This is a genomic window from Micromonospora sp. WMMB482 (assembly GCF_019038635.1).
Taxonomy (GTDB): domain Bacteria; phylum Actinomycetota; class Actinomycetes; order Mycobacteriales; family Micromonosporaceae; genus Micromonospora; species Micromonospora marina.
Genome location: NZ_JAHOPD010000020.1, coordinates 4,082,135 through 4,139,805, shown reverse-complemented (window position 1 = coordinate 4,139,805; position 57,671 = coordinate 4,082,135). Strand labels below are relative to the sequence as shown.

General features: G+C 73.7%; 53 protein-coding genes (2 of these 53 running past the window's edge). 22 read left to right on the top strand and 31 right to left on the bottom strand.

What is annotated here, in order from left to right; translation table 11 throughout:
* The 3 genes from KSK32_RS20680 to KSK32_RS20670 all read left to right on the top strand — a co-directional run.
* Positions 1-881: the 3' portion of a thiolase family protein gene (locus KSK32_RS20680; RefSeq protein ID WP_216932681.1), read on the top strand. 316 nt of this gene lie to the left of the window's left edge; 881 of the gene's 1,197 nt are visible here — the last part of the coding sequence; its start codon lies off the left edge, out of view; its stop codon occupies positions 879-881.
* Positions 878-2,941, top strand: a complete 2,064-nt coding sequence (locus tag KSK32_RS20675) for a 3-hydroxyacyl-CoA dehydrogenase NAD-binding domain-containing protein (protein ID WP_216932680.1) — start codon at positions 878-880, stop codon at positions 2,939-2,941. Before KSK32_RS20680 ends, KSK32_RS20675 begins: the two co-directional genes overlap by 4 nt.
* A gap of 188 nt (positions 2,942-3,129) precedes the next feature.
* Positions 3,130-3,906 carry a hypothetical protein gene (locus KSK32_RS20670; protein WP_216932679.1) on the top strand — a complete coding sequence of 259 codons (777 nt, stop codon included), beginning with the start codon at positions 3,130-3,132 and terminating at the stop codon, positions 3,904-3,906.
* Between the two features lie 57 nt (positions 3,907-3,963).
* On the opposite strand, the gene KSK32_RS20665 is transcribed toward KSK32_RS20670, so the two are convergent.
* The 4 genes from KSK32_RS20665 to KSK32_RS20650 form a co-directional block, all read right to left on the bottom strand.
* Complete coding sequence (locus tag KSK32_RS20665) at positions 3,964-4,350, bottom strand: VOC family protein (RefSeq protein ID WP_216932678.1); 387 nt, start codon at positions 4,348-4,350, stop codon at positions 3,964-3,966.
* A 248-nt stretch (positions 4,351-4,598) separates the two neighbouring features.
* The gene (locus KSK32_RS20660) at positions 4,599-7,148 is read right to left on the bottom strand and encodes a malectin domain-containing carbohydrate-binding protein (protein ID WP_216932677.1); all 2,550 of its coding nucleotides are present in this window, start codon (positions 7,146-7,148) and stop codon (positions 4,599-4,601) included.
* Positions 7,149-7,358: 210 nt separating this feature from the next.
* Positions 7,359-8,516 carry a cell wall metabolism sensor histidine kinase WalK gene (locus KSK32_RS20655; RefSeq protein ID WP_216932676.1) on the bottom strand — a complete coding sequence of 386 codons (1,158 nt, stop codon included), beginning with the start codon at positions 8,514-8,516 and terminating at the stop codon, positions 7,359-7,361.
* Positions 8,513-9,181 (bottom strand): response regulator transcription factor, encoded by a 669-nt coding sequence (locus KSK32_RS20650; RefSeq protein ID WP_018788976.1) that lies wholly within the window; start codon positions 9,179-9,181, stop codon positions 8,513-8,515. Before KSK32_RS20650 ends, KSK32_RS20655 begins: the two co-directional genes overlap by 4 nt.
* Positions 9,182-9,652: 471 nt before the next feature.
* On the opposite strand from KSK32_RS20650, the gene KSK32_RS20645 reads away from it, so the two are divergent.
* Entirely contained in the window at positions 9,653-10,996 is a 1,344-nt protein-coding gene (locus KSK32_RS20645) for a peptidase C39 family protein (RefSeq protein ID WP_254187132.1), read from the top strand.
* On the opposite strand, the gene KSK32_RS20640 is transcribed toward KSK32_RS20645, so the two are convergent.
* Both KSK32_RS20640 and KSK32_RS20635 read right to left on the bottom strand, forming a co-directional pair.
* Positions 10,997-12,289, bottom strand: coding sequence for a PQQ-binding-like beta-propeller repeat protein (locus tag KSK32_RS20640; protein ID WP_216932675.1), 1,293 nt, complete (start codon positions 12,287-12,289; stop codon positions 10,997-10,999). It abuts the gene before it with no gap.
* Positions 12,286-13,542 (bottom strand): PQQ-binding-like beta-propeller repeat protein, encoded by a 1,257-nt coding sequence (locus KSK32_RS20635; RefSeq protein WP_216932674.1) that lies wholly within the window; start codon positions 13,540-13,542, stop codon positions 12,286-12,288. Before KSK32_RS20635 ends, KSK32_RS20640 begins: the two co-directional genes overlap by 4 nt.
* A gap of 93 nt (positions 13,543-13,635) precedes the next feature.
* Between KSK32_RS20635 and KSK32_RS20630 the strand changes: the two genes are divergently transcribed.
* Positions 13,636-15,510: a hypothetical protein gene (locus tag KSK32_RS20630; RefSeq protein ID WP_374226754.1), complete on the top strand. Its 1,875-nt coding sequence runs from the start codon at positions 13,636-13,638 to the stop codon at positions 15,508-15,510.
* A 13-nt stretch (positions 15,511-15,523) separates the two neighbouring features.
* Here KSK32_RS20630 and KSK32_RS20625 read toward each other — a convergent pair whose 3' ends face one another.
* Together KSK32_RS20625 and KSK32_RS20620 are read right to left on the bottom strand one after the other, a co-directional pair.
* Positions 15,524-17,308: a hypothetical protein gene (locus KSK32_RS20625; protein ID WP_216932673.1), complete on the bottom strand. Its 1,785-nt coding sequence runs from the start codon at positions 17,306-17,308 to the stop codon at positions 15,524-15,526.
* Complete coding sequence (locus KSK32_RS20620) at positions 17,266-19,176, bottom strand: hypothetical protein (RefSeq protein WP_216932672.1); 1,911 nt, start codon at positions 19,174-19,176, stop codon at positions 17,266-17,268. The genes KSK32_RS20625 and KSK32_RS20620 overlap by 43 nt, the downstream gene beginning before the upstream one ends.
* A 156-nt stretch (positions 19,177-19,332) precedes the next feature.
* Here KSK32_RS20620 and KSK32_RS20615 point away from each other — a divergent pair, with 156 nt between their 5' ends.
* Positions 19,333-20,523, top strand: a complete 1,191-nt coding sequence (locus KSK32_RS20615; protein WP_216932671.1) for a hypothetical protein — start codon at positions 19,333-19,335, stop codon at positions 20,521-20,523.
* Positions 20,524-20,878: 355 nt separating this feature from the next.
* Here the strand turns inward: KSK32_RS20615 and KSK32_RS20610 are convergent, their stop codons facing one another.
* From KSK32_RS20610 to KSK32_RS20590, 5 genes are all read right to left on the bottom strand, one after another.
* Positions 20,879-21,385: a GNAT family N-acetyltransferase gene (locus KSK32_RS20610; RefSeq protein WP_289256345.1), complete on the bottom strand. Its 507-nt coding sequence runs from the start codon at positions 21,383-21,385 to the stop codon at positions 20,879-20,881.
* Positions 21,386-21,509: 124 nt separating this feature from the next.
* Positions 21,510-23,453: a 1-deoxy-D-xylulose-5-phosphate synthase gene (gene dxs / locus KSK32_RS20605; protein WP_216932670.1), complete on the bottom strand. Its 1,944-nt coding sequence runs from the start codon at positions 23,451-23,453 to the stop codon at positions 21,510-21,512.
* 58 nt (positions 23,454-23,511) lie between these two features.
* Positions 23,512-24,678: an anhydro-N-acetylmuramic acid kinase gene (locus KSK32_RS20600; protein ID WP_216932669.1), complete on the bottom strand. Its 1,167-nt coding sequence runs from the start codon at positions 24,676-24,678 to the stop codon at positions 23,512-23,514.
* A 79-nt stretch (positions 24,679-24,757) separates the two neighbouring features.
* Positions 24,758-25,996, bottom strand: a complete 1,239-nt coding sequence (locus tag KSK32_RS20595) for a class I SAM-dependent RNA methyltransferase (protein WP_216936253.1) — start codon at positions 25,994-25,996, stop codon at positions 24,758-24,760.
* Between the two features lie 38 nt (positions 25,997-26,034).
* On the bottom strand, positions 26,035-28,086 hold the full coding sequence (locus KSK32_RS20590) for an APC family permease (protein WP_216932668.1): 2,052 nt from the start codon (positions 28,084-28,086) through the stop codon (positions 26,035-26,037).
* Positions 28,087-28,244: 158 nt separating this feature from the next.
* Here KSK32_RS20590 and KSK32_RS20585 point away from each other — a divergent pair, with 158 nt between their 5' ends.
* Together KSK32_RS20585 and KSK32_RS20580 are read left to right on the top strand one after the other, a co-directional pair.
* Positions 28,245-28,910, top strand: a complete 666-nt coding sequence (locus KSK32_RS20585) for a TrkA family potassium uptake protein (RefSeq protein ID WP_216932667.1) — start codon at positions 28,245-28,247, stop codon at positions 28,908-28,910.
* 3 nt (positions 28,911-28,913) lie between these two features.
* Entirely contained in the window at positions 28,914-29,603 is a 690-nt protein-coding gene (locus KSK32_RS20580) for a TrkA family potassium uptake protein (protein ID WP_216932666.1), read from the top strand.
* Between the two features lie 4 nt (positions 29,604-29,607).
* Here KSK32_RS20580 and KSK32_RS20575 read toward each other — a convergent pair whose 3' ends face one another.
* The 4 genes from KSK32_RS20575 to dut form a co-directional block, all read right to left on the bottom strand.
* Positions 29,608-30,288: a DUF3159 domain-containing protein gene (locus KSK32_RS20575; protein ID WP_216932665.1), complete on the bottom strand. Its 681-nt coding sequence runs from the start codon at positions 30,286-30,288 to the stop codon at positions 29,608-29,610.
* Complete coding sequence (locus KSK32_RS20570; protein WP_030502986.1) at positions 30,285-30,665, bottom strand: OB-fold nucleic acid binding domain-containing protein; 381 nt, start codon at positions 30,663-30,665, stop codon at positions 30,285-30,287. Before KSK32_RS20570 ends, KSK32_RS20575 begins: the two co-directional genes overlap by 4 nt.
* 172 nt (positions 30,666-30,837) lie before the next feature.
* Positions 30,838-31,458: a DUF3710 domain-containing protein gene (locus KSK32_RS20565; protein ID WP_216932664.1), complete on the bottom strand. Its 621-nt coding sequence runs from the start codon at positions 31,456-31,458 to the stop codon at positions 30,838-30,840.
* Positions 31,459-31,483: 25 nt separating this feature from the next.
* Positions 31,484-31,981, bottom strand: coding sequence for a dUTP diphosphatase (gene dut, locus KSK32_RS20560; protein WP_216936251.1), 498 nt, complete (start codon positions 31,979-31,981; stop codon positions 31,484-31,486).
* Positions 31,982-32,066: 85 nt separating this feature from the next.
* Here dut and KSK32_RS20555 point away from each other — a divergent pair, with 85 nt between their 5' ends.
* Positions 32,067-32,558, top strand: coding sequence for a DUF3093 domain-containing protein (locus tag KSK32_RS20555; RefSeq protein ID WP_216932663.1), 492 nt, complete (start codon positions 32,067-32,069; stop codon positions 32,556-32,558).
* 39 nt (positions 32,559-32,597) lie between these two features.
* Here KSK32_RS20555 and KSK32_RS20550 read toward each other — a convergent pair whose 3' ends face one another.
* Together KSK32_RS20550 and KSK32_RS20545 are read right to left on the bottom strand one after the other, a co-directional pair.
* Entirely contained in the window at positions 32,598-33,326 is a 729-nt protein-coding gene (locus KSK32_RS20550; RefSeq protein WP_254188309.1) for a hypothetical protein, read from the bottom strand.
* Between the two features lie 292 nt (positions 33,327-33,618).
* Positions 33,619-33,915 carry a DUF4193 domain-containing protein gene (locus KSK32_RS20545; RefSeq protein WP_013284790.1) on the bottom strand — a complete coding sequence of 99 codons (297 nt, stop codon included), beginning with the start codon at positions 33,913-33,915 and terminating at the stop codon, positions 33,619-33,621.
* Positions 33,916-34,352: 437 nt separating this feature from the next.
* Between KSK32_RS20545 and KSK32_RS20540 the strand changes: the two genes are divergently transcribed.
* Complete coding sequence (locus tag KSK32_RS20540) at positions 34,353-34,868, top strand: LytR C-terminal domain-containing protein (RefSeq protein WP_216936250.1); 516 nt, start codon at positions 34,353-34,355, stop codon at positions 34,866-34,868.
* Between the two features lie 73 nt (positions 34,869-34,941).
* On the opposite strand, the gene KSK32_RS20535 is transcribed toward KSK32_RS20540, so the two are convergent.
* Entirely contained in the window at positions 34,942-35,763 is an 822-nt protein-coding gene (locus KSK32_RS20535; protein ID WP_216932661.1) for an inositol monophosphatase family protein, read from the bottom strand.
* Between the two features lie 286 nt (positions 35,764-36,049).
* Here KSK32_RS20535 and KSK32_RS20530 point away from each other — a divergent pair, with 286 nt between their 5' ends.
* The gene (locus tag KSK32_RS20530) at positions 36,050-37,651 is read left to right on the top strand and encodes an RNA polymerase sigma factor (protein ID WP_216932660.1); all 1,602 of its coding nucleotides are present in this window, start codon (positions 36,050-36,052) and stop codon (positions 37,649-37,651) included.
* A gap of 244 nt (positions 37,652-37,895) precedes the next feature.
* A complete protein-coding gene (locus KSK32_RS20525; RefSeq protein WP_013284786.1) occupies positions 37,896-38,129 on the top strand; it encodes a hypothetical protein in 234 nt (77 codons plus the stop codon).
* A 149-nt stretch (positions 38,130-38,278) separates the two neighbouring features.
* On the opposite strand, the gene KSK32_RS20520 is transcribed toward KSK32_RS20525, so the two are convergent.
* The 3 genes from KSK32_RS20520 to KSK32_RS20510 all read right to left on the bottom strand — a co-directional run bounded on the left by KSK32_RS20520 (position 38,279) and on the right by KSK32_RS20510 (position 41,101).
* Positions 38,279-40,000, bottom strand: coding sequence for a DEAD/DEAH box helicase (locus tag KSK32_RS20520; RefSeq protein WP_216936248.1), 1,722 nt, complete (start codon positions 39,998-40,000; stop codon positions 38,279-38,281).
* A gap of 191 nt (positions 40,001-40,191) precedes the next feature.
* Positions 40,192-40,842: a trimeric intracellular cation channel family protein gene (locus KSK32_RS20515; protein WP_216932659.1), complete on the bottom strand. Its 651-nt coding sequence runs from the start codon at positions 40,840-40,842 to the stop codon at positions 40,192-40,194.
* 40 nt (positions 40,843-40,882) lie between these two features.
* A complete protein-coding gene (locus KSK32_RS20510) occupies positions 40,883-41,101 on the bottom strand; it encodes a DUF3039 domain-containing protein (protein WP_216932658.1) in 219 nt (72 codons plus the stop codon).
* Between the two features lie 88 nt (positions 41,102-41,189).
* On the opposite strand from KSK32_RS20510, the gene KSK32_RS20505 reads away from it, so the two are divergent.
* The gene (locus KSK32_RS20505) at positions 41,190-42,116 is read left to right on the top strand and encodes a pseudouridine-5'-phosphate glycosidase (RefSeq protein WP_216932657.1); all 927 of its coding nucleotides are present in this window, start codon (positions 41,190-41,192) and stop codon (positions 42,114-42,116) included.
* 140 nt (positions 42,117-42,256) lie between these two features.
* The gene (locus tag KSK32_RS20495; RefSeq protein WP_216936246.1) at positions 42,257-43,156 is read left to right on the top strand and encodes a carbohydrate kinase family protein; all 900 of its coding nucleotides are present in this window, start codon (positions 42,257-42,259) and stop codon (positions 43,154-43,156) included.
* A 39-nt stretch (positions 43,157-43,195) separates the two neighbouring features.
* On the opposite strand, the gene KSK32_RS20490 is transcribed toward KSK32_RS20495, so the two are convergent.
* Complete coding sequence (locus KSK32_RS20490; protein WP_216936245.1) at positions 43,196-43,552, bottom strand: DUF3099 domain-containing protein; 357 nt, start codon at positions 43,550-43,552, stop codon at positions 43,196-43,198.
* A 107-nt stretch (positions 43,553-43,659) separates the two neighbouring features.
* Here KSK32_RS20490 and KSK32_RS20485 point away from each other — a divergent pair, with 107 nt between their 5' ends.
* Complete coding sequence (locus KSK32_RS20485) at positions 43,660-43,971, top strand: hypothetical protein (protein WP_216932656.1); 312 nt, start codon at positions 43,660-43,662, stop codon at positions 43,969-43,971.
* Positions 43,961-44,272: a hypothetical protein gene (locus KSK32_RS20480; protein WP_216932655.1), complete on the top strand. Its 312-nt coding sequence runs from the start codon at positions 43,961-43,963 to the stop codon at positions 44,270-44,272. The genes KSK32_RS20485 and KSK32_RS20480 overlap by 11 nt, the downstream gene beginning before the upstream one ends.
* Positions 44,273-44,276: 4 nt before the next feature.
* Here KSK32_RS20480 and KSK32_RS20475 read toward each other — a convergent pair whose 3' ends face one another.
* The 3 genes from KSK32_RS20475 to KSK32_RS20465 all read right to left on the bottom strand — a co-directional run bounded on the left by KSK32_RS20475 (position 44,277) and on the right by KSK32_RS20465 (position 47,505).
* Positions 44,277-45,509: a low temperature requirement protein A gene (locus KSK32_RS20475; RefSeq protein WP_216932654.1), complete on the bottom strand. Its 1,233-nt coding sequence runs from the start codon at positions 45,507-45,509 to the stop codon at positions 44,277-44,279.
* 72 nt (positions 45,510-45,581) lie between these two features.
* Positions 45,582-46,157 (bottom strand): HhH-GPD-type base excision DNA repair protein, encoded by a 576-nt coding sequence (locus tag KSK32_RS20470; RefSeq protein WP_018786001.1) that lies wholly within the window; start codon positions 46,155-46,157, stop codon positions 45,582-45,584.
* 127 nt (positions 46,158-46,284) lie between these two features.
* The gene (locus KSK32_RS20465; protein ID WP_216932653.1) at positions 46,285-47,505 is read right to left on the bottom strand and encodes a S8 family peptidase; all 1,221 of its coding nucleotides are present in this window, start codon (positions 47,503-47,505) and stop codon (positions 46,285-46,287) included.
* A gap of 182 nt (positions 47,506-47,687) precedes the next feature.
* On the opposite strand from KSK32_RS20465, the gene KSK32_RS20460 reads away from it, so the two are divergent.
* Positions 47,688-49,172, top strand: a complete 1,485-nt coding sequence (locus tag KSK32_RS20460) for a methyltransferase (protein ID WP_216932652.1) — start codon at positions 47,688-47,690, stop codon at positions 49,170-49,172.
* Positions 49,172-49,594 (top strand): D-aminoacyl-tRNA deacylase, encoded by a 423-nt coding sequence (dtd, locus tag KSK32_RS20455; RefSeq protein ID WP_216932651.1) that lies wholly within the window; start codon positions 49,172-49,174, stop codon positions 49,592-49,594. Before KSK32_RS20460 ends, dtd begins: the two co-directional genes overlap by 1 nt.
* Here the strand turns inward: dtd and KSK32_RS20450 are convergent.
* Complete coding sequence (locus tag KSK32_RS20450) at positions 49,591-50,379, bottom strand: sporulation protein (protein ID WP_216936244.1); 789 nt, start codon at positions 50,377-50,379, stop codon at positions 49,591-49,593. The genes dtd and KSK32_RS20450 overlap by 4 nt on opposite strands.
* Before the next feature lie 220 nt (positions 50,380-50,599).
* On the opposite strand from KSK32_RS20450, the gene sigB reads away from it, so the two are divergent.
* From sigB to KSK32_RS20430, 4 genes are all read left to right on the top strand, one after another.
* Positions 50,600-51,586, top strand: coding sequence for an RNA polymerase sigma factor SigB (sigB, locus tag KSK32_RS20445; RefSeq protein WP_216932650.1), 987 nt, complete (start codon positions 50,600-50,602; stop codon positions 51,584-51,586).
* 109 nt (positions 51,587-51,695) lie between these two features.
* Positions 51,696-52,031, top strand: a complete 336-nt coding sequence (locus KSK32_RS20440) for a helix-turn-helix transcriptional regulator (RefSeq protein ID WP_254187127.1) — start codon at positions 51,696-51,698, stop codon at positions 52,029-52,031.
* Between the two features lie 25 nt (positions 52,032-52,056).
* Positions 52,057-52,548 (top strand): SRPBCC family protein, encoded by a 492-nt coding sequence (locus tag KSK32_RS20435; RefSeq protein WP_216932648.1) that lies wholly within the window; start codon positions 52,057-52,059, stop codon positions 52,546-52,548.
* A complete protein-coding gene (locus tag KSK32_RS20430) occupies positions 52,545-52,952 on the top strand; it encodes a VOC family protein (protein WP_216932647.1) in 408 nt (135 codons plus the stop codon). The genes KSK32_RS20435 and KSK32_RS20430 overlap by 4 nt, the downstream gene beginning before the upstream one ends.
* Positions 52,953-53,007: 55 nt before the next feature.
* Here the strand turns inward: KSK32_RS20430 and KSK32_RS20425 are convergent, their stop codons facing one another.
* The 3 genes in view from KSK32_RS20425 to KSK32_RS20415 are tightly spaced (at most 47 nt apart) and all read right to left on the bottom strand, a layout consistent with a single transcriptional unit that may run on beyond the window.
* Positions 53,008-55,563 (bottom strand): bifunctional GNAT family N-acetyltransferase/acetate--CoA ligase family protein, encoded by a 2,556-nt coding sequence (locus tag KSK32_RS20425; RefSeq protein WP_216932646.1) that lies wholly within the window; start codon positions 55,561-55,563, stop codon positions 53,008-53,010.
* Between the two features lie 25 nt (positions 55,564-55,588).
* Positions 55,589-56,770, bottom strand: coding sequence for an acetoin utilization protein AcuC (locus KSK32_RS20420; RefSeq protein ID WP_216932645.1), 1,182 nt, complete (start codon positions 56,768-56,770; stop codon positions 55,589-55,591).
* Positions 56,771-56,817: 47 nt separating this feature from the next.
* On the bottom strand, positions 56,818-57,671 hold the 3' portion of the coding sequence (locus KSK32_RS20415) for a sulfurtransferase (protein WP_216932644.1). 4 nt of this gene lie beyond the right edge of the window; the window shows 854 of its 858 coding nt (coding positions 5-858); its start codon lies beyond the right edge, outside the window; its stop codon occupies positions 56,818-56,820.

The window sequence follows — 57,671 nt, the reverse complement described above, 5'->3', positions numbered from 1 at the left end:
GCGGCATCGCCATGGGCGCGTACGACGTGGCCATCGCCGGCGGCGTCGAGCACATGGGCCGCCACCCGATGGGCGAGGGCGTCGACCCCAACCCGCGCATCGTCGCGGAGAAGCTGGTCGACCCGTCCGCCCTGGTGATGGGCTCCACCGCGGAGAACCTGCACGACCGTGTCCCGCACATCACCAAGGAGCGCACCGACGCGTTCGCGCTGGCGTCCCAGCAGAAGACCGCGAAGGCGTACGCCAACGGCAAGCTCCAGGGCGACCTGGTGCCGGTGGCGGTCCGCGACCCGGAGGCGGGCTGGGGCCTGGCCAGCGTGGACGAGGCGCCCCGGGACACCTCGATGGAGAAGCTGGCCGGCCTGAAGACCCCGTTCCGGCCGCACGGCAAGGTCACCGCCGGTAACGCGGCCGGCCTGAACGACGGCGCCACCGCCGCGCTGCTGGTGGCCGAGGACACCGCCCGCGAGCTGGGCCTGCCGATCGGCATGCGCCTGGTGTCGTTCGGCTTCGTCGGCGTCGAGCCCGAGGTGATGGGCGTCGGCCCGATCCCGTCGACCGAGAAGGCGCTGCGCATCGCCGGCCTGAGCATCGACGACATCGGCCTGTTCGAGCTGAACGAGGCGTTCGCGGTGCAGGTGCTCGCCTTCCTCGACCACTTCGGCATCGCCGACGACGACCCGCGGGTCAACCCGTGGGGCGGCGCGATCGCCATCGGTCACCCGCTCGCGTCCTCCGGCGTCCGGCTGATGACCCAGCTCGCCCGCCAGTTCGCCGAGCACCCCGAGGTCCGCTACGGCCTCACCGCCATGTGCATCGGCATCGGCATGGGCGGCACCGTGATCTGGGAGAACCCGCACTGGGAGGGTGGAGACAAGTGAGCCTCGCCGCACCGAACGAGGTCGTCACCAAGGCGCTGCTGCGCCAGGTGGCCGTACCCGGGCTGGACCGGCCCGCAGCCCTCATCACCCTGGACAACGGCTTCGACCACACCAAGCCGAACACCTTCGGCCCGGCCGGACTGACCAGCCTGGACGAGGCGATCACCGCCGCGCTGGCGGCCGAGCCGGCGTTCATCGCGGTCACCGGCAAGCCGTACATCTTCTGCGTGGGCGCGGACATCGTCGGCCTGCCCGCGCTGGAGAACCGCGAGCAGGCGCTGGAGATCGGGCGGCTCGGCCACCGGGTCTTCGCCCGGCTCAAGGACAGCGGCGTACCCACCTTCGCGTTCGTCAACGGCGCGGCGATGGGCGGCGGCCTGGAGCTGGCGCTGCACTGCCACTACCGCACGCTGTCGGCGGGCGCGGCGGCCCTGGCGCTGCCCGAGGTCTCGCTCGGCCTGATCCCCGGCTGGGGCGGTACGCAGCTGCTGCCGAACCTGATCGGCATCCCGGCCGCCACGCAGGTGATCATCCAGAACCCGCTGATGCAGAACAAGATGCTCAAGCCGAAGCAGGCTGCCGAGATGGGCATCGCGGACGTGCTGCTGGAGCCGGCCGACTTCCTGGAGCGGTCGCTGGAGTGGGCCGCCGGCGTGGTCCGGGGCGAGGTCACAGTGACCCGTCCCGAGGTCGACAAGGACATGTGGGCGGGCGTGCTCTACTTCGCCCGGCAGACCCTGGACCAGCGGCTGCACGGCGCGGTCCCGTCCGCGTACAAGGCGCTGGACCTGCTGGAGACGGCGAAGGACGCCGACTTCGCCACCGGCACCGCGGCGGAGGACGAGGCCCTGGCGGACCTGGTCTTCTCCGAGGAACTGCGCAGCGGCCTGTACGCCTTCGACCTGGTGCAGCGGCGGGCGAAGCGCCCCGCCGGCGCGCCGGACAAGGGCCTGGCCCGTCCGGTCACCAAGGTGGGCATCGTCGGCGCCGGCCTGATGGCCAGCCAGCTCGCGCTGCTGTTCGCCCGGCGTCTTCAGGTGCCGGTCGTGCTGACCGACCTGGATCAGTCCCGGGTGGACAAGGGCGTCGGCTACGTGCACGCCCAGATCGAGAAGGCCGTCAGCAAGGGCCGGATGGACAAGGGCACCGCGGCCAAGCTGTACGGCCTGGTGTCCGGCTCGGTCGACAAGTCCGTGTTCGCCGACGCCGACTTCGTCATCGAGGCCGTGTTCGAGGACCTGGGCGTCAAGAAGCAGGTCTGGGCCGAACTGGAGAAGATCGTCAAGCCGGAGGCGGTGCTCGCCACCAACACCAGCTCGCTGTCCATCACCGAGATGGCCGCCGAGCTGGAGCACCCGGAGCGGGTGGTCGGCTTCCACTTCTTCAACCCGGTCGCGGTGCTGCCGCTGCTGGAGATCGTCCGCGGCGAGCGGACCGACGACGCCACGCTGGCCACCGCCTTCGCGGTCGGCAAGCAGCTCAAGAAGTCGTCGGTGCTGGTCAAGGACGCCCCGGCGTTCGTGGTGAACCGGCTGCTGACCCGCTTCCTCGGCACCGTGTTCGCCGCCGTCGACGCCGGCACCCCGCTGGACGTGGCGAACAGCGCGCTGGACCCGCTGGGCCTGCCGATGCGTCCGCTGGCACTGCTCCAGCTCGTCGGGCCGGCCGTGGCGTACCACGTCGGCGGCACCCTGCACGAGGCGTTCCCGGACCGGTTCGGCGTCAGCGAGAACCTCAAGCGCATCGCCGACTCGGGCCAGCCGATCGTGGTCGACGACCAGATCAACGACGAGGTGGCGAAGCTGCTGGTGGTCGGCGACGAGCCGCTCACCGCCGAGCAGGTCCGGCAGAACGCGCTGGACGCGCTGGCGCAGGAGATCCGGCTCATGCTCGACGAGGGCGTCGTCGCCGAGGCGCAGGACATCGACCTGTGCATGATCCTCGGTGCCGGCTGGCCGTTCCACCTGGGCGGCGTCACGCCGTACCTGGACCGGACCGGCACCTCGGAGCGGGTGACCGGCAAGCGGTTCCTGCCGCGCGGCGTGGCAAGCCTGCGCTGAGGCGACCGCATCGCATCGATCGCGGCGGTCGGGCTGTCCGTTCCGGACGGTCCGGCCGCCGCGATCGGCGTTTGCGGCCCAGGTCACGGGTAGGTAGCGGTTTGGCGTCGCCGCCCTCGGGCGGACAGCGGGCTGTCGGTGGGGCTGGCTACGATCACGCGTCCGGTTTTCTCACAGGAGCTGCCTACATGTCCCAGCCGCCGTCCAGTCCCTACTCCGGCAACTACCCCTCTCCTCAGCAACAGCCCGGTGGCTACCAGCCGCCGCAGCAGCCGCAGTACGGCGGCGACTACCCGCAGCCTCCGCAGCAGCAGTACGGCGGCGACTACCCGCCGCAGCAGCCGCAGTACGGCGGCCAGCTCGGCGCGCCGGTCCCGCCGAAGAAGAAGTCCGGCGTGGGCAAGGTCCTGCTGATCGTCCTCGCGGTGGTCCTGGTGCTCTGCGTCGGCGGCGGTGTCGCCGCCTACTTCGCCACGAAGGACACCGTCGACGAGGTGGTCACCGCCACCAAGACCCGGGTGGTCGAGCCGCAGACGCTCGGCGGCCGGGCGAAGGTCACCGACCCGCAGCTGCAGTCCGCCGCGGCGCAGATGAAGTCCGAACTCAGCAAGGACGTTCCGGACGCGACCAGCACCGTCGGCGCCTTCTACGGCGACCCGGCCAAGAAGGACCTGGTCATGATCGTCGCGGTGTCCGGCGTCATGGCGGATCCGAAGAAGGAACTGGCCGACGCCACCGCGGCGGTCACCCCGGATCTGGCCACGAAGGACTTCAAGACGGTCGACGCGGGCCCGCTGGGCGGCGACGCCAAGTGCTCCGACGGCAAGGCGTCGGACGTGCCGGTGGCCGTCTGCATCTGGGCCGACCGGGGCAGCCTCGGCATGGTGGTGGTCTACTTCAAGTCCGCGGCCGAGCTCCAGTCGGAGTTCGTGACGATGCGCGGCGAGATCGAGAAGCAGGACTGACACCCGTCACGCACCGGGCCCCCGCCGTCACGGCGGGGGCCCGGTGCCGTTTCCGGATCAGGCGGACGCGGCCCGCTCGGCGGGGCTCCGGCAGACGCAGAACTCGTTGCCCTCGGGGTCGGCCAGCACCACCCAGCCGGTCCCGTCCGGCCGGCGCCGGTCGGCCACCAGCGTGGCGCCCAGCTCGCGCAGCCGCGCCACCTCCTCGTCCCGGGTGCCCTCGGCCGCGTGCAGGTCGATGTGGAACGCGCCCTTTCCGTGCCGCTCACCCACCTCGACGAACAGCAGGTCGGGGCCGTGCCCGCCGGGTGCGGCCAGGACCGCCTCCGGGTCGCCCGGGTAGTCGTCGTCGGCGAGCCGGCGGTCGAGCACCCGGGCCCACCAGCTGGCCAGGGCGTACGGGTCGTCGGACTCGACGGTCACGCAGTGGATCTGTGCACTCATGGTGCTTCCTCCTGTGGGGAGCGCGCCCCGGCACAGTGGAAACGTCAGCGGGGAACGCGGGGCGCGGGACGGTTCACGACGGACATCGACCACACCCCCTTCCACCTCTCGGGCTGACCCGATGATCATTCCACCACCCCGCAGCGCCCACAACCCCCGTCCCGGGTGCAAGGAAGGGCCCCTTGTTAACAGCCAGGTGTTAACAAGGGGCCCTTCCTCTACCTGAGGCGTTAAGAAGGTGCCCTTCCTTACGGGCCGACGAAGACCGCCTTGGCGCGCCAGTCGACGCCGTCGACCGCCGGGCCGCTGCGCACCGTGAACGCCCCCGACGGAGCGCCGTTCGTCCAGTCGGCGGCGGAGAGGTCACCGGTGCTCCGGTTGACCTTGTAGAGCGTCGAGCCGGCCACGAACACGGCGCCCGCGTCGGAGAACCCGCTCGCCCCGGCCACGGAGAACCGGTCGGCACCGACCACGCCGCTGTCCGGCGTGAACCAGCGCCAGAACAGGCCGTTCTGCCCGCTCAGCGTGTAGTAGAGCCGCCCGCCGGTGGAGAACATGCCGGTCACGTTCGGGATCTCGGCGTAGAAGCCGGTGGTCGCGCCGACGTACGTCTGCCCGGTCGGTCCCGAGTTGGTGATCACGTTGTCCCAGTACGGGTCGTGGTAGGGGTCCACCAGTTCCGGCGTGCCGAACGTGGTGCCGTCGAACGTGCGCCGCCACAGCGCGCCGTCGGTTCCGTAGAACAGCGTCCCGCCGACCCAGAACGCGTTGCGCGTGGCGGACCACACGGTCCCGTCCGGGTTCGCCACGGGGCTGGGCGTGCCGACGCCGGTCAGTCCGTCGTACGAGCGGACCTGCACCTCCTCGCCGGTGCCGGCCGGCGGAGGCCCGGTCTTGACGATCTCGACGGCGTCGACGAGCGGGTTCTCCTTGACGTGGCGGAACTCGATGTCGACGGTGCCGTCGCTGGTCACCGTGAACTCCCGCATGGTGCCCACGTTGTGCCCGGCGGCGGCGGACAGGTCGAGGTCGTCGAGGACGACGGCGCCGTCCAGCGCCACGTCGAAGACGCGGGTGTTCGGGGCCGAGGTGCCTTCGTACCGGTTGGCCAGGTAGAGCCGCACGTGCACCTCGGTGCCGGTGGGCACGGGGAACTGCCAGAGCATCTCCGCGCCGCCGGCCGGGTCGTACCGCTCGTCGCTGTAGAGGGCGGCCGGGGTGCCGGCCGGCACCGTCGCGTCCAGGCTGCCGACCGTGTTGAAGCTGGAGGCCGAGCTGCCGGTGTTGTGGTACGGGCTGGGGCTGGAGCTGGTGTCGGCTGCCCAGTCCGGTCCGCCGTCGCCGGCGGCGACCACCGGGCCACCCGCGTTCACCCGGTACAGCACGTTTGTCGGCTTCGGCAGGCCGGCCTGGTACACGTTGCCGGGCAGCGTCGCGGTGGTGGTCGGGTGCGGCGCCTTGCCACCGGCGAGCGGGAAGAACGCGATCCGCTCCCGCCGGTACTGGAAGTTGCCGATCCAGAGCGTGTCGCCGCCGATCCAGAGCCCGGAGTCGGTGACGAGCATCTCCGAGGCGCCGATGCCGCGCGGGTGCCGGCCCGGGTTCCAGGACAGCGGAAGGCCGTTGGCCGGGTCGAGCGCGGCGATGCTGGCCCGGCCGACCGCGCCGGCGCGGGCGTTGTCGGCGCCCGTGGTGTTGTTGAGCCAGCGGAGGTGACCGCCGACGTAGACCGCCTGCTCGCTGATGCCGACGGACAGGAACGTGTCGCCGCCGCTGTAGTCGACCCAGGTCGGCTGGAGGTTGTCGCCGGTCGCGCCGGCCTCCCAGCGGGCCGCGGTGTCGCAGAGCGTCCCGCCGTAGGGGGCGCCGGTCGTGACCACCACGAAGTAGCTGTTGTCCGGGGAGAACGCGACGTCGCGGACGTACGAGTCGAACGACTGCCACCTGCAGCGCGGCGTGTAGCGGGCGGTGTTCCAGTCGGTGACGGTGGCGGCGGTGGCGCCCAGGTCGAGCTTGACGATCTGGTCGTGCAGCACCCCGTCGGCCTTCTTGAAGTTGCCGATGACGACGAGCTGCGTGCCGTCCGGGGAGACCGCGAGCTTCTCCGCGCCGACGCCGGCCTTGGCGCCGCTGACGCCGTCCCAGTTGTGGTTCTCGGTCAACGTGGTCGTGAGGTAGCCGTCGACAGCGCCGGTGGTGGCGTTGAGCGAGGCGAGCCCGCCGCGTGGGTTGGGGTTGCCGGCCGTGGTGAAGATGCCGCCGACCAGCAGCCGGTCGCCGGCGAGCGCGATGTCCTTGATCAGCCCGTTGAACGCCGGCGGCGCGAAGCTGGTGACGACCGCCCCGGTGGCGACGTCGAGCAGGGCGACCTTTCGCCGGGTCACGCCGTTGACGGTGTTGAACTTGCCGGCGACGAAGACGGTGCCCGCGGTGGGCCCGGCGACGACCGCCGTCACCTCGTTGTCGAGCGTGGGCGCGAACGCGGTGTCCACCTGTCCGGTGGCCTTGTCGAAGGCGAGCAGGTAGTCGCGGGGGATGTCGACGTCGGAGTTCCGGTTCTGCACCTGGGTGAAGGAGCCGCCCGCGATGATCTTCGTACCGGCGTCGTGGATCGCGTCGACCGAGCCGTCCTGGACGTCGGGCGAGGCGGCGGAGGGAACGGTGTGGACCACTGCGTCGTGGCCGGGCGCGGCGGCGGCTGCCGCGGGCGTGGCCGGCGAGAGGCCGGCGGCGGTGAGGGCGCCGGCGGTGAGAACTGCGAGGAGACGGCGGCGGCGCGGGGCCGAGGGGTGGGTCACGGGCAGCTCCGGTGGATGCGCGGGGTGAAGTGTCGCTGCGCTTACTCTCCGTTGATCACCGGCTCCGCGTCCAGCGTGGACGGCGCATTCTGCCCGACCACCGTGCCGCCGGGGGCCGACCACCGCCAGGCCCGGCCAGGACAGCCGAGGCCGTCCGCACGAAAAGGTGAGTCCGCCTCACCGGCCGGGCGGGCCGGGCCGGATCGGCGGTCAGGTGGCTGCCGCCGGGTCGGCCGACGGAAGCGTCACAGTCACCTCCAGGCCGCCGCCGGGCTGGGCGACCGCCTTCACCGTGCCGCCGTGCGCGTCGCTGACGGCCCGCACGATCGACAGGCCGAGACCGGAGCCACGCGCGCCGGTGCGTTCCTGACCGCCGCGCCGGAACGGCTCGAACAGCCCGGGTACGTCGGCCGGGGCGACCTCGAAGCCGGTGTTCCCCACCACCAGCCAGGACCGTGCCCCGTCGGTGCCGGTGCGTACCCAGATCCGGCCGTGCAGGTGGTTGTAGCGGACCGCGTTCTCCACCAGGTTGCCGGCGAGCCGGTCGAGCAGCCCGGGGTCGCCGACCACCGGCGCCGGGCGCAACGAGGTGTGCACCTTGAGGCCGATGCGCTCCACCTCCCGGGAGACCGCTGACAGCGCGTTCGCGGTGCCGATGGCGAGGTCCGACTCGGCACGGCGGCCGAGCCGCCGGCCGGTCTGCGCCTCGCTGCGGGCCAGCACCAGCAGCGCGTCGACCAGGCCGTTGGCGCGCTCGGAGGCGTCGCGCACCACGCCGGCCATGCGCCGGTACTCGGCGAGGTCGGCGTCGTCGTCGCTGAGTGTCACGTCGATCTCGGTACGCATCACCGCCAGCGGTGTCCGCAGCTCGTGCGAGGCGTTCGCGACGAACCGTTTCTGCGCCTCGAACGCGCCGCTGATCCGGTCGAGCATGGCGTCGAACGTCTCGGCCAGCTCGGCCACCTCGTCGTCCGCGCCGGACCAGCCGATCCGCTCGTCGAGCGTGGCTTCGCCGAGGCGGCGGGCGGTGGCGGTGACCTGGTGCAGCGGGCGCAGCGCCCGCCCGGCCACCAGGTAGGCCCCGGCCACCCCGACCACGCTGATCGCCACCAGCGCGAGCAGGCCCTTGACCAGCAGTTCCTGGGACGCGGCGTCCACCAGCTGCCGCTGCCACTGCCCGGCGTCGAGCGTGCGCCCGTCGGTGAGCACCACAGTGGTGCCGGGCAGCAGCTCGTCGGTGGGGCGCAACGCGTCGCGGACCAGCAGCCAGGCCAGCAGCACCAGGATCGCCCCGGCGCCGACCAGCAGTACGCCGTTGAGCAGGGTCAGCCGCAGCCGCAGCGTCGGCCGTACCCGGCGCGCGCTCACTGCCGTACCCCGCCGATGCGGTAGCCCGCGCCCACCACGGTGTCGATGAGCGGCGGGTCTCCGAGCTTCTTGCGCAGTGTCATCACGGTGACCCGCACGATCGTGGTGAACGGGTCGGTGTTGGCGTCCCAGACCCGCTCCAGGAGCTCCTCGCTGGACACCACCGCGCCGCGCGCCTTGAGCAGCTCGGCGAGCACGCCGAACTCCTTGTTGGTGAGGTCGAGCGGCACGCCGCCCCGGCTGACCACCCGGCGGGCCGGGTCGAGCACCAGATCGGCCACTTCCAGCACCGGCGGCGCGGCCGGGGTGGCACGGCGGCCGAGCGCCTGCACCCGGGCCACCAGCTCGTCGAACGCGAACGGCTTGGCCAGGTAGTCGTCGGCGCCGAGCTGCAACCCCTCGACCCGGTCGGCGACCGTGCCGCTGGCGGTGAGCATCAGCACCCGGGTCAGCGCGCCGGAGGCGGCCAGGTCGGCGCAGATCCGGTCGCCGTGCACGCCGGGCAGGTCGCGGTCCAGGATCACCACGTCGTAGCGGGTGACGAACGCCGCCTCGTGCCCGGCGTCGCCGTCGTAGGCGACGTCGACTGCCATCCCGCGCTTGCGCAGCCCGCGCGCGATCGCGTCGGCGAGGTTGCGCTCGTCCTCGACCACCAGTACCCGCATCCCGGCCTCCCACCTCGTGACCCCTGACAACCTAGTGCGGCAGGCAAGACCCGCCGCCGGAGGAGCCGGCCCCCGAGACGGCCGCCGACGAGCGCACCGCCGAGAGCGCGCATTGGTGCGTGGGAACCATCACGCCGGCTCGGAGCCCCAGGGCTGTGACTCTCCGTGACTCTGCCGCCTGCTCACCGGCGCGTCACGCACCGTGACGGGTGTTCGCTCGACCAAATGGGGCTGCCGGCAGGTCATATCGGCTCGACCAGCAGATATGCCGCATCGGTCCCCGACGGTAGAGATATCCCTCCGCGCCCCCTTTGCTCTGCAGCCCCATGCGCAGCGGTAGCCGTGGGTGACCGCTGCGTCGACGGCTGCAGAGCAAAGGGGCACGCAGGGGACCATGTCGCGCGCGCACTGTGGCTACCGTCGGTGACAGCGCGGCAGGGAGCCGGCTCTGCGCGGCGGCACGGGCGACCGTTGCAGAAAACCTTCGGGTACGCGATGCTCGGCGGCGATGATCGACAGGCGCAGCAGGCACAGGTCACGGTCACGCCGGGCGGGCTCCCGATGAGCGGCCGCGACGTCGCGTACCGCCGGTTCCGCTTCCCGGCGGACCGCGACCAGGGTCGTGCGGACGGGCTGCGCGCCGGACCGGACGGCCTGACGCTCGACGGCGCGGCCGGTCGGGTCACGCACACCGACCCGCACTCCGGGACCACTGCCGAGTACGTCGCCGGTACCTGGACCTCCCCCGTGACGCCCGTCGGCTTCGCCGTCACCGAACTCGTGCCCTCCTGGACCGCCGACACCCCACCCGGCTGCTGGCTGCGGGCCGAACTGCGCGGCTGGGCCGACGGCACGGCCACCACCGGCTGGTACGAGCTGGGCCACTGGGCCGCCGGCGACAGCGCCGTGCACCGCGCCTCCGTACCCGGGCAGGAGGACGACCGGGCGCGGGTCGCCGCCGACACGCTGCGGGTGACCGGCGCGACGGCCACCGGCTGGCAGGTCCGGGTGACCCTGCTGCGCCAGCTCGACGCGCCCGCCGGCCCGGCGCTGCGCACCGTGGGCGTGGTCGCTTCCACCGACCCGCCGCGCGGCGCGGAGACCCTCGGCGCGAACGCCCGCACCGCGGAGACCGGCACCGCGAAGGCCGACGGCGCGGAGGCCGGTGACACGCGGGCCGCCGGCGCCGGAGATGCGCGCCCGTGGGGGCGCGTGCTGGACGTGCCGCGGTACGCGCAACGGCTGCACGCCACCGGGGAGACCCGCTGGGGTGGCGGCGGCGACTCCTGGTGCAGCCCCACCTGCGTATCCATGGTGCTCGACTTCTGGGGCACCGGACCCACGCCGGACCGGTACGCCTGGGTGGCACCGCCCGGCCCGCGCCCGCAGGTGGTGCACGCCGCCCGGCACTGCTACGACCACGCGTACGGCGGGCCGGGCAACTGGCCGTTCAACACGGCGTACGCGGCGACGCACGGGGTGGACGCCTTCGTCACCCGGCTGCGCTCGCTGGCCGAGGCGGAACGGTTCGTGGCCGCCGGCATCCCGCTGATCGTCTCGGCCGCGTTCACCGCCGGCCAGGTGCCCGGCCTGGACTACGACACCCGGGGGCACCTCATGGTGCTGGCCGGCTTCACCGCCGAGGGCGACCCGGTGCTGAACGACCCGTACGCGCCCGACGACGAGCGGGTCCGCCGCACCGTTCCACGCGGGCCGTTCGAGAGCGCCTGGCAGGCGGGCAGCGGCGGGATCGCGTACGTGCTGCGTCCCGAGTCGACGCCGCTGCCGCCGGCCCCGGCACAGGCGAACTGGTGATCAGCGGCCGACCGGCCAGATCGCCATGCCGCCGGTGGGGCGCAGGCACACCAGTTCCGTACCCGTGTCCGCGCACTCGGACCAGGCGCCGGGCAGGATCCCCCGGATCCGCACCTGTCCGGCCGCCACGTCCAGCGCGCCGACGAGCGTCCGGTCCTCGGTGAGCGTGCGCAGCCCGAGCAGCGGCCCGGACGGAAGGTCGTTGCCGGAGACGCGCCAGCGCCCCAGCCGGGCCAGCACGCGGCCGGTCGGCGGGTCCAGTGCCGACAGTTCCAGTTCCTCCCCGACCCCGCGCTCGGCGGCGATCAGCCGGTCACCGACCGGACCCATCCCCAGCCACCGCTCGTCCGACCAGGCCGGACGGCCGGTGGCCGGGTCGAGGGCCTGCGCGCCGCCCACCTGGTCGCGCAGGCACACCATCCCGGCGCAGTCGGCGAACCAGAGCCCGGCGCGGGAGCCGACAGGCAGGCTCCACCGCTCGTCGAGCCGGTCCAGCCCGTACCCGGTGACGGTGCCCCGGGCGTCCTCGACCAGCAGGAGATCGGCCACCACCTGCGCGTACCGGTAGGCGGCGCGGTCGGCCGCGGGCGCCACCCGGCCGGTGTGCGCGACCGCGCCGGAGTCGGCGTCGTACACGGTCACCCGGCCCTGCGGGGTGACCAGCACCAGCTGCGTGACCCCGTGGGCGTCGTGGCGGTATCCCACCTCCTGCCCCGGCACGGGCAGCGTCCACCGCACCGCGCCGGAGGCCGGGTCCACCGCGCGCACGGTGCCCGCGCCGGGCGGGCGGGGGTTCTCCAACAGCAACCCGCCGGACGCGGTCCGGACCGGGTAGCCGGGATGCCGCCAGCGCAGCGCGCCGGTCGCCGGGTCGAGCATGGCCGACACCGAGTCGCCGTCCCCGGCCGGGCTGCTCGTCACCAGCAGCCCTCCGCCCACTGCGATGAGCCCGAGTACGTGGTCGCCCGCGGTAAGCGCGAACCGCCACACCGGTTCCCCGCCGGGCAGCCGGTGCGCGGCGATCACCCGCCCGCCCCGGCCGATCGCGCCCGGGCCGTCGGCCACCACCACCCGGTCCGGCAGGACCACGAACGCCGCGCCCTGCGGGGCGGGCACCCGGATCGGCTCGGGCCGTCGCGGCGGCGCGGCGGCGGCGGTGACCACGAGCACCACCAGGAAGCCGAGCAGCGCGACTCGCGCCGTGGGGCCCGGCGGCCGACGGGGCGGCGCGGCGGCCGGCTCGTCGGCGGACTCGCCGTGCCGCATCTCCCCCAGTTCGATCGCCGGGCTCACGGCAGCCGCCGCACCATGTAGTCGCCGCCGGGCCGGCGGCAGACCAGCAGCGTCACGCCTGCGGTGCAGTCGGTGCCGGTGAGCGTGCCCCGGATCGAGGGTGGACCGCCGGACAGGCCCACCTCGGCCAGGAGCCGGCGGCCGCCGGCCAGCGGCCGTGTCGCCAGCAGCGGGCCGCCCGACTCGTGCTGCGGGACCAGCGTCCAGCCGCCCAGGTCGGCGATCAGCCGCCCGTCGTCCTGGTCGAGCACCGCCAGGCCGTCGTCGATGTCGGTGTCGGGGACGCCGACGAGCAGCCGGCCGTCACGCTCCGCCACCACGCCCGCCCACCGGTCCACGCTCCAGCGCACGGCGCCGCTCGCCGGGTCGAGCGCGGTCATCCCGCCGGCCGGCCCGACGGCGCAGAGCAGGGCGCCGCAACTCTCGACGTAGCGGACGAGCTTCCGCGCGACGGTCCAGCGCGGCCGGAGCGTGTCCAGGTCGTACGCCTCGATGACCGCGCCGTCGTCACGGAACTCCAGCAGCAGCCCCAGGGCGGTCTGCAACCGGCGCGGGCCGGGCCGTCGTACCGGGTAAAGATCCCGGGCCACGAGCCGCGCACCGGTGCGGGCGTCCACGACCACCGTCTCCCCGGTCGCCGGGGACAACACCATCCGTGCCGGCCCGGTCGGCTCGACGTCGAAACCCAGCGCGCCCGTCATGGGAGCCGTCCACAACGTACGGCCGTCGGCCGGGTCCACCCCCATGATCGACGTCGACGTGTCGGATGTGGCCGACTGCATCAGCAGCACCCGGCCCACCGCGAACGCGATTCCGCCCCGGCGCCAGACGTCCGCGCCGGTGGCCGCGTCGTACGTCACCGTCTGCCAGTCCGTGTTGTCGCCGCTGCGGACGGCCACGATCACCCGGCCGTCCTGTCCCCAGACCGACACGGCGGTACCGGCGCCGGGCAGCTGGCTGCGCCAGCGCTCCCGGCCGCCCCGGTACGCGACGAGTTCCCGCCTCGCACCAGCGCCTCCGCGGTCCGGCCGCACCACGTACACCACGTCGCCGGAGACGAACTTGGCCGATCCCAGCCTGCCGGGCAGCGTCCACTCGACCGGGCCTCGCGGTGGTGCCGCGGAGGTGAGCGTGAGCAACGCCACCAGCAGCACCACCAGGAGGCGGAACGGCCGTCCGACGGCGCGCGGGGGGCGTGGCGCCGGACCGGGCGGGGCGTCGTCGCGCAGCTCCCCCAGGTCGATGACGGTCACGATCATCCTCTCCCGCGCGCCGGGCCGCCGCCCGGCCGTGACCGGCCGCGTGACGAACCGCCTGTACGATGGCGCGTCGTGGCCGTGCCCGTGGTGGACCCCTCGTTGAACCCCTCGTCCGTCGAGGCGAACCCCGTCGTGGCCGACCCGCCACGCCGCGCCCGTCGCCGGCCGGCCCGCGCCGATCTGCTGGCCATCGGAGCCTATGTGCTGCTCGGCGTTCTCGTCTGCCTCAACTACTGGGGCGACGTCGAGCACCGGGTCTCCTCGCACCTGCCCACCGACCACAGCTGGTTCGAGTGGCTGTTCGCCCATGGCGCGTACTCGGTGCAGCACCTGGAGAACCCGCTGTTCACCAGCCGGCAGAACGCGCCGGACGGGGTGAACATGATGGCGAACACCTCGCTGCTCGGGGTGACGCTGCCGCTGGCGCCGCTGACGCTGCTGCTCGGGCCGCAGGTGATGTACGCGCTCTACCTGGGCGCCGCGCTGTCCGCGACGGCCGCCACGTCGTACTGGGTGCTGTCCCGGCACCTGGTCCGGTCCCGGGGTGCCGCGTTCGTCGGCGGCGCGTTCCTCGGTTTCGCGCCGGGCATCGTGCACCACGCCAACGGACAGCCCAACTTCGTGTCGAACTTCCTGCTGCCGCTGATCGTGGCCCGGGTGCTGCGGCTGGGCGAGCCGGGCCGCTGGCGGCGCAACGGGCTGGCGCTCGGGTTGCTGGTCGCGTACCAGATCTTCATCAACGAGGAGATGCTGCTGCTCACCGCGCTGGCCTGCCTGGTCGTCGTGGTGGCGTACGCGGTGCAGCGGCCCCGCGCGGCCCGCGAGCGGGCCGGGTCGTTCGTGGCCGCGCTCGGTCTCGGCGGCGGCCTGGCGCTGCTGCTGACCGCGTACCCGATCTGGTTCCAGTTCAACGGCCCGCAGTCCTACCGGGGGTTGCAGGGTGGCGTCTTCCACAACTGGGGCGAGGACCTGGTTGCCTTCGTCACGTTCGCCCGGGACACGATCGCCGGGGACGAGGCGGTGGAGAAGACCATCGGCCTGACCGAGCAGAACACCTGGTTCGGCTGGCCGCTGGTGCTGGTGGCGCTGGCCGCGCTGGTACTGCTGGTCCGCCGCTCGGTGCCGGCCCGGATCCTGGCCGTGCTGGTGGTGGTGTTCACGATCGCCTCGATCGGCCCGGTGGTCCGGTTCAACGGCGCGGAGACCGACATCGACGGGCCGTGGGCGTACGTGCCGGACGACCTGCCGCTGGTCGAGATGATGATGCCGACCCGGTTGAGCCTGGTCGTGGTGGCCGCCGTCGGTGTGCTGCTCGCCCTGGCGTGGGACAGGCTGGCCGGGGCCGGCCGCCCGCCCGTGCCCGCCCCCCGCTCCGGCGACGGCGACGGCGACGGCGCGGACGACGCCGACGGCGGGACGGCCGCGCGCGGCACGCGCCGCCGGGTGCTGCGCCTGGCCGGGTTCGTCGCGATCGCCGCCGCCCTGGTGCCGCTGATCCCGCGTCCGCTGCCGGCCGAGCGGATCGACCCGCCGCCGCACTTCATCACCGCCGGCGGCTGGCGGCCGTACGTGCCGGAGGGCCGCACGCTCGTGCCGGTGCCGATCCCCAGCAACGTGCACGGGCTGCACACGCTGCGCTGGAGCGCGCTGACCGGGCACGAGTTCCCGATCCCGGGCGGATACTTCATCGGCCCGAACGAGCGCGGCGAGGGCGTGTTCGGCGCCCCGAACCGGCCCACCAGCACGCTCATCTACTCCACCATGGACGCCAACGAGGTGCCGGAGATCACCGAGGAGAACCGCCGCCAGGCCGTGGACGACCTGCGCTTCTGGCGGGCGTCGGTGGTGGTGCTCGGGTCCGGCCCGCGCGAGGCGGTGCTGCGCGATCTCATGGCCGCACTGCTCGGCCCGCCGCAGCGGGTGGACGACGTGTGGATCTGGGACGTCCGCGACCGGGTGTGACAACCGCCGCCGGTCAGCCGACGAGCGGGCGGACGTCCCACAGGTACCCGCCGGGCACGTCCCGGCCGGGGCCGACCAGCGCGTCCACTGTGGCGCGCACCGGGTCGCCGGGTGACGAGTCGGCCTGCACCAGTGCCGCCGCCCGCCAGTGCCGCAGGTCGTCGACCGCCTGCCGGCGTTCCGTCGCACCGACCGGCGGCACCCGGCCGGTCTCGGCGGCCCGGCGCAGCAGCAGCGACGTGGGCCGGTCCGGCGCGCCCCAGCGGGCGGCCGGGTCGCCGGCCGACCGCGGGCCGATGAAGTAGCCGCCCGGTGCGTCGAACGCCAGCGCGGTGCGCGCCGACCAGAACATGGCAGGGCTGACCGCCGCCCCGGTCACCGGCGGCACCGGCACCAGCGTCCGGCCCGCCGGCACGTACTCCCGCCAGCCGCCGCCGGACACCACGGCCGGGACCGGCGTGACCGGCACCGTGCGGATCGGCGTCGGCGCCAGCGGCAGCAGGGCGGCGGCGAGCGCGCCGGCCCACGGTGCCCAGGTGCGCACGGCGCCGCGCCGGACCCGGTCCACTGCGAGCGCGAGCAGCACCCCGAGCACCGGTACGCAGACCAGCGCGAACCGCGCCGGCACCACCAGGTCCAGCAGCGGCATGCCGGCGAGCAGGCGGTACGGGCCGGGCAGCCCGGTGTCGTGCCGGTTCACCACCACCGGGGAACCGAGCGACAGCAGCGCGAACAGGACGCCGCACGCGGCGAGCGCGCGGACCAGCGGCCGCCGCCACAGCCGCACCACCACGAGTACGGCCAGCAGCGGTAGGAACGGGCCGAAGAACGAGTTCTGCTCGGTCGGGTTCGGCGACAGCAGCCCGGCCCGGCGGGCGTCCCCGGCGACGCTCTGCCGGGCGGTGGTGGCGAACGAGACCACGTCCAGCCGGTAGCCCTCGGTGTGGAACGGCATCCCCCGGTAGTGGCCCGGCCCGGCGAACTGGAACCACAGCGGGTACGCCAGCAGCACGCCCGCCACCAGCGCGCCGATGCCCAGCCGGCGGGCCACCACTGGTGCCAGGCGGCGGGCGGCGGCCCGGTCGGCGAGCGCGTACGCCCCGGCCAGCACCCCGGCGGCCAGCGCCAGGAAGACCAGCACCTCCTCGCCGAGGAACACCTGGTACGCGACGGCGAGCCCGAGCAGCACACCGTCGCGCCGGACCCGGTCGGTGGCGGGGCGGAACACCAGCGCGAGGATCACCGGCACCAGGAACTGGGCGGCCATGTGCAGGTGCGCCCCGGCCTGCGCCACCATGCCCGGGGCGAAGCCGCAGAACAGGCCGCCTACCGCGGCGGCGGCCCGGGACCGGACCAGCCGGCGGGCGAGCAGCGCGTACCAGGCGGTGGCGGTGCCGGCCAGGCTGAGCGTCACGGCGACGAGGAAGGCCGCCTGGGAGCCGAAGACGACGGTGACCGGGGTGAGCGGCACGCCCAGCCCGAGCACCGACGTGTTCGCCATCAGGTTCACCCCGCCCGGGGCGTTCAGCGCGCCGCTCCACAACGGGTTCTCGCCGCCGGTGACCGCGCGGGCGGCACGGGACAGCATCCACTCGAACAGCATCTGGTCGCCGGCCTGGTGGAACAGCCGTTCCGGCCGGCGCCACTGGCCGGTGGTGAGCAGCACGGCGAGACCGAGGTAGCCGGCCACCACCAGCACGTCGACCGGGCGGGGCCGGCGGCGGCGGGGCGCGGGGGCGGGGACCGCCGGTTCGGTCAGGCGGACCGGTCGGTCAGTTTCCGCACGTCCCACAGCCACACGTCCAGCTCCTGCCGTCCGGGGCCGACCAGCTGCTCCACGGTGCGGCGCAGCGGCTCGGCGTTCTGCTCGTCGCGCGGCAGCACCACCACCGCCGCGTTCCAGTGCCGCAGCTCGTCCAGGTAGCGACGGCGCTGGCGGTCGTCCAGCTTCGGCGTACGGCCGGTGGACGATACCTCCTGCAACATCTCGCCGATGCCGCTGGGCCGGCCGCCGAAGCGCCCGGGGTCGCCGGTGACGCCGTTGCGCGGCGCGAGGAAGTAGCCACCGGGGATCTTGAAGTCGAGGTTGGTGCTGGCCGCCCAGCGCATCGGGTCGGTGTTGCCCATCGCGGGCACCGGCACGGAGACGAGCGTCTGGTCCGGCCCGACGTACTTGCGCCACCGGTCGGCGGTGATGAACTCCGGCACCGGCTCCCGCGTCGTGACCCGCAACGGCATCGGCGCGATCGGCAGCAGCGCGAGGACCAGGCCCGCGGCGGTGAGCTTGCGGGCGGTGCGCCGGTCCACGCCGCGCAGCGCCCAGGCGCGCCGCACCGCGTACGCGAGCAGGATCGCCACCGTCACGCCGGTGATCAGGCCGAAGCGGGTCGGCACCACGGCGTCGAGCAGCGGCAGCCGGACCAGCAGCTCCCACGGGCCGGTGGCGATCTCGCGGTCCCACCAGGAGATCCGCTCGCCGAGGGAGAGCACGGCGAAGAACAGCCCGGTGGCGGCGAGCGCGCGGACGATCACGTCCCGCCGGAGCCACACCACGATGCCCACGACCAGCAGCGACAGGCTCCAGCCGAAGAACGCGTTCTCCTCCGAGTAGTTCGGCGCGAGGTTGACGTTGGCGCGTTCGTTGCCGCCGAACGTGGGCGAGCCGGGCGCGAAGAACGCGGCGATGTCGTTGCCGTAGTCGCGCACCGCGTCGCTGAGCCCGTGGTACGCCATCGGGCCGGCGAACTGCACCCACAGCGGGTACGCCAGCAGCGCCCCGGCCAGCGCCGCGCAGACCGCCAGTCCGGCGCCGAGTGGCCGCCAGGCGGTCGTCCACCGCTCGCGCTGCTGCACCACCACGGCGATCAGGAACACGCCCAGCGCGAGCGCGGTGAAGAGGAGGATCTCCTCGTTGATGAACGCCTGCGCGGTGACCAGCAGCGCCAGCAGCACACCGTCGCGGACCGGCCGGGCCGACCGGGTCAGCACCAGCACCCGCCACACGATGAACGGCAGCAGGAACTGGCTGATGATGTTCGGGTGCCAGTTGGCGTGCGACAGCATGGCCGGTGAGAAACCGCAGAACCAGGCCGCCACGGCGGCGGCCGGGCGGTGCCGGACCAGGTGCCGGGACAGCACCCGGTACCAGGCGGCGGCCGTGCCGGCCAGGCCGAGCGTGACCAGCGTGACGAAGGTGACCGCCGGTCCGAACAGGAGGGTCACCGGCACCATCGGGATGCCCAGCGCCAGGATGGCGGTGTTCGCCATCAGGTTGACGCCGTCGGGGTAGTTGAACTGCTCGGTGAAGAACGGGAACTCGCCGTGCAGCACCACCCGTACCGAGTGGGCCAGGAAGAACTGCACCTGCGCCGGGTCGCTGCTGTAGAGCGCGGCCACCCGCCCGGCCGGGTCGGCCCAGATGCCGCTGGTGACCCAGATCGCGGCGAGCAGGAATCCGCCGTACACGGTGAGGTCGATCCGGCGGCGGGTCCACCGCCACCGGCGCGCGCGCCGTGCGTCCGGCGCCTCGGGCGTGGCCGGCTCGGTGGTGGTGGCCGGTTCCGGCTCGGCGACGGGGGCCGGTGGTGGGTCCAGGGTGACGGCGCGGTGGCCCGCCGGGGCGGCGGCGTCCGGCGTCGAGGCGTCGCGGGTCTCGGCAGGCGTCACAGTCGGCGGAGTCTACCGGAGCCGGATATTGATACCCGAATCGCGCATCACGTTCCGCAGTGGCCGGTCAGCCGAAAGGGTGAGCCGGGCGCGGCCGGGCGACCGGTCGTCTCGTACCATGTGGGCTTCCGACCGACGACCGGCGAGGGGATCAGGGTGCTTTCAGCCCGCCGAGGCGCTACGACGGGCACCGCGCTGGCAGCTCTGCTGCTGGTCACAGTCGGTTGCGGGCCGGTCGCCGATCGGCAGCCGGCGGACCTGCGGGTCGGCTACGACAGTCTCGACGGCACCCTCGCGGTGTGGCCGCCGCGCGGCAGCTTCGCCCGCGACGCCGCGGCGACCGCCGCGATCACCACTGCGGTACGCGACTGGCGCTCCCCGGTGGACGACCGGGTGCACGTGCCCACCTCCGGCATCCTCTTCTCCGGTCAGGTCGCCGGGTCGGCGCTCGCGCTCGTCGCCGCGGACGTGCCCGGCGAGGCCGCCTCCTGGCTGCTGCAACTCGGCCGGGACGGGCAGCGCTGGCGGGTCGTCCACGCCACCGAGTACACCGACCCCGGTTACCTGGTCTACTCCGACGTGCTGCCGGTGCGGGAACCCGACGGCCGCCGCTACCTCACCTCGGCCCGCGTCGAGCGGCTGACCGGACCCGACGGCAAGGTGCTCGGCGGCACCGACGGCGTCACCGACCCGGTCGCCGTACCGGACTGCCGGGCCGTCGAACTGACCGCGACGCTGCGGCCCACACCGTCGCTGCCGCGAGGCCGGGCCGCGGACCGCGTCCTCGACCTGGGTACGGCGACCGAAGCGCCCCGCTACCCCCTGGTACGCGACGAGACGGGTGCCGGCAAACGCGCGCTGACCGGACTGGACACCTGTGCGCTGGCCGGTGAGCGGGGCCCGTTCGGCAGCGTGCCGCGCCGTATCGGCGACCGCGAGGCGCCCCGCTCCGCGCCGGAGTCCTGGCCGATGGCGAAGATCGCGACGCGTTCACTCGGCTCGGTGGCCCTCGGTGACGGCGAGCCGGGCGAGTTGGAGCAGCTCAGCTGGGAGACGCCGGCCGGGACGATGACGGCTGTGGTCTACCGGCCGGCCGACGGCGGCGCCCCGGTGGCCTCCCCCGCCGACATGTCCACCACGCTTCAGGCGTACCACCTGCCGATGCCGGGCCGGCCGCTGGCGGTGCTGTCCTGGCGTACCCGGGACGCCTCGTTCTCCGCCCCGCCCGGCACGACCCGCCTGGTCGACCGTCCCGGCCTGGTGGTGGTCGACGACACCGACCGGAGGCAGACGTTCAGCCTGGCCGGCACCGAGAAGACCTGGTACCGCTCCCTCCCCACCCCCTGACACCCCACCCCGCCCGTCGCCACCCCGTTGATCATGAAGTTGACGGCGACAAACCGAACACCCAGCACCGCCAACCTCATGACCACCCGCCCCGCCCGGTGATCAAGGAGTTTGTGTCATCCGGGAGACCCTCCACGCACCCGAACTCCTTGGTCAACAGGGCGGGGCGGGGCCAGGACTGGTGCGACTCGGCGATCTTGCAGTTGGGGCCCCAGTCAACAGGGCATAACCGGCAATCTGGGGGCCGGAAGTGCAAGATCGACGGGGCGGGGCGGGGCGGGGCGGGGTGCGGGCTCGAACCACGCCGAGAGCCGGCGGACCGGGCGAGGCTGAGGGCTGGGCTGGGCTGGGCGGGCTACGGGTGGAACAGCTGCATGCCCAGGTAGGGGGTCTGGGCTGGGCCGGGGCGGGAGGTGCCGTCGGGGCGCCAACCGTGGCGGGTGTAGAACGCGCGGGCCCGGGTGTTGCGCTCCCACACCTCCAGCACGCCCAGCGCCAGCCCTTCGTCCTCAAGGTGCCGTACGAACAGCGCGTGCAGCGCGCTCCCCACGCCTCGTCCCCACATCTGCGGGTCGACGTGGATCTGGTAGAGCTGCGCCGTCGTCCGCGGATCCAGCTCGGACGAGTGCGGCGGCCCCATGGCCAGTACGCCGGCCAGGGCGCCGTCCACGATGGCGCATCGCACCTGCTTGTGCGCCGACGTGATCGCCGCCGTCCAGCCGTCCCGCTGCTCCCCGGCCAGCTCCGGGGTGAGGATCTCCCCGGCCGGCAGCCCACCGGCCCCGTAGTAGGCCACCCGCGCCCGGCTGTGCAACCCGACGATCCCCGAGAGATCCCCGAGCCCCGCCTCGCGTACCTCCACAAGCCCTCCCTCGACATCAGAGATCCGGCGATCTTGCGGTTGCGGCCCTCCCTGGTCGGGCGAAGCCGACATCAGGAGGGCCGCAAGTGCAAGATCAACGCAGGGGGCCAGCGGGCGGGGCGGGTCAGCTCTGGGCCCGGGCTCCGTTCGTGGCCGGGTCGACCGGGGCGGCGTCCAGGCCGGAGATCCAGCCGGTGACGTCGCGCGCCACGTCCTGCGCGGTCAGCCGCAGGTCGGCCAGGATCTGCGCGCGGGTGCCGTGCGGGTGCCAGTCCGCCGGGACGCCCATGTCTTTGACCGGTACGCGGACGTCCGCGTCGCGCATCGCCTGAGCCAGCGCGGAACCGACGCCGCCGATGCGCACGCCGTCCTCGACGGTGACCACGAGCCGGTGCGCGGACGCCAGCTCGATCAGTTCGGCCGGCACCGGGCGCACCCAGCGCGGGTCGACCACAGTCACGCCGTACCCCTGCTCGGCGACCCGGGAGGCGACCTCGACGCCGAGGCCGGCGAACGAGCCGACCGCAACCAGCAGCACGTCGGTACGCGCGGACTCGGCCAGCACGTCGACCGGGCCGACCCGGCGTACGGCCGGCAGGTCGGCGGCGACGGTGCCGGTCGGGAAGCGCAAAATGGTCGGGCCGTCGTCCACGGCGACCGCCTCGCGCAGTTCCTCGCGCAGCGTGGCCGAGTCGCGGGGTGCGGCGATCCGCAGGCCGGGCACGACGCCGAAGACCGACATGTCCCAGATGCCGTAGTGGCTGGGCCCGTCCGGGCCGGTGATGCCGGCCCGGTCCAGCACGAACGTGACCGGCAGCTTGTGCATCGCCACGTCCAGCAGGACCTGGTCGAACGCGCGGTTGAGGAACGTGGCGTAGACCGCGACCACCGGGTGCAGCCCGCCCATCGCCAGGCCGGCGGCGGAGGTGGCCGCGTGCTGCTCGGCGATGCCCACGTCGTAGACCCGCTCCGGGTACTTGCGGGCCAGCGTGGCGATGCCGGTGGGCTCGGCCATGGCGGCGGTGATGCCGACCACGTCGGGCCGCTCGTCGGCGATCGCGACCAGCTCGTCGGCGAAGACGTTCGTCCACTTCACCGACGGGACGGCGAGCAGCTTGCCGGTCTCGGCGTCGAACGCGCCGGGGCCGTGCAGGCAGTCGGCCTCGTCGTCCTCGGCGGGACGGTAGCCGTAGCCCTTACGGGTGACCGCGTGCACGATCACCGGGCCGCCGAAGTTCTTCGCGGCGCGCAGCGCCGCCTCGACCGCCGGCACGTCGTGGCCGTCGACCGGGCCGACGTACTTGATGCCGAGGTCCTCGAACATCGCCTGCGGGGCGACCGCGTCCTTGATGCCCTTCTTGACCGCGTGCAGCACCTCGTACATCGGCTTGCCGACGAACGGGGTGTTGCCCAGCGCGTCCTTGACCGTGTCGAGCACCTTCTCGTAGCCCGGGTTGAGCCGCAGCGACGACAGGTGGTCGGCGAGGCCGCCGATGGTCGGCGAGTAGGACCGGCCGTTGTCGTTGACCACGATCACCAGCGGGTTGCCGGCGGTGGCGATGTTGTTGAGCGCCTCCCAGCACATGCCGCCGGTGAGCGCGCCGTCGCCGACCACGGCGACCACCGAGCGCTTCTCGCCGCGCAGCGCGTACGCCTTGGCGAGCCCGTCGGCGTACGACAGGGCGGTGGAGGCGTGCGAGTTCTCGATCAGGTCGTGCTCGCTCTCCGCCTGGCTGGGGTAGCCGGAGAGGCCGCCGCGCTGGCGGAGCTTGTCGAAGCCCTCCTGCCGGCCGGTGAGGATCTTGTGCACGTACGCCTGGTGGCCGGTGTCGAAGAGGAGCCGGTCACGCGGGGAGTCGAAGACCCGGTGCATCGCCAGGGTCAGCTCGACCACACCGAGGTTGGGGCCGACGTGGCCGCCGGTGCGGGAGACCTTGGCGATCAGGAAGTCACGGATCTCGGCGGCGAGGATGTCCAGCTGCTCGGCGGTCATCCGCTTCACGTCCTGCGGGCCGCGGACGGTGCCCAGCAGCCGACCGTGGTTGACCGTGCCCTCTTCAACACTCATGACCCGAGAGTCTATCGGCCGCGGAACAGTCCGCAGCCCGGCCGTGCATCGACCCAGGTCAGGCGTCCACCACCAGCCGCCGGGGCGCGGGTGGGCGCGGCGCGGCGACGGACGGGCCGGACGGGGTCCAGGAGCCGAGCACGGCGGCCCGGGACGCCCCGGTCACCGACGGCACCGCGCCCGGTAGCCCGTGCCAGGACAGCCAGCCCAGCAGCGCGAACGCGTACGCCTCCTTGGCCTGGGCCGGTACGCCCAGCTCGTCGGTGGTGCGCAGCCGCCAGCGCCCCTCCCCCAGCGCCGCCAGCCGCGCCCGGAGTGTGGGATTACGCACTCCCCCGCCGGCGGCCACCACCTCGGTGACCCGGTGCCGGTCGCAGGCGTCGGCCACGGTGCGGGCGGTCAGCTCGGTGAGCGTGGCCAGCACGTCGTCGGCTTCCACCGGCTCGCCGAGCGCGGTCAGCGCGGCGTCCAGGTAGCCGCCGTGGAACAGTTCCTTGCCGGTCGACTTGGGCGGCGGCGCGGCGTAGTACGGCTCGGCGAGCAGCCGGGTCAGCAGCGCCGCGTGCACCCGGCCGGCCGCGGCGCGGGCGCCGTCGACGTCGCAGGGCCGGTCCAGGAGGCGCCGGGCGGCGGCGTCCAGCAGCGCGTTCGCGGGGCCCACGTCGTACCCGAGGACGGGCGCGCCGGGCGCGACCACTGTGAGGTTCGCGATCCCGCCGAGGTTCAACGCGGCGCGGGGTGCAGCCCCGGCGGCCGGGTCGAGCAGCAGCGCGTCGAACGCCGGGACCAGCGGCGCGCCCTGGCCACCGGCGGCCACGTCCGCCGAGCGCAGGTCGTGCAGCACCGGTACGCCCACCCGGGCGGCCACCCGGGCCGGCGCGCCGAGTTGGAGCGTGCCCCGCACCCGGCCGTCCTCGACCCAGTGGAAGACCGTCTGACCGGGCGACACGACCGCGTCGGCGGTGCCCCCGGCCAGCTCGACACCGGCCGCCGCCGCTTCCGCGAATACCTCACCGAGCCGGTTGTCCAGCCGGCAGACCGCCTCGATCGTGGTGGCCGCCGGGGGCAGCAGCGCGGCGATCTCGGCCCGCAGGTCGTCCGGGTACGCCAGCTCCCGGTGCCCGAGCGGCCGCAGCCGCAGCGTGCCGCCGTCGGCGGTGAACTCGGCCGCCACCACGTCCACGCCGTCGTACGACGTGCCCGACATCAGCCCGACGATGCGCAAGGAAGGGCCCCTTCTTAACGGATCCGGTAGTGAAAGGGCCCCTTGTTAACGCGATCAACGCGCGGAGCCCGGGACAAGATCAACGCTGCGGGGGCAGGAACAGGCCCACCAGCTCCACGTGCTGGGTCATCGGGAACAGGTCGAAGCCGCGCAGCGCGGCCAGCCGCCACCCCACCTCGGCGAACGTGCGCACGTCCCGGGCGAAGGCGGCCGGGTCGCAGGCCACGTAGGCGACCGCGCGCGGCCGGGCGGCCACCACACCGCGGACCACCGGCGCGCCCGCGCCGGAGCGCGGCGGGTCGAGCACCACCAGGTCGACCGGTCCGGTGATCCGGCGCCGGGACAGCGCCGCCTCCACCCGCGCGGCGACCACCTCGACGGCGGGCAGGCCGGCCAGGTTCTCCCGGGCCGCTGCCACGCCGTCCGGCGCCGACTCGACGAGCGTCACCCGGGCGCCGCCGGCCCGTTCGGCGAGCGCGGCGGCGAACAGCCCGGCCCCGCCGTACAGGTCCCAGGCCGTCTCGCCGGGCCGCGGGTCGAGCAGGTCGAGGACCGCGCCGGTCAGGGCGTCCGCCGCGGCCGGGTGCACCTGCCAGAACCCGGAGGCGGGCACCGTGAAGGACCGCCCGGCCGCCGTCTCCCGGACCCGCTCCGGCCCGCTCACCGCCGCCGGAACCCCTTGCGCGTACGCGACCACGGCGACGTCCCCGCCGGTGCTGGCGACCGTCTCCACCGCGTCGGCGTCCGGCCAGCGGGCGCCGGTGGGCGGGAGCACCGGCAGCTCCTGGATCGCCGGGTGCGCGATCAGGCACTCGTCGATCGGCACCACCTCGTGCGAGCGGTGCTTGAGCAGCCCGGCCCGGCCGGCCGCGTCGACCGCGTAGCGGACCCGGGAACGCCAGCCCAGCGGCCCGCCGGGCAGCGCCTCGACGCGTACGCCGAGCGCGTCCACCTGCTCCGCGGTGAGGCCGCCCAGCCGGGTGAGCTGCTCGCGCACCACTGCCAGCTTCCAGTCGAGCTGGGCGGCCGGGGCGACGTGCTGGAGGTCGCAGCCGCCGCACCGGCCCGGCCGGGCGTACGGGCACGGCGCGGTGACGCGGTCCGGCGAGGCGTCGAGGATCTCCACCGCGTCGGCGCGGGCGAAGCCCCGGTGCAGCTCGGTGACCTCGGCCACCACCCGCTCGCCGGGCAGCGCGTGCCGGACGAAGACCACCTGCCCGCCGACCCGGGCCACGCAGTGCCCGCCCGGCGCGACCGCGTCGACGGTCAGCTCGACCCGTTCGGCCTCCTCCAGCCCCGGCCGCTGCGCCGCCGACACAGAACCGGACGACGCAGGGCCGGGACGCTCGACGCCGCTCACGACCGCTCCTCCCGCTCGGGGGACGGCGTGGACGCCACCGGCGGCGGCAGCGTGCTCTGCGGCGCCACCCGGGGGCCGCGCGCCGGGCCCCGGCTCAGCGTGGCGTCCAGCCGGTCCAGGTTCTTGCTGGCGGTCGAGGCGAGCTGCCAGGGCACGCTGGTCACCATCACGCCCGGCTCGAACAGCAGCCGCCCCTTGAGCCGCAGCGCGCTCTGGTTGTGCAGCAGGTTCTCCCACCAGCGCCCCACCACGTACTCCGGAATGAAGACGGTGACCACGTCGCGCGGCGACTCCCGGCGCACCGACGCGACGAAGTTGAGGATCGGGCGGGTGATCTCCCGGTACGGGGAGTCGATCACGGTCAGCGGCACCGGCAGCTCACGGCGCTCCCAGTCGGCCTGGAGGTCGCGGGTGTCCTGCTCGTCCACGTTCACGGTGACGGCGGTGAGCGTGTCCGGGCGGGTGGCGCGGGCGTACGCGACGGCCCGGAGGGTCGGCTTGTGCAGCTTGCTCACCAGCACGATGGCGTGGTTGCGGGCGGGCAGCACGCCCCGCTGCTCGGTCGGCTCCAGTTCCTCGGCGACCCGGTCGTAGTGGCGGCGGATGCCGAGCATCACCACGTACATCACTGCCATCGCGACGATCGCGATCCAGGCGCCGAGCAGGAACTTCGTGGCCAGCACGATGATCAGCACCACGCCGGTCATGGCCATCCCGAAGGTGTTGATCGCCCGGGAGCGGATCATCCGGCGGCGCGCCTCCGGATCGCGCTCGTTGCGCAGGTGCCGGTTCCAGTGCCGGATCATGCCGGCCTGGGAGAGCGTGAACGAGACGAACACCCCGACGATGTAGAGCTGGATCAGCTTGGTCACCTCGGCCTGGAAGCCGACGATCAGCACCACCGCGAAGACGGCCAGGAAGAGGATGCCGTTGGAGAACGCCAGCCGGTCGCCGCGGGTGTGCAGCTGGCGGGGCAGGTAGCGGTCCTGGGCGAGGATCGAGCCGAGCACCGGGAAGCCGTTGAAGGCGGTGTTGGCGGCGAGGAACAGGATCAGCGCGGTCATCCCGGCGACCACGTAGAGCAGCACCGAGCCGCTGCCGAACACGGTCTCGCCGAGCTGGGTGGTGACCGTCTTCTGCACGTACCCGTCCGGGCCGGAGACGATCTGCGCGCTCGGATCCTCGACGAACTGCAGACCGGTGAGGCGGGCCAGCCAGATGATGCCGACGAGCATGGCCACCGCGATGCTTCCGAGCAGCAGCAGCGTGGTCGCGGCGTTCTTCGACTTCGGGCTCCTGAACGCCGGTACGCCGTTGGAGATCGCCTCGACGCCGGTGAGTGCGGCGCAGCCGGAGGAGAACGTGCGCAGCAGCAGGAACACCAGCGCGAATCCGGTGACGCTGTGCTCGGCCTGGATCTCCAGGCCGGCGCTCGGCGCGCGCAGGTCGTCGCCGAGCACGAAGATGCGGACCAGCCCGGTCAGCAGCATGCCGCCGATCACGATCACGAAGCCGTACGTGGGGATGGCGAAGGCGTTGCCCGACTCGCGCAGGCCGCGCAGGTTGATCGCGGTGAGCAGCACGACCGCGGTGACCGCGATGAGCACCTTGTGGGTGGCCACGAACGGCACCACCGAGCCGAGGTTCGCCACGCCGGAGGAGACCGAGACGGCGACGGTGAGCACGTAGTCGACGAGCAGCGCGCTGGCCACCGCGAGGCCGGCCTTGGGACCGAGGTTGACCGTGGCCACCTCGTAGTCGCCGCCGCCGGAGGGGTAGGCGTGCACGTTCTGCCGGTAGCTCGCCACCACGGTCAGCATGACCACGACGACCGCGAGCGCGACCCACGGCGAGAAGAAGTACGCCGAGGCGCCGGCGATGGACAGCGTCAGGAGGATCTCGTCCGGCGCGTACGCCACGCTGGAGAGCGCGTCGGAGGCGAAGACCGGCAGCGCGATGCGCTTCGGCAGCAGCGTGTGCTGCAGGCGGTCGGACCGGAACGGTCGACCGAGGAGGAGTCGCTTCAGCAGCGAGGTGGGTCGGGCCACAACCGCCAAGCGTACGACCACCGCGTCCACGGCGCGGGGGTGGTCGATCTCCCCCGCGTGCGGCCACGCGGTACGGTTCGGTCCCCCGTCCCCTAGCGGGACGTGGCAGGCTCGCAGACGACGGGTCGGCTGGCGGCGCCGTGGGAGGAGCGGACACCGTGCATGTGGTGATCATGGGCTGTGGCCGGGTCGGGTCGACCCTGGCACACAGCCTGGAGTCGCGGGGACACTCGGTGGCGGTGATCGACCAGGACGCGGACGCGTTCCGCCGTCTCGGGCCCGACTTCGCCGGCATCACCGTCACCGGCGCGGGTTTCGACGGCGAGGTGCTGCGTCAGGCGGGCATCGAGCGGGCCGACGCGTTCGCGGCGGTGTCCAGCGGCGACAACTCCAACATCATCTCGGCCCGGCTGGCCCGGGAGACGTTCGGCGTGTCCCGGGTCGCGGCCCGCATCTACGACCAGCGCCGCGCCCAGGTCTACGAGCGGCTCGGCATCCCCACCGTGGCGACCGTCCGGTGGACCGCCGACCGGATGCTGCGTCACCTGGTCCCCGAGGGCAACGTGGAGATCTTCCGTGACCCGACGAGCACCATCTCGATCATCGAGGTGCCGGTGCACAAGGACTGGATCGGCCGGCCGCTCAAGCAGCTGGAGCAGACCGTCGGCGCGCGGGTGGCCTATCTGAACCGGTTCGGGATCGGCACGCTGCCCACCGCCTCCACGATGATCCAGGAGGGCGACCAGGTCTACATGCTGGTGACCGACGACATCAACGGCCCGGTCACGTCGGTGGCGGCGGCGCCGCCGGAAGGGGGGCACTGAGCCATGCGGATCGCCATCGCCGGCGCCGGCAACGTGGGCCGCTCGATCGCCCAGGAGCTGATCGACAACGGCCACCAGGTGATGCTGATCGAGCGGCAGCCGAAGATGTTGCGGCCCGACCGGGTGCCGGCCGCCGACTGGGTGCTCGCCGACGCGTGCGAGCTGGCCAGCCTGGAGGAGGCCAACGTGGCCGGGTGCGACGTGGTGGTGGCCGCCACCGGCGACGACAAGGTCAACCTGGTGGTGTCGCTGCTGGCCAAGACCGAGTTCGCGGTGCCCCGTGTGGTGGCCCGGGTCAACCGGGCGGAGAACGAGTGGTTGTTCACCGAGCAGTGGGGCGTGGACGTCGCGGTCAGCAAGCCGCGGGTGATGGCGGCGCTGGTCGAGGAGGCGGTCACCGTCGGCGACCTGGTCCGGTTGATGACGTTCCGCCAGGGTGAGGCGAACCTGGTCGAGATCACGCTGCCGCCGACCGCGCCCTACGTGGGGCAGCCGATCCACGCGGTGCCGATCCCCCGGGACGCGGCGCTGGTGGCGGTGGTACGCGGCAAGCGGGTGCTGGTGCCGACCCCGGACGACTCGATCGAGGCCGGCGACGAGCTGGTGTTCGTCTGCACCGCGGCGGTGGAGGACGACGTGCGCGCGGTGATCCTCGGCCCGGCCAGCGCGGACCGGCACCGGGACCGCTCCTGAGGCGTCAGGAGCCGGGCAGCGGGGTGGGTGCGGGCTCCCGGGTGACCCGGCGCACCACCCAGACCGTGATCAGCAGGAGCAGCGCGTACGGCGGGTAGCCCAGGGCGAGCCGGGCCACGCCGAGCGCGGTGTCCTGGTGGGCCAGGTAGAGCCCGGCCTGCACGCCGACCTTGGCCAGCCACACCACGCCCCAGAGCACGGTGAGCTGGGTGAAGGTGCGCACCAGCTTCGGGTCGCCGCGCCACTCGGAGCGGCCCTTGGCCACCAGCACCGACCAGATCCAGCCGACCAGCGGCTGCCGGATCGCGGCCGACAGCAGCAGCGCCAGGCCGTACCCGATGCCGTAGAGGATGCCCGGCAGGTAGAAGTCGCGCTCGTCGCCGGTGCGCAGCGCCAGCAGCGCGCCGATGCCCACGCCGAACAGCCCGTTGACCGCGTGCCGCACCGGCTTGCGCTGGGCCAGCCGCAGCCCGGCGATCAGCAGCGCCACCGCCACCGAGGCGTACACGGCGGGGCGCAGCTCGCCGATCACGTTGGCGACCACGAAGACCACCACCGGGATGCTCGACTCGACCAGTCCGCGCCATCCGCCGAGCTGGTCGGCCATCTGCTCGGCGAGGCTGGGCAGCCGCTCCTCGTCCTGGGGGCCGAGGCCCGACGGGGTGTGCTGCTGTCCGGTCGTCACTTCGGCGACTCCAGCTCGTAGTACGGGTTGTAGATCACCTTGCGGTCGTCGCGCACCGCCACCCGGCCGCGCGCGGTCAGGTGCCGGCCCGGCTCGATCCCGGCGATGTGCCGGCGGCCCAGCCAGACCAGGGTCACCACGTCGGTGCCGTCGTAGAGGTCGGCTTCCAGCGTCGGCAGGTTCGTGCGGGGCGTGTAGACGACGGTACGCAGCCGACCGGCCACCGACACCACCTGCCCCCTGTTGCACTGGTGGGCGGGTGTGCCGCCGGACTCGGCGCTCTCCCGGCGCAGCTCCTGCGCCTCGATCTCGGCCTCGCTCGCGGTGAGCCGGTGCAGGAGCCGCCGCAGCGACCCCCGGCTCTCGTCGGTCGTCATGACCTCCGCGTCACCCTCTCCACAGCGGGGCCCCGCGGGCGGCGGAACCGTCCCGCCAGCGTACGCGCAGTGGCCCGCCGGCGGGAGCGGCGTGTCGCGCGTACCGCCGCCTGCGAACCGGACACGCCGCAGGCCCGGCGCCGGTACGACGCCGGACCCGGGCACGTCTGGATCAGACCTCCTGCGAGTCGGCGGCCTGCTGCTCGGCGACCTCGCGGGGCAGCCGCAGCGGCAGCGGCTCGCGCACCGGCTTGGCCTCGTGGCCGCGGTCGACGACCAGGCCGTCCAGGCAGGCCGCGAGCGGCCCGGCGGCGGCCGGGTCGGTGGCGGCCGCGCCCTGGAAGACGCCGCGCACCATCCAGCGCGGGCCGTCGACGCCGACGAACCGCAGGTCGGTCGGCCCGTCCGGGGTACGCACCCGGGCACGCAACTCGGGCCCGCGCTCCCCCTCGACCTCCTGGGCGGTCGCGCCGTCGCTGACGAGCGACTGGCGGATCTCCTCGCGCACCTCGTCCCAGATGCCCTCGGAGCGGGGCGCGGCGAAGACGCCGAGCTGGAGCGCGTTCTGCCCGTGCACCAGCACGACCTGCTGGATCACGCCCTGCGGGTCGGCCTGGACCCGCACCTCGACGTCCGGCACCGCCGGGATCTGCAGACTGCCCAGGTCGAGGCGAGGCGCGTCGGGCGCCTCGCTGACGTCGTACGGCCCGCGGTCCGGCGCCGACGGGGTCTCCTCGGCGTCGAGGACCCCATTGTCACGCGCCTCGTCGGCCCGCTTCCGGGAGAAGATCACTGCGCCCACCCTCCGCTGTTCACACTCACCCTGCCACCTCTTCGCTCTGCCCGCCGGACGGCGCCGGGACCAGTCCGGCGTGTCCGCCGGTGGACCCGTGCCCGCCCGCGCCACGCCGGGACTCGGGCAGCTCGGCCACCGGCCGGAACTCGGCCCTGGCGACCCGCTGGACCACGAGCTGCGCGATGCGGTCACCCCGGCTGATCGTGGCCGGCGTGTCCCGATCGTGGTTGATCAGGTTGACCAGGATCTCACCCCGGTAGCCGGCGTCGACCGTACCGGGCGCGTTGAGCACCGTCACGCCGAGTCTGGCCGCGAGTCCGGATCGGGGGTGCACCAGCCCGACGTAGCCGTCCGGCAGCGCCACCGCCACGCCGGTGGGCACCAGGGCCCGGCCGCCGGGGGGCAGCTCGACGTCCGCGGCGGCCACCAGGTCCGCTCCGGCGTCGCCGGGGTGGGCGTACGCCGGCAGTGGCAGCTCCGGATCGAGCAGCCGCACGGGCACGGGTACGACGTCTGTCACGGTCATCCTCTTCCGTCCGGTCCTGCGGGGTGCCCCTGCCATCCTGCCGGTTGCCGGGCCGTCGGCGCGCCGTACCCTCGTCTGTGTGCGTCAGTCGTCATCTGCGGCCGCCCCGACGGCCACCGCCGCGCCGTACGCGGAGCGCCTCGGGCTGCCCTGGTGGGCCTGGCCGGCCGGGCTGGCCGCGGCCGGTCTGCTCGCGGTCGAGCTCTGGATGGGCGCGACCGGGGTGCGGGCCTGGCTGCCGTTCGTGCTGCTGATCCCCGCCGCGGTGGCCGCCCTGTGGTGGCTGGGCCGGATCCGGGTCGAGGTGCGTGACGGCGAACTGCGGGTGGACGACGCCCACCTGCCGGTGCGGTACGTCGCGGACGTGGTGCCGCTGGACGCGTCCGGCCGGCGCGAGGTGCTCGGCGTCGGCTCCGACCCGCTCGCCTTCGTGGTGCAGCGGCCGTGGATCGGCGGCGCGGTGCAGGTGGTGCTCGACGACCCGGCCGACCCGACCCCGTTCTGGGTGGTCAGCACGCGGCACCCGGTCGAGCTGGCGACCGCCCTGCTGGCCGCCCGCGACGCGGCCTGACGGTCCACCCCGGCCCGCCGCGTCCCGGCGCGGGACCGGTCAGGACGGTGCCTCCGGCAGGGCACGCGCGGTACGCCGCAGATCCTTGCGCAGTTGCTCCCCGAGCGCGCGGGTGGCCCGGCGGTTGAGGTAACCGGCCACGGCGGCGCCGGTCAGGAACGGCCCGAGGGTGGTGAGGTTGCGCCCGAAGCGGCGCATCAGGCTGTCCCGCAGTTCCCGGCGGGCGGCGGTGCCGAGCACCGCGCTCACCCCGACTCCCGGCATCATCGGGTTGATCCCCCGCTGGCTGGCCCAGGACTGCACGAGCGCCACGGCACGGCCGGTGCCGCCGGCCGGCAGCGGCACCCGGTGGACCTCGTGCAGCTCGCCGATCAGCTTCAGCTCGATCGCCACCACGGCGACCGTCTCGGCGGCCAGCAGGACGGGTGCGGTGAGCAGGGTGGGCGTGACCGCCCACTCGACAGCGGCGACCCCGCCGCCCGCGGCGCCGACCCCGGCGGTGGCGCGGGACGCGTTGCGGACCAGCCGGTCGGCGAGCGCCTCGTCGTCCAGGCCGGGGAAGTGCCGCCGCAGCGTGGCGAGGTCGCGGATCGGCACGTGCGGCGCGACCTCGGCGACCGTGTCGGTCATCCAGCGCACCGCCGCGCGGGGCTTGAACAGGTCGGTGATGCCGCGGGCGCGGGCCTGCCCGACCAGCCGGGTCAGCAGTTGCCGCCGGCGGGCCGGCGCGAGGTCGTCGGCGGTCAAGGCGGCGACTGTGGCACCCAGCTCGTCGGTGTCCGGGCCGCTCGGGCCGGGTGTCGTGTCCGCGCCGGCTGGTCCCGCGTCCGGTCCCGCCGCTGTCACGTCCGGGCCGGTCGGTGCCGGCCTCGCCGCCGGAGCCGGGGTCCGATCGGCACCGGTTCCCTCGCTGCGCTCGCTCACCCGTCCGCCCTCCCGCTCCGCGCGGCGTGGCAGCCGCCCGTAACGAGTCAAGCAGCTCCCGGCCGCGCGCGCACGGCGGCGGCTCGAACAGCGGCGGCCCCGTCGAGGAGGCCGCCGCTGGTGTCCCCGTCCGGGGTCAGACGCACTCGCGGCAGATCAGGTCGCCGTTGCGCTCGACCGCCAGCTGGCTGCGGTGGTGGACCAGGAAGCAACGGGCGCACCGGAACTCGTCCTGCTGCATCGGGAGGACCTTGACCGTGAGCTCCTCGTCGGCCAGATCGGCGCCGGGCAGCTCGAAGCTCTCGGCCACCTCGGCCTCGTCGACGTCCACGGCGCCCGACTGTGAGTCGACCCGCCGGGCCTTGAGCTCTTCGAGGCTGTCCTCGCCGAGGTCGACCTCGTCGCGACGCGGGGCGTCGTAGTCGGTGGCCATCGGTTTCACTCTCCAATATCGATATTGTCGCTGCCGGTTGTAACGCCGGACGACGCCGTTTCGGTTCCCCTGACCGGCCACCATCTCTGTCGGGCACCCGACCCGACGAGCGGTGGGCCGGGCTCGCCGGTGCGAAATGCCCCGGTGAGCGCGGAACCTTACCCCCCTGTGGGCGAGGCATGTATACCGCCCTCGCGGGAGAGATGTACGCCTCTGCGCCCGAAGTTGTTCCCAATGTGACTCAGGCGACACGAAGATAGGGGTAGTCCTACCGGTTCACCGCGTGGCGCGCCGGTATGTCGGACTGTTTCCACGCCTGAGCCGGACAAGCGTTAACCTCAGCGGCGTACTGGACGGCCGACAGGTCGCGGCCCGACCGCGTCGCCCGCCACCACCCAATCACTGTCCGGGGAGCGCCCAGGATGAGTTTTGCGCGAGTGCGGGCACTCGTTGTCGTCGGACTGCTGGCGGTCGTCGCCCTGGTCTTCGTGGTCGTCGCCGTGCTGAAGGACAGTCAGGGCACAGCCGGTACGGCGGCCGCCTGCCCGGACGGCTGGCCGCTGGTCGACCTGCGCCTGCGGGAACAGAAGGACGTCAAGATCAACGTCTACAACGCCACCGACGAGACCGGCCGGGCCGGCAGCGTCGCGGACGACTTCCGCAACCGCAAGTTCCAGGTCAAGAAGGTCGGCAACGAGAAGAAGGCGTTCGACGGCGTGGCCGAGCTGCGGTTCGGGCCCAAGGCCGTGGGCTCGGCGCACCTGCTGCGCGCGTACTTCCTCAACGAGGCCAACCAGAAGTTCGACGCCAATCGCAAGGACGACGTGGTCGACGTGGTCCTGGGCAACCAGTTCCAGCAGCTCGCCACCACGACCGAGGTCAACCAGTCGCTCGGCGACCTGGGCGCGCCGCAGGCCCCGACCGGCACCTGCCCGATGCCGGTCGAGAAGTAGGCGGCGGGCGCGACGACGGCACGGGGCGGCCTCCCTCCGGGGAGGCCGCCCCGTCGCGTGTTCAGGGTGCCGGTCACGGCCCGCCGGAGGCGTCCAGGTCGACCAGCCGGTCGTGCAGCGGCCCGTGCAGCGCCGGCGGCGCGGCGAGCACCAGGTCGGGGCCGGGCGGGCGGCCGGACAGGCCGGTCACCAGCAGCCCGGCCTCCCGGGCGACCAGCCCGCCGGCGGCCAGGTCCCAATCGGCCAGACCCTTCTCGTAGTACGCGTCCACCCGCCCCTCGGCGGCCAGGCAGAGGTCGAGCGCGGCGGCGCCCATCCGGCGGATGTCCCGGATGTGCGGGATCAGCTCGGTCACCACCCGCGCCTGGTGGGCCCGGCGGCCGGCGTCGTAGCCGAATCCGGTCGCGACGAGCGCCTGCCCCAGGTCGGTGGCGGTCGAGCCGTGCAGCCGCTGCCCGTCGCGCCAGGCACCGCCGCCGAGCGTCGCGGTCCACTCCTCGCCGGTGACGATGTTGCGCACCACGCCGGCGACCACCTCACCGGCCACCTCGGCGCCCAGCGAGACGGCGCAGTACGGCAGCCCGTACAGGTAGTTCACCGTTCCGTCGATCGGGTCGAGGATCCAGCGCACGCCGCCGGGGTCGGCGGGGCCGCTCTCGCCCGCGCCGTACTCCTCGCCCAGCACCGCGTCACCGGGCCGCCGCTGCCGCAGCGCGGCGACCACCTGCCGCTCCACCGCCCGGTCGGCGGCCGTGACCACGTCCGTCACAGTGCTCTTGGTCGCGGCCACCGAGACACCCTCGACCCGCATCCGGTACGCGGTGGCGGCGGCCTCCCGGGCCACGTCGACAGCGATCGTGAGCAACTCCCGCGCCGTGGGCGTCGAGGTGATCATGTCTCTCCCCTTCCGGCACGATCGGGACCGGCCGTCTCGTGCGCGGGTATCATCCTTACAAAGTCCACATCTGCGCCGAATCTGCGGTCCCGGACCGCAGGTCCGCCGTGCGGCGCGGGATGATCGCGGCAGACGGCGTTACAATTCACCCTGCCCACGCGCCACGGACCGCCAGCGACCGGACGGCCCGGGACACGGGGGTCCTCAACGACTCGCCCGGCGCGGCCGTCCCACGCTGCGCCGGACGACCCGGCCGTGCTCGCTCTTTCGCCTCCGGAAGGTCTTCGTGACAGATCCCCGCCAGACCGGCGCCGACGTTCGCTCGCTCACCGACACCCTGATCGCCCACGCGCAGAGCGCCGGCGGCCAGCTCACGTCGGCCCAGCTCGCGCGCACCGTCGAGTCCGCTGAGGTGACCCCGGCCCAGGCCAAGAAGATCCTTCGCGCGCTCTCCGAGGCGGGCGTGACGGTGGTGGTGGACGGCTCGGCGAGCACCCGCCGCCGCGTCGCCGCCGCCCGCTCCGCCACCCCGGCCTCCCGCGCGACCACGGCCAAGACCACCAAGAAGGCCGCAGCGCCCGCGCCGAAGCAGGCGCCCGCCGCCGAGGAGTCGCCCGCCCCGGCTCCCCGGAAGGCGACCGCGCGCAAGGCCACCACCGCCGACGTGGCCAAGGCCGCGGCCCCGGCGAAGGCGACCAAGGCGACCCGCGCCACCAAGGCCACCGTGGCGGCGAAGACCGCCGCGGCCAAGCCGGCCAAGGCCGGCGGCAAGGCCGAGGGCCCCGACGGGGAGATCGACCCGGAGGAACTGGCCGCCGAGATCGAGGACGTGGTGGTCGAGGAGCCGGCCGAGCTGACCCAGGCCGCCGAGGCCGACGCGGCCAGCTCCGCCACCGACAACGACTTCGAGTGGGACGACGAGGAGTCCGAGGCGCTCAAGCAGGCGCGCCGGGACGCCGAGCTGACCGCCTCCGCCGACTCCGTGCGGGCGTACCTGAAGCAGATCGGCAAGGTGCCGCTGCTCAACGCCGAGCAGGAGGTCGAGCTGGCCAAGCGGATCGAGGCCGGCCTCTACGCCGCCGAGCGGCTGCGCGCCGCCGACGAGGGCGAGGAGAAGCTGGTCCGCGACCTCCAGCGCGACCTGATGTGGATCTCCCGGGACGGCGAGCGGGCCAAGAACCACCTGCTGGAGGCCAACCTGCGGCTCGTGGTCTCGCTGGCCAAGCGCTACACCGGCCGCGGCATGGCCTTCCTCGACCTCATCCAGGAAGGCAACCTCGGCCTCATCCGCGCGGTCGAGAAGTTCGACTACACCAAGGGCTACAAGTTCTCCACGTACGCCACCTGGTGGATCCGCCAGGCCATCACCCGCGCCATGGCCGACCAGGCCCGCACCATCCGCATCCCGGTGCACATGGTCGAGGTGATCAACAAGCTCGGCCGGATCCAGCGCGAGCTGCTCCAGGACCTGGGCCGCGAGCCCACCCCGGAGGAGCTGGCCAAGGAGATGGACATCACACCGGAGAAGGTGCTGGAGATCCAGCAGTACGCCCGGGAGCCCATCTCGCTCGACCAGACCATCGGCGACGAGGGCGACAGCCAGCTCGGCGACTTCATCGAGGACTCCGAGGCGGTCGTCGCGGTCGACGCGGTGTCGTTCTCGCTGCTCCAGGACCAGCTCCAGCAGGTTCTTCAGACGCTGTCCGAGCGTGAGGCGGGCGTGGTGCGCCTGCGTTTCGGCCTCACCGACGGCCAGCCGCGCACTCTGGACGAGATCGGCCAGGTGTACGGCGTGACCCGGGAACGCATCCGGCAGATCGAATCCAAGACCATGTCCAAGTTGCGGCACCCCTCGCGTTCCCAGGTGCTCCGCGACTACCTGGACTGACCGCGCACGTCAACAAATCGTGCCGGTTTGATCACCAGCCGTAGAACACTGATCGGTGATCGGTCGGTTGCCTGTTTGTGATCGTTGACGTGGCACCCTTGGTGCACGGCACACTGTCTCCCACGCCAGGTGTGACCTCGGTCCCCCGCGGGCACACAGGGAAGGCAGGGCCCGAGATGGGTGTTGCACGATAGGTGAGCAACCGAAGAGAGTGTTCATCGGTGACGACCAGAGGAGGAAGGCGATGACCCCGACCCTCACGCCGCCGCCCGAGACGGTGAGCCCCCCGGCCGCCGATGAACGGTGCGACCGCTGCAATGCTGCCGGCAAGCTCCGCATCACTCTGGCGGGTGGGAGCGAGCTGGTGTTCTGTGGGCACCACGCGAACAAGTACGCGGAGGATCTCGTGAAGATCACCGTGCGCTACGCGTCGGACCCGGAGTTCAGCTGGCGAGGCGCCGATCTGATGGCGAACTGAGGTCCGACAAGAAGTCCACAACCCGACATGACCGGCCGGAGGCACCCGCAAGGGGAGCCTCCGGCCGGTTTTCGTGCCGGTGCCGTCGTGCCGCGCGGTGTTAAGAAGGGGCCCCTGCTCTACCGGAGGCGTTAACAGGGGGCCCTTCCTTACAGGGTCTGCACGGTGGCGATGCGCTCCTCGAGCTGCTCGATCGTGGCCTGCGCGCTGGGCGGGCCGCCGCAGATCCGGCGCAGCTCGGCGTGGATCTTCCCGTGCGGCTGGCCGGTGCGGTGGTGCCGGGCGGCCACCAGGGCGTTCAGCTGCCGCCGTAGCGCCACCCGGCGCTGGGCGGCACTCATCGGTGGGGGCGCCGCCGCCGGGGCCGCAGCGGCCGGCTCAGCGGTCCGCTGGGCGGCCCGGCGCTTCTGCGCGGCGAGCTGCTCGGCCTGCCGCTTGGTCAGCAGCAGCGAGACCTGGTCGGCGGTGAGCAGACCGGGCAGGCCGAGGTATTCCTCCTCCTCCGGCGTGCCGGCCTGGGCGGCGGTGCCGAACGACGCCCCGTCGAAGATCACCTGGTCCAACTCGGCGGTCGCGGAGAGCGCGGCGAAACGCTTCTCCAGCTCACCGCTGGCGCCGTCGTCGCGCTGGGCACGCTCCAGCAGGTCGTCGTCGAACCCCTCGCGGTCCTTCGGCTTGCCGAGCACGTGGTCCCGCTCGGCCTCCATCTCGCTGGCGAGCCCGAGCAGGTGCGGCACGCTGGGCAGGAACACCGATGCGGTCTCGCCGGAACGGCGGGCCCGGACGAACCGGCCGATCGCCTGCGCGAAGTACAGCGGGGTGCTGGCGCTCGTCGCGTACACGCCGACCGCCAGCCGGGGGATGTCGACGCCCTCGGACACCATCCGCACCGCGACCAGCCACCGTTGCTGCGAGGCGGCGAACGTCGCGATCCGCGCGGACGCGCCCTGGTCGTCGGAGAGCACCACGGCGGCCTTCTCACCGGTCACCTGCTCCAGCAGCTTCGCGTACGAGCGGGCCACCTGCTGGTCGCTGGCGATGACCAGACCGCCCGCGTCGGCCATGCCGTTGGCGCGCAGCACTGTCAACCGGGCGTCGGCGGCGCGCAGCACCTGCGGCATCCAGTCGCCGGCCGGGTCCAGCGCGGTCCGCCACGCCTGGGCGATCAGGTCCTGGGTCATCGGCTCGCCGAGCCGGGCCGCCAGTTCCTCACCGGCGTTGGTGCGCCAGCGGGTCTCCCCCGAGTACGCCAGGAACAGCACCGGCCGGACCACGCCCTCGCGCAGCGCGTCGGAGTAGCCGTAGACCGAGTCGGCGCGGGAACGCAGCAGCCCGTCGCCGCCGCGCTCGTAGCTGACGAACGGGATCGGGTTGTCGTCGGAGCGGAACGGCGTACCGGTGAGCATCAGCCGGCGTACCGCGGGATCGAACGCCGCCTTGACGCCGTCGCCCCAGGTACGCGAGTCGCCGGCGTGGTGGATCTCGTCGAGGACGACCAGCGTGCGGCGGGTCATGGTGCGCCGCCGGTGCACCTGCGGCGCCATGCCGACCTGGGCGTACGTGACCACCGCGCCGTGGAAGTCGGCGGCGGAGTGCAGGTCGGCGTTGCGGAACGCGGCGTCGAGCTGGATGCCGACCCGGGCGGCGGCCTGCGCCCACTGGGTCTTCAGGTGCTCGGTCGGCGCGACCACGGTGACCGCCTCGACGGTGCCGTCGGCGAGCAGCTCGGCGGCGATGCGCAGCGCGAACGTGGTCTTACCGGCGCCGGGCGTGGCGACCGCGGTGAAGTCCTCGGTCCGGCGGCGCAGGTACTCCACGAGCGCCTTGCGTTGCCAGGCGCGCAGTGGCGGGAACGTGTCGAGCGCCGGCATCCGCGGTGGCACGCGTAGCTCCTCTCCGCCGCGGACGGCGGCGGGCCCGACCGGGGCCACGGGAGCCGCCGCCCATGAAAACGCCCTCGCGCATCCGGTGCCGCGAAGGCCGGTTCAGCATAACCAGCGCGCGCCGTACGACCCACTCGACGCCACGCCTGTCACATCCGCCCATCCCGGCGCACGGCGGCTCAGGGCAGCGGTCCCCGGGTGCCGGTGCGCGGCGGCCGCAGCGTCGCCACCGGGGCGGACCAGCGGCGGCGCAGGGCGACCAGGCGCAGCCCGAACACGAACAGCGCGGCGCCGGTGAGCGGCACGGCGGTGGCCTGTCCGCAGGCCGACAGCAGCGCCACCGTGATCGAGCCGGCGAGCGCCGCGAGCGCGTAGATCTCCCGGCGCAGCACCACCGGGATCTCGCCGGTCAGCAGGTCCCGGCCCAGCCCGCCGCCGATCGCGGTGAGCATGCCGATCATGCAGGCGCCGACCGCCGGTACGGCGGCGTCGAGGGCCTTGAGCGTGCCGGTGACGGTGAACAGGCCGAGACCCGCCGCGTCCAGCACCAGCACCGTGGTGCGCAGCCGGGCGAGCTGGGGATGCAGCCAGAACACGGCCGCGGCGGTGACCGCAGCGGTGGCGGCGTAGCGCCAGTCGGCGAACGCCAGCGGGGGTACCTCGTCGATGGCCAGGTCGCGGAAGATGCCGCCGCCGAGGGCGGCGACCACGCCGACGAAGACCACCCCGAACAGGTCGAGCCGTTTCGCCACCGCCGCGGAGGCGCCGGAGGCGGCGAACACCGCCACGCCGGTCAGGTCGGCGAGCAGAAGGGCGGTGGAGGTGGTCACCGCCGCAGGTTACGTGCAGGGGCGGCGGAGCCGCCCGGGATCACTCGGCGTACGAGTCGTAGATCTCCTTGCACTTCGGGCAGACCGGGGAGCCCGGCTTGGCCGCCTTGGTGACCGGGAACGTCTCGCCGCAGAGCGCGACCACGAACGTGCCCATGACGGCACTCTCGGCGATCTTCTCCTTGCGGACGTAGTGGAACATCTCCGGACCAGTGTCCGCGTCCTTCAGCTCGGGACGCTCGAGGATCTCTGTGCTCACGACTCCACCTCCGGCGTTCCAGTTTTGCAGGTCGATCCGCCCTGGTCCACCTGGGCCCCGGCCGGAAGCGGCCCGTACGGTAACCGACGTGACCAACTTTCACATCAGTCTCGGTAGTGAGGTGGCCGACGCCCTGCGGGACGGCCACCCGGTCGTGGCGTTGGAGAGCACGATCGTCTCGCACGGGCTGCCCCGGCCGGACAACCTGCGCGTGGCACGCGAGATCGAGCAGGCGGTACGGGACGCGGGCGCGGTGCCGGCCACCATCGGCATGGTCGCCGGCGAGCTGCGGGTGGGGCTGGACGACTCCCAGCTCACCCGGCTCGCCACCGTCGACGGCGTGAGCAAGCTCTCGGTCCGCGACCTGGCCCCGGCGGCGGCGACGGGTGCGGACGGCGCCACCACCGTCGCGGCCACGAGCGCAGTCGCGGCGGCGGCCGGGATCGGCGTGTTCGCCACCGGCGGGCTCGGCGGCGTGCACCGGGAGGCGGCGCAGACGTTCGACGAGTCGGCCGATCTGGGCACGCTGGCCCGGACGCCGATCGCCGTGGTCTGCGCCGGGGTGAAGTCGATCCTCGACGTGGGCGCCACGCTGGAGCGGCTGGAGACGCTCGGGGTGGGCGTGGTCGGCTACCGCACCCGCCGCTTCCCCGGCTTCTACCTCACCGACGCCGGCTTCGACCTGGACTGGTCGGTCGAGTCGCCGGAGCAGGTGGCGGACGTGCTGGCCGCCCGCAGGGCGCACGGCGTGCACCACGGCGGGCTGGTGGTGGCCAACCCGCTGCCCGCCGACGAGCAGCTCGACCCGGCGCTGCACGACCGCACGCTCGCCGAGGGACTGGCCGCGCTGGCCCGCGAGGGGGTCACCGGCAAGGCGGTCACCCCGTTCCTGCTGTCGCACTTCCACTCCGCCACCCAGGGCGCCAGCCTGGCCGTCAACGTCCGGATCATCCTGCGCAACGCCGACCTCGCGGCCCGGATCGCGGTCGCCGCGGCGGCCCCTCGCACGGCATGACCGATCGCACCGAGCGCAGCGAGGGCCGTGAGGGCATGCCCAGCCGGTACGGCATGACCGATCGCACCGAGCGCAGCGAGGGCCGTGAGAGCATGCCCAGCCGGTACGGCATGACCGATCGCACCGAGGGCCGTGCGGGCATGCCCAGCCGGAGGCCGCGCGTCGTCGTCGTCGGCGACGTGATCACCGACGTGCTCGCGGTGCTGTCCGGACCGCTCGCGACCGGCTCGGACACCGCGGCCGGGATCCGGTTCAGCGGCGGCGGGCAGGCGGCGAACACCGCGGCCTGGCTCGCCGGGCAGGGCGCGGCGGTGACGCTCGTGGCCGCAGTCGGCGACGACGAGACCGGCCGGGAACGGGTGGCCGAGCTGACCCGGATCGGTGTCGAGTGCGCGGTGGAGCGGCACGAGGGCTACCCGACCGGCACCGTCATCGTGCTCGCCCACGACGGGGAACGCACGATGATCAGCCAGCGGGGCGCGAACCTGCGGCTGACCGCCGGGCACGTGGACGCGGCGCTGGCCGCCGCGCCCGACGCCGGGCATCTGCACCTGTCCGCGTACACCCTGTTGGACGTCGGGTCGCGCGGCGCCGGCCTGCGCGCGCTGGCCACTGCGCGCGAGCGCGGGCTGACCGTCAGCGTCGACGCGGCGTCCGCGGCGCCGCTGCGGCGCGTCGGCGGGGCGTTCCTGACCTGGGTACGCGACGTGGACCTGCTGCTTGTCAACACGGACGAGGCGACGGTGCTGGCCGGCGGGCTGGACCCGGCGGCGCAGGCGCGGGCGCTGACCGCGGTGGCGCACCGGGTGGTGGTCAAGCGCGGCGCGGCGGGCGCGGTGTGGGTGGAGCGCGGCGGTGTGGTGGAGTTCGCGCCCGCGCCCGGGGTGGACGTGGTGGACGTGACGGGCGCCGGGGACGCGTTCGCGGCCGGGCTGATCACCGCGTGGCTGGCCGGCGCCGACCCGCGCGCCGCGCTGGGGCGGGCCGGTGACCTGGGCGCGCTCGCCGTGACGACTGTGGGTGCCCGCCCGGCTCCCTGACGCCGGCGGTCGGTCCGGGCGGCGCTCCGCCCGGGCCGGTCAGGGCTCGGCGTCGATGATCTTGTGCGGGTTCTCCTCGGCGGTGAGGGCCGTGGGCGCGGGCTCCTCGCGGCGCCGGTGCTGGAACCGGTTCGCCAGGCGGTGCTCCTCCTTGGGCGGCCGGTCGTTCGCCAGCAGCACCGCCAGCCAGGGCACGAGCACCATGCCGAGCGCGCACAGCGGCAGCCAGAGCCAGAGCAGCGGGGCCTTCGCGCCGACCAGGATCGCGCCCGCCACCAGGCACGCGACCCGGACGGCCATCATCAGCACGTACCGCTTCTGCCGGCTGTTGAGCTGGTCGTCCTGGCTGCGCGGGGCGTCGGTGATCAGTATCGGCTGGTACGCCTGACGCTTCACCACGGACCTCCTACGAGGGGATAGGGCCCATCCTGTCACTCCGGACGGCTGATCGGCGAGAATCGTGACAGGCGGGTGCGTGTTACGCCCGTGGTACGCTTCGCCCCGTGGCCAACCGGTTCAGCTTCACCGACGAGGCGCTGGCGAACCTGCGGGTCTACGACGTCACACCCGGGGAAGTCTGGGAGGCTCTGCACAGCAACCGCCGGGTCATCCGCCACCTCGGGGACGACGTCATGGTGGTCTACGCCACCGACCACCGGGGCCGGCGGCTCGCCGTGCTGCTGGCCGAGGCCGACGGCACCGACAACGACTGGGACATCCTCTCCGCCCGCGAGCTGAGCGACGTCGAGGCCAAGCGCTACGACGAGGCGGTGCGGAACTCACGCCGACGAGGAGGCGGTCACGATGCACCGTGACGAGGCGACCAAGCGGTTCCACGCCGGGGGCGACGCGTTCGCCGACCTGATCGACGACACGTCACCGGCGCGGCTGCCCACCCCCGACACCGACGTGCCGATGGTCAGCCGGTCGGTCCGGCTCCCGCTGGAGACCTACGAGCGGGTGCGCGCCGCCGCCGACGCGCGCGGCATCGGCGTGACCACACTGATGCGGCAGTGGATCGAGGCCGGCCTGGCCGACCTGGACGACTCCGCCACCGTCTCGCTCGCCGACGTACGCCGCGCGCTGGCGTCGCTGTCCCGCCCGACCGCCGCCTGACGGCTCACGCCTCCGGGCCGGCCTCGCCGAGCATCTCCCGCCCGATCGGCGATGCGGAGGGCTCCGGCGGCCGGTGCCAGGCCCGGCGGGCGTCGGCGAGCGCGACGAGCGCCAGCACGAGGGCCACCGCACCGAGCGCGAACATCGCCGGCACGGCCGCCAACGCGGGCAGGATCAGCATCAGGACCAGCAGCCCGGCCAGCCGGGGGCGGGACACCCGGCCGAAGATCTCGTACTCGAACCGGGAGCGGGCGGCGAGGAACAGCGCCGGGCCGCCCACCACGAAGACCAGCCAGTTCGGCCGGGCCGTGTCGTACGGGTGGGCGATGACCAGTTCGTAGCCGACAGCGGCGCTGAGCACGCCGAGCACCATGAACAGGTGGGTCTGCACGGCCGACTCGGCCAGCCGCCCCGGCGTGCCGGCCATCCGCAACGCCTCGGCCAGCAGGTGACCGGCCCGGTAGAAGTAGATGCGCCAGAGCAACGCCGTGATCACGAACGAGATCGCGAACGCCGCCGCCGCGTCGACGGAGAACTCCTTCCCGCTGTACGTCATGCCGATCACCAGGATCGACTCACCGAGCGCGATGAGGAAGATCTGCTGGTAGCGCTCGGCGAGGTGCTCCCCGGCGACGAGCCACTCCCGGATGCGCGACGCCCCGATCCCCGGCAGCGGCCAGCCCAGGAGCGTGCCGAGGCGGTCCACCGCCAGCGCGACGACCCACAGCGCCAGACGTGGACCGGGCATCAGCGCGCCGGCGATCCACAGCGGGGTACTGATGCCCGCCCAGGCGGCCAGCCGCAGCGGGACCAGGCGACGCGGGTGCCCGCGCAACGCCGCCGCGATGACCAGCGGCCGGCCGACCATCACCACCACGTACGCGAGCGCGAACGGCAGCGCCCGCTCCTCCAGCGCACGGGGCAGCGTCACGCCCAGCACCAGGCTGCCGAACATGGTGCCGACCACCACGGTCTGGATGACGACGCGCTCCGGCTCGTACCGGCTGGTGACCCAGGTGGTGATCGTCCAGACCTGCCAGAGCACCAGGAACAGCAGCAGCGTCTTGGCCACCTCGCCGGCCACCGCTCCGGGCGAGCCGTCGAGTCCGTTGATCAGCCGCTGCGAGACCCGGGTCAGCGCGAACACGAAGACCAGGTCGAAGAAGAGCTCCAGGAACGTGGCCCGCCCCGGGCTGGACCCGGTACGCAGCAGCGCCCCGCCCCGCTGCTCGGTCATCGTCGGCCCCCGTCCCCCGTCCTGGCGACAAACGACAGGGGCGGCGGGCCGGTTGCGGCGACGGGCGGCGGATCAGCCCTTCGCGGCCTTCGCCTCCGCCTTCATCCGCTGCTTGAACTCGCGTACCCGCCGCAGCGACTCCGGATCGGTCACGTCCGCGACCGATCGGTGGGCGTCCGCGTCGCCGTAGTCGCCGGCCGCCTCGCGCCAGCCGTCCGGGGTGATGCCGAACCGCTTGCCGAGCAACGCGACGAAGATCTGCGCCTTCTGCCGGCCGAAGCCGGGCAGCTCACCCACCCGGCGCAGCAGCTCCCGGCCGTCGGTCACGTCGGACCAGAGCCGCGCCGGGTCGCCGTCGTAGCGCTCGACGAGCGCCCGGCACACCTCCTGCACGCGGGCCGCCATCGCCTTGGGGAACCGGTGCAGCGCGGGCGGCCGGGCGAAGACCTCCACGAGCGCCTCCGGGTCGTACCCGGCCAGTTCCGCGGCGTCGGGCTCGTGGCCGAGCCGCTGCGCCAGCACGTACGGGGAGGAGAACGCCTTCTCCATCGGCACCTGCTGGTCGAGCACCATACCGAGGAGCAGGGCCAGCGGGCTGCGTGCCAGCAGTTCGTTGGCCTGCGGGTCGATGGGCAGTGACAGCGTCATGGGGACATAGTGCCGCGCCGGTGCGCCGGCCGGGGCGCCGACTCCCCGACGACGTGACGCGGCCCGGTGGACCCCCTGCGAGGTTCACCGGGCCGCGGCCCGCCGGGTGGTCAGGTCACCCGTGTCGTCAGTTGACGACGAAGAGCAGCCGGTTCGGTGAGCCCGAGCCGGGGTTGGTCACCTTGCCGGTGGTGGCGTTGCTGGTCAGGTAGCTGGCCACCTGAGCCGGGGTGTAGGAGGTGTTCGCGGACAGGACGAGCGCCGCCGCGCCGGCCACGTGCGGGGACGCCATCGAGGTGCCGCTGATCGTGTTGGTCGAGGTGTCGCTGGTGCGCCACGCCGAGGTGATCGACGAACCCGGGGCGAAGATGTCCACGCAGGAGCCGTAGTTGGAGAAGGACGACCGCGCGTCGCTGCTGGTGGTCGAGCCGACGGTGATCGCCGAGCCGACCCGGGCGGGCGAGGAGTTGCACGCGTTGGCGCTGGAGTTGCCGGCCGCGAGCGCGTACGTGATGCCGGAGTTGATCGAGTTCACCACCGCGTTGTCAAGCGTACTGCTGGCGCCGCCGCCGAGGCTCATGTTGGCGACGGCCGGCTTCACCGCGTTCGAGGTGACCCAGTTGACGCCGCTGATCACACCGGCGGTGGTGCCGCTGCCGGAGCAGTTGAGCACCTTGACGGCCACCAGGCGCACGCCCTTGGCCACGCCGTACTTGGTGCCGCCGACGGTGCCAGCGACGTGGGTGCCGTGGCCGTTGCAGTCGGTGTTGTTGGAGTCCACGGTGTTGGTGCCCCAGGTGGCCCGGCCGCCGAAGTCGGTGTGCGTGGTGCGGATACCCGTGTCGATGATGTAGGCCCGCACGTTGCTGGCGGTGTTCGGGTAGGTGAAGGTGCCGTTCAGCGGCCGGTTGCGCTGGTCGATCCGGTCCAGGCCCCAGGTGGCGCCGGTCTGGGTGCCCTGGGTGCTCATCACGCGGTCCTGCTCGACGTACGCGACGGCCGGGTCGGCGGCGAGCCGGCGAGCCTGGGCGGGGGTCATCTTCGCGCTGTAGCCGGTGAGAGCGGAGCTCCACACCGTGCCGACGTCGCCGCCGTAGCGCTTGGCCAGGCCGGCGGCCCGGTCCGGCACGGCGGTACGGGCGGCGAGGGTGTTCGCGGTGCCGACCGCGTCGCCCTTGAGCACGACCACGTAGCTGCCGCTGACGGCGTCCGCGGCGCCGGCGTACCGGATCTCTCCGGTGGGCGCGGCGAGAGCGGGCGTGGAGGCGGCGGCGGCGAAGGCCGCGGCGGCGGCCGTGACGGCGAGCGCACGCAGCGCGCGCCGCCGGGGAAGGGACACGTCGGGCATCGTCTGGCTCCCTACCGGGACGGCCCGGTTTGTGGCCGGATCACCCCATCGGCGGATGTTGGCAGGAATGCTAACCATGGATCGATGAACATGAAAGAGATAGTTACCGATAGATGCGGTCGGCGTTATGGATTCGGCGGGTGCCGCGCCACGCCGGACGGCGTCCGGGGCAGGATGAGCACGTGGACCGTCACGACATGCTGCTCTCCCCCGCCGGGGTCGACGCGCTGCGCACCGCGCTGACGCTCGCCCGCTTCACCGCCAACGGGATCGCCGACCGCCTGGGCCCGCAGGGCACCGGCGCGGTGGCCCGCAACGACTACCGGGCCGCGCTGCGCGCCACCCGGGACCGGGACCGGCTGGCCACGCTGATCCGGGTCTTCATCTGCGACCAGACCGAGCCGGAGGCGGTGGTGGCCGCCGCGCTGGCCCCGCTCACCGTGGACGAGGCGCTGGCCGGGGGCATCGTGGAGCGGCACGGCGACGGCCTGCGCGCCGGGGTCGACCTGGAGCCGTACGGGGACGACTGGTGGGTGCTCGCCGACGTGCCGGCCGCCGCGCGGCCCGGGCGCCCGCTGCACGCCGAGCACGTGCTGGGCATCGGCGGTGCCACCCAGACGCTGATCTCGGCCGCCGTACGCCCGGCCGTGGACACCGCGCTCGACCTCGGTACCGGCTCCGGCGTCCAGGCGCTGCACCTGGGCACCCACGCCCGCCGGGTCACCGCCACCGACGTCTCCGAGCGGGCGCTGCGGTTCGCCGCGACCACCGCCGCGCTCAACGGGCAGGACTGGGAGCTGCTGCGCGGGGACATGGTCGCCCCGGTGGCGGGGCGCCGCTTCGACCTGGTGGTCAGCAACCCGCCGTTCGTGGTCGGCCCGGGCACCACCACGCACGTCTACCGGGACTCCGGGCGGGTCGGCGACGCGATCGGCGCGGAGCTGGCCGCCGCCGCGCCGGGCCTGCTCACCGAGGGCGGCACCATGCAGTACCTGGCGAACTGGGTGCACGTCACCGGCGAGGACTGGGCCGAGCGCGTCACCGGCTGGTTCGCCGGCACCGGCCTGGACGCCTGGGTGATCCAGCGCGAGGTGGCCGACCCGATGGCGTACGTGAACCTCTGGCTCACCGACGTCGGCGAGAGCGCCGACCCGGAGCGGATGGCCACCTGGCTGGACTGGTTCGACGCGCACAAGGTCGAGGCGGTCGGCTTCGGCATCGTCTCGCTGCGCCGCTCCGGGCACGACCAGCCGGTCGTCCGGGTCGAGGACCTGCGCCAGCGCGTCGAGCCGCCGCTGGGCGACCGGATCGGCGAGTGGTTCACCCGGCAGGACTGGCTGCGCGCCCGGGACACCGAGGGCCTGCTCGCCGCCCGCTACCGCGCCGCCGAAGGGCTCCAGCTGCGGCAGGAGGCCACCATGGGCGACGACGGCTGGGCGGTGGACCGGCAGGTCCTGGCCATGCCGCGCGGGCTGCGCTGGTCGGAGGAGATCGACCCGCTGGTCCTCGCCCTGGTCGGCGGCGCCGACGGCCGGCTGCCGCTGCGCGACCAGCTCGCCCTGCTCGCCGCCGCGCACGACGTGGCGCCGGACGAGCTGGCCGAGGCGGCCGGACCGATCGTGGCGCACCTGGTCGAGCGCGGCATCGTCGAGCCGGTGACCGACTGATGCGGGCGGTGGTGCAGACGGTCGGCCGGGCCCGGGTGACAGTCGGCGACGAGGTGACCGGGGAGATCGCCGACGGGCTGCTGGTGCTGCTCGGCGTCACCCACACCGACACCCCGCAGGTGGCCGCCACGATGGCCCGCAAGCTGCACGAGCTGCGCATCCTCGACGACGAGCGCAGTGCCGCGGACGCCGGGGCGCCACTGCTCGTGGTCAGCCAGTTCACGCTCTACGGCGACGCCCGCAAGGGCCGGCGGCCGAGCTGGACCGCCGCCGCGCCCGCCGAGGTGGCCGAACCCCTGGTGGACGCCGTGGTCGAACAGTTGCGCGGCCGGGGCGCGAAGGTGGAGACCGGCCGCTTCCGCGCCCACATGCTCGTAGAGAGCGTCAACGTCGGTCCCCGCACCCTCGTGCTCGACCTCTAGGAGAACAGCCCCCGACGGGACAGCGACTGACGCAGCCAGCCGTCGAGCTGCGCGGCCCAGTCGGTACGGTCCGCCGTCGCGTGGTCCACTGTGAATCGGCCGAACGCGTCCCGGCCCTCCGTGAACAGGCCGCCCCGCTTGTCCAGCTCCAGCACCACGTGGACCTGGCGCGGATCGGTCACGAAGGTGACCTCCAGCTGGTTCATCGCGCCCGCGTACTGCGGCGCCGGGTAGAACTCGATCTCCTGGTAGAAGGGCAACTGCTGGTGCAGGCCGTAGATGTGTCCACGCTCGACGTCGGCGCGGGCGAAGCGGAAGCCCAGCCGTAGCAGCGCCTCCAGCAACCGCTCGTGGGCGGGCAGCGGGTGCACCGACACGGCGTCCATGTCGCCCTTGTCCACCGCCCGCGCCACCTCCAGCTCGGTACGCAGACCCATCGTCATGCCGTGCAGGTGCTGGCCGTACAGGTCGGTCAGCGGCGTCTCCCAGGGCACCTGGAAACGGAACGGCACGTCGTGCCGCTGCCCCGGCTCCAGCCGGAACGCGCCGGTCATCTGGGCCCGGCCGAACTCCTGGTTGACGTCGTACTCCGAATCGGAGCTCTCCACCTCGACCCGCGTGACCAGGCCGAGTGCGATGTAGCTCACGTCCACCGGGTGGTCGCCGCCGACCACCTGGATTTGGCCCTCCAGAACGCCGCCCGGGCGACAGTTCGGGTTGGCCAGCACCGTCTCCACCGACGGTCCGCCCACACCCATCGCCTGCATGAGCCGCTTGAAGACCACCACGTTCTCCGATCGTCAGTGCCGCGCCGGCCCCGACGGCCGGTCGCTGGCACGGTAACCGCGCCGGGCAAGGAAGTGCCGGATGCCGGCGGGGATTCCTGTCGGGTCTCCGATCGCCTCACTCCCGTCTCACGCCCCGACCGCCAAGCTGTTTGTCATCGGCCACCACCGCGTGGGCGGCACGGGACCGGTAGGCACGTCGGACACGGGGAGAACAGAGATGACCCAGCAGATGATCGAGCACCAGGACATGGACGTCACCCTCACGGACCTCGACGCCACCGACGAGCGCGGCGTCTCCACCGACCTGGTCCGGGCGTACCTGAACGGCATCGGCCGCACCAAGCTGCTCACCGCGGCGCAGGAGGTCGAGCTGAGCAAGCGGATCGAGGCCGGCCTCTTCGCCGAGGAGAAGCTGGCCACCTGCACCCCCGTCTCCGCCGAGCTGCGCGCGGACCTGGCGCTGATCGTGGCCGAGGGCCGCGCCGCCAAGGACCACCTGCTGGAGGCGAACCTGCGGCTGGTGGTGAGCATCGCCAAGCGCTACACCGGCCGCGGCATGGCCTTCCTCGACCTCATCCAGGAGGGCAACCTCGGCCTCATCCGCGCGGTCGAGAAGTTCGACTACACCAAGGGCTACAAGTTCTCCACGTACGCCACCTGGTGGATCCGCCAGGCCATCACCCGCGCCATGGCCGACCAGGCCCGCACCATCCGCATCCCGGTGCACATGGTCGAGCAGGTCAACCGGATGGTCCGGGTGCGCCGCGAGCTGTCGGTGACGCTGGGCCGCGAGCCCACCGTGAGCGAGGTGGCGGTGGCGCTGGAGATCCCCGAGTTCCAGGTGATCGAGCTGATCTCCTACGACCGGGAGCCGGTCAGCCTGGACCAGGCGGTCGGCGAGGACGGCGAGAGCGCCCTCGGCGACTTCGTCGCCGCTGTCGACCCGCGCGCCGAGCCGGGCGACGCCGCCACGAACGGCGAGCTGCGCAACGAGGTCCGCATCGTGCTGGCCACCCTGTCGCAGCGGGAGCAGGCGGTGATCCGGCTGCGTTTCGGCCTGGACGACGGCCGTCAGCGCACGCTGGACGAGGTGGGCCGCGAGTTCGGCCTGTCCCGGGAGCGGATCCGGCAGATCGAGAAGGTCACGCTGCTCAAGCTGCGCGACCCGGAGCGGGCGAACCGGCTGGAGGCGTACGCCTGCTGATCCACCCGTTGTCCGACAGGCCCCGGCGGTTCGCCGGGGCCTGTCGCGCTTGACCCGGGGGCTCCCGACGTATAGAACCGAATGGTTACACAACCAGGAGGTTATGAACTTGTCCGCGGATCTGCTCGACGCCACCTTCGCCGCGCTCGCCGACTCCACCCGGCGCGCCATCCTCACCCGGCTGGCCGCCGGGGAGGCGACGGTCACCGAGCTGGCCGAGCCGTTCGCGATGAGCCAGCCGGCCGTCTCCAAACATCTCAAGGTGCTGGAACGCGCCGGTCTGGTCACCCGGGGCCGGGACGCCCAGCGCCGTCCCTGCCGGCTCGACGCCCGGCCGCTGCGGGAGGCCGTCGCGTGGCTGGCGGACTACCGCGACTACTGGGCGGAGAGCTACGCGCGGCTGGACGAGGTGCTCGCCGACCTGACCGCCGGGGAGCAGCGGTGAGCGGCCCGACCGCCGGAGAGCAGCGGTGACCGATCTGACCGTCACGCTGCACGGCGACCGGGAGATCCGGCTCAGCCGCGACTTCGCCGCCCCGCGCCATCTGGTGTTCGCCGCCTTCACCCGCCCCGAGCTGCTGGTGCGCTGGTGGGGCGCGCGCGGCTGGCACCTGGTCGAGTGCAAGGTCGACCTGCGGGTGGGCGGGCGCTGGCGGTTCGTCTCCCGAGGGCCGGAGGGCGACCTGATGGCCCAGAGCGGCACCTACCGCGAGGTCGACCCGCCGGCGCGGCTGGTCTGCACCGAGATGTTCGACGACCAGTCCTATCCGGGCGAGACGCTGGTGCGTCACGACTTCACCGGCTCGGCGGGCCGGACCACTGTCGTCACCCACCTGCGGTACGCCACCGCGCAGGGCCGCGACACCGTCCTGCGCTATCCGATGACCCGCGGCCTGAGCGAGGCGTTCGACCGGCTCACGGCCGTGCTGCACGACGATTCGACGACAGGAGCGACAACGTGAACTGGACGCTGGAAGTGGTGGTCGTACCGGTCTCCGACGTGGACCGGGCCAAGGAGTTCTATGTCGGACGGCTCGGCTTCGCCATCGACCACGACACGGATCTGGGCGGCGCGGGACGGATCGTCCAACTCACTCCCCCGGGCTCCGGGTGCTCGATCGTCCTCGGCCGGGGCGTCGTACCGGAGATGCCGCCGGGCTCGCTCAAGGGCCTGCAACTTGTGGTGGCCGACCTGGAGAAGGCGCGCGCCGAGCTGGTCGAGCGGGGCGTCGAGGTGAGCGAGATCCAGGTGGTGGGCCAGAACCCGCGCCCGGTGCCGCACCCGCTGGACAACGTCGGCTTCGTCTTCTTCCGCGACCCGGACGGCAACGAGTGGGCGGTGCAGCAGATCTCCGCCCGCGGCTGAGGGGTGTTAAGAGGGGGCCCTTCCTCTACCGGAGGCGTTAAGAAGGGGCCCTTCCTTACAACCTCCGGGGGCCCGTGTCGGGGCGCGGGGATTCCGCGCCGGTGCGCACAGTGGCGTGCAGCACCGAGATGCCGTCCGGCCGGGCCAGCACCGGGTTGAGCGTGAGCGACCGCACCCGGGGCTGCTCGTCGGCGAGGCGGCCGACCCGCACCAGCAGGTCGACCAGGGCCGCCCGGTCCACCGGCGCGGCGCCCCGGTGCCCGCGCAGCAGCGGCGCCGCCCGGGGCTCGTCGACCAGTTCGGCGGCGTCCCGGTCGGTGAGCGGAACCGCGCGCCAGGCCCGGTCACCCAGCAGCTCGGTCGCCACGCCACCCAGCCCGAAACCGACCACCGGCCCGAACGCCGGATCCTCCACCAGTTCCACCACGCAGGCAACGCCCGGCGCGACCATCGGCTGGACCAGCACCTCCGCGCCGAACACCGGGGCCATCTCGGCGTACGCGCGGCGCAGCGCGGCAGCGTCGGCCAGGTCGAGGCGTACCGCGCCGAGGTCGAGGCGGTGCCGCAGCCCGGGGGCGGCGGCCTTGAGTGCCACCGGCCGGCCCAGCCGTTCGGCCGCCGCCAGCACCTCGTCGGCGCTGCCGGCCGGAACCGACTCCACCACGTCGATCCCGTACGCGCGCAGCAACGCCGCCGCGTCGGCGCCGTCGGGCCGCAGCGCGGCATGCCCCGCCGCCCGGTCCACGTCGGCCAGTTCCGGCAGCACGCCGGTGGGCCGGCGCAGCCAGTCCGCGTACGCGGTGACCCGGCCCAGCGCGCGTACCGCCTCCTCCACGCTCGGGTACGCCGGCACCCCGGCCGGCACCAGCCCGGCCAGGAACGTCGCCACCACCGGCTTGCCGGTGACCCGCGCGTCGGGCAGCGCCGCCGCGAAGTCGGCCACCGGGTCGGCGAGCTGGCCCGGCAGCGGCGGCGCGAACACCGCCACCACGGCGTCCACCCGTTCGTCGGCCACCGCGTCGCCGAGCGCGGCGGCGTACGCGGCGGCCCCCGCGCTCGGCCCGACGTCCTGCGGGTAGCCGTCGGCGACTGTCAGTCCCTGGGCGGCGCAGGCGGTCGCGGCCAGCCCGGTCAGCGCCGACGAGTTGCCCACCACCGCCACCCGCCGCCCGGCCGGCAGCGGCTGGTGGGCCAGCAGCACGCCAACGTCGAGCAGCTCGGACACGGTGTCCACCCGGATCACCCCGGACTGGGCGAACAGCGCGCTCACCGCCGCCGGGTCCAGCGCGGGCGCGTCCCCCATCCCGCGTGGCCGGGCCAGCGAGGCGAGCGCCACCACCGGCTTGCGGCGACCGATGCGCCGGGCCAGCCGGGCGAACTTGCGCGGGTTGCCGAACGTCTCCAGGTAGAGCGTGATGACGTCGGTGGCGGGGTCGTCCTGCCAGTACTGGAGCAGGTCGTTGCCGGACACGTCGGCCCGGTTGCCGGCCGAGACGAAGCTGGACAGCCCGAGCCCGCGCCGGGACGCCTCGGCCAGCAGCGCGACCCCGAACGCGCCGGACTGGCTGAACACGCCGACCCGGCCCGCTGCGGGCAGCGCCGGGGCGAGCGTGGCGTTGAGGCGTACCGCCGGGTCGGTGTTGGCGACACCGAGGCAGTTCGGGCCGACCACCCGCATGCCGGCCAGGTGCGCGGCGCGGACCAGCGCGCGCTGCGCGGCAGCGCCGGCCGGGCCGGACTCGGCGAACCCGGCCGAGATCACCACCAGGCCGTGCGCGCCCGCGCGGGCCGCGTCGCGGACCACGTCGGTCACCGCGTCCGGCGGGACCGCCACCACGGCGAGGTCGACGTCCTGGCCGGCGTCGGCAGCCGACGGGTACGCGGGCAGCCCCGCCACCGTCGCCGCGCTCGGGTGCACCGGCACGATCGCCCCGGCGAAGCCGGCGTCGCGCAGGTGCCCGAGCAGCGCCGCGCCGACGCCCTGGCCGGTGGTGCTGGCGCCGTAGACGGCGATGCCGCGTGGCGCGAGCAGCCGGGCGATCGAGCGGGCCTCGGTGCGGTGCTCCCGGCCGCGCTGCACCTCAAGGGTCGCCTCGGTGGGCGCGATCGGGAAGCTCAGGTGCACCACGCCGTCGGCGTACTGGCGCTGGACCTGGTAGCCGAAGTCGGCGAAGACCCGCAGCATCGCCCCGTTGGCCGGGAGCACCTCGGCGACGAAGTGCACGATGCCGTGGCGCCCGGCCGCGTCGGCCAGGTGTTCCAGCAGCACCGAGCCGATGCCCCGGCCCTGGTAGGCGTCCTCGACCACGAACGCCACCTCGGCCTCGGGCGAGGCGGGACCGAGCCGCTCGTAGCGGCCGACGGCGACGATCCGCTCGCCGGCCAGCACCACGAACGCCTCCCGGTCGCGGTGGTCGACGTTGACGAAGCGCTTCAGGTCGCGTTCCGGGATACGCGGGTACGGCGAGAAGTACCGCAGGTATCGGGTGCGTTCCGAGAAACGGCCGTGCATGGCCACGATCTCGGGCGCGTCCTCCGGACGAATCTGTCGCAGCTGGACGGTCGTACCGTCGCTGAGCAGCACGTCCAGCGGTTGCTCGACGGTGGTCACCGGTCGGTCCTCCCCTGCCGCCGGCTCAGTCGCGCGGGTCGTGCGGATCGAGCCCGAGCAGCGGGAAGACCGCCTTGCGGGTGGCCGCGACGGCCCGGTCCACCGCGTTCGGCTCGCCGCTGGGCTGCCACGGCTGGTACGACGGGTCCACGTCGTCGGTCATCCGCAACGGCACCTCGTGCCCGGGTCGCAGCCGCGTGGCCAGGTTCCGCCAGCCGGGCGGGGTGAGCGTGGCCGGGTCGACCGGCTCGCCGGTGGCGACCGCGAGCAGGTGCGTCCAGGCCCGGGGCACCACCTCGACGAGCGCGTACCCGCCGCCGCCGGTGGTGACCCAGCGGCCGTCGCACAGCTCGTCGGCGAGCGCCCGCAGCGTGCGGTAGGTGGCCGCCTGCCCGTCCACCGACAGGTGCAGGTCGGCCAGCGGGTCCTTGCGGTGCCCGTCCGCTCCGCACTGGGTGACCAGCACCTGCGGCCGGAACGCGCGCAGCACCGACGGCACGATCGCGTGGAACGCCCGCTGCCAGCCCGCGTCACCCACCCCCGGTGGCAGCGGCACGTTGACCGCGGTGCCCTCCGCGCCCGGGCCGCCGGTCTCGTCCGGGAACCCGGTGCCGGGGAACAGCGCGAGCGGCGTCTCGTGCAGGCTGACGGTGAGCACCCGCGGGTCGCGGTAGAAGATCTCCTGCACGCCGTCGCCGTGGTGCACGTCCACGTCCACGTACGCGATCCGTTGCGCGCCGAGGTCGAGCAGCCGGGCGATGGCCACGGCCGGGTCGTTGTAGACGCAGAACCCGGCGGCCCGGGCGGGCATGGCGTGGTGCAGCCCGCCGGCGACGCTCACCGCGCGCCGTGCGTCGCCGCGCCACACCGCCTCGGCGGCGGCCGTCGTGGCGCCGGCGATCAGCGCGCTCGCCTCGTGCATCCCGTCGAAGACCGGGTTGTCCGAGGTGCCCAGACCGAAGCCGGCGAACAGCGGGTCGCGCGGCGCGGACCGGACGGCGTCCAGGTAGGCCGGATCGTGTACACGGGTGAGCAGCGCGTCGTCGGCCGGCTCGGGCTTGACCAGCCGCACGCCGGGCCGGTCCAGGACACCCAGTTCGCGGGCGAGCGCCATGGTCAGCTCGACCCGGACCGGGTCGAGGGGATGGTCGCCCATGTCGTAGCCGAGGAGAGCCTCGTCCCACACCACCACCGTGTCGTCGGCCATGCGGCCATCGTCGCACGTGCTCCGGGGCGCGCCCACCAGCCGTACGCTCACCGGCCGGACGTGCCGCCGGTCGCGACCGGACGGTCCGGGTCGGCCACCCACTCGCTCCACGAGCCGACGTACAACGCGGCGTCCGGACGACCGGCCAGGTGCAACGCGAGCACCGCCTGCGCGGCGGTCACCCCGGAACCGCAGTACGCACCGACCGGCGCGTCCGCGTCCACCCCGGCGGCGGCGAAACGCTCCCGGAGCGCCTCGGCGCCGGGGAACCGGCCCTGCGTGACGTACTCCGGGGCGGGCACGTTCACGGCGCCCGGCACGTGCCCGGCGACCGGGTCGACCGGCTCGTGCTCGCCCCGGTAGCGCGGTGCGGCCCGGACGTCGATCAGCACGCCGGGCTCGGCGGCGGCGAGCCGGGCGGCGGCGTCGGCGTCCAGCACCGGCAGCGCCCCCGGCGCCACCGTCACGTCGCCCGGTACCGGAGCGGGCACGCTCGTGTCGACCGGCAGGCCGGCGGCCGTCCAGGCCGGGAAGCCGCCGTGCAGCACCCGCACCTGCCGGTGCCCGGCCCAGCGCAGCGTCCACCAGGCGCGGGCGGCTGACATGCCGTCGCCGCCGTCGTACACCACCACGGGATGACCGGCGCGGACGCCCGCGGCCCGCAGCGCGGCCTGCAACGCCGCCGGGTCCGGAAGCGGGTGCCGGCCGGCGGCGCCGGGCCGCCCGCACAGCTCGGTGTCCAGGTCGACGAAGACGGCGCCGGGCAGGTGACCTGCGGTGTAGTCGTCGCGGCCGGGCGGGCCGGCCAGCCGCCAGCGGACGTCGAGCAGGGTCGGCGGGTCGGCGTGATCGAGTTCGGCGGCGAGCCGGCCGGGCTCGACCAGCAGGTCTGCGGTGGCGG

Bases quoted from the DNA above. Each gene is read 5' to 3' on its own strand.
- KSK32_RS20670 (WP_216932679.1), top strand. From the start codon at position 3,130: ATGTCCCAGCCGCCGTCCAGTCCCTACTCCGGCAACTACCCCTCTCCT.
- KSK32_RS20665 (WP_216932678.1), bottom strand. From the start codon at position 4,350: ATGAGTGCACAGATCCACTGCGTGACCGTCGAGTCCGACGACCCGTAC.
- KSK32_RS20650 (WP_018788976.1), bottom strand. From the start codon at position 9,181: ATGCGGGTACTGGTGGTCGAGGACGAGCGCAACCTCGCCGACGCGATC.
- dxs (WP_216932670.1), bottom strand. From the start codon at position 23,453: ATGAGTGTTGAAGAGGGCACGGTCAACCACGGTCGGCTGCTGGGCACC.
- KSK32_RS20580 (WP_216932666.1), top strand. From the start codon at position 28,914: ATGCGGATCGCCATCGCCGGCGCCGGCAACGTGGGCCGCTCGATCGCC.
- KSK32_RS20570 (WP_030502986.1), bottom strand. From the start codon at position 30,665: ATGACGACCGACGAGAGCCGGGGGTCGCTGCGGCGGCTCCTGCACCGG.
- KSK32_RS20545 (WP_013284790.1), bottom strand. From the start codon at position 33,915: ATGGCCACCGACTACGACGCCCCGCGTCGCGACGAGGTCGACCTCGGC.
- KSK32_RS20535 (WP_216932661.1), bottom strand. From the start codon at position 35,763: ATGATCACCTCGACGCCCACGGCGCGGGAGTTGCTCACGATCGCTGTC.
- KSK32_RS20525 (WP_013284786.1), top strand. From the start codon at position 37,896: ATGACCCCGACCCTCACGCCGCCGCCCGAGACGGTGAGCCCCCCGGCC.
- KSK32_RS20520 (WP_216936248.1), bottom strand. From the start codon at position 40,000: ATGCCGGCGCTCGACACGTTCCCGCCACTGCGCGCCTGGCAACGCAAG.
- KSK32_RS20495 (WP_216936246.1), top strand. From the start codon at position 42,257: ATGCCCAGCCGGAGGCCGCGCGTCGTCGTCGTCGGCGACGTGATCACC.
- KSK32_RS20480 (WP_216932655.1), top strand. From the start codon at position 43,961: ATGCACCGTGACGAGGCGACCAAGCGGTTCCACGCCGGGGGCGACGCG.
- KSK32_RS20475 (WP_216932654.1), bottom strand. From the start codon at position 45,509: ATGACCGAGCAGCGGGGCGGGGCGCTGCTGCGTACCGGGTCCAGCCCG.
- KSK32_RS20470 (WP_018786001.1), bottom strand. From the start codon at position 46,157: ATGACGCTGTCACTGCCCATCGACCCGCAGGCCAACGAACTGCTGGCA.
- KSK32_RS20465 (WP_216932653.1), bottom strand. From the start codon at position 47,505: ATGCCCGACGTGTCCCTTCCCCGGCGGCGCGCGCTGCGTGCGCTCGCC.
- dtd (WP_216932651.1), top strand. From the start codon at position 49,172: ATGCGGGCGGTGGTGCAGACGGTCGGCCGGGCCCGGGTGACAGTCGGC.
- sigB (WP_216932650.1), top strand. From the start codon at position 50,600: ATGACCCAGCAGATGATCGAGCACCAGGACATGGACGTCACCCTCACG.
- KSK32_RS20420 (WP_216932645.1), bottom strand. From the start codon at position 56,770: ATGGCCGACGACACGGTGGTGGTGTGGGACGAGGCTCTCCTCGGCTAC.